Source organism: Streptomyces sp. NPDC050504 (genome assembly GCF_044458065.1).
Taxonomy (GTDB): domain Bacteria; phylum Actinomycetota; class Actinomycetes; order Streptomycetales; family Streptomycetaceae; genus Streptomyces.
In genome coordinates this window covers 712603-770273 of record NZ_JBITHO010000002.1, presented here as the reverse complement: position 1 = coordinate 770273, position 57671 = coordinate 712603, and the positions used below count along the sequence as shown (strand labels likewise).

Below are 57671 nucleotides of genomic sequence, written 5' to 3'. Positions count from 1 at the left end.
CTGGCCGGACTGGGTGCCGGGCCTGATGTCGACCTCCTCCACGCCGTCCAGCGTCTCCAGCGGGCACTTGGTGCCGAGCGCCGCCGCCGTCATGGGGATGGTGACCGTGCAGTGCAGGTCGTCGCCGCGCCGCTGGAACACCGAGTGCGGCAGTTCGTGGATCTCGACGTACAGGTCGCCCGCGGGGCCGCCGCCGGGGCCGACCTCGCCCTCGCCCGCGAGCTGGATCCGCGTGCCGTTGTCGACGCCCGCCGGGATCTTCACGGTCAGCGAGCGGCGCGAGCGCACCCGCCCGTCGCCCGCGCACTCCGGGCACGGGGTCGGCACGACGGTGCCGAAGCCCTGGCACTGCGGGCACGGCCGCGAGGTCATGACCTGGCCCAGGAAGGACCGGGTGACCTGCGAGACCTCACCGCGGCCGCGACACATGTCACAGGTCTGCGCGGAGGTCCCGGGCGCGGCGCCCTCACCGGAACAGGTCGTACAGACGACCGCGGTGTCGACCTGGATCTCCTTGGTCGTGCCGAAGGTCGCCTCGTTGAGGTCGATCTCCAGCCGGATCATGGCGTCCTGGCCGCGCCGCGTGCGCGAGCGGGGCCCGCGCTGCGACGCCGTGCCGAAGAAGGCGTCCATGATGTCGGAGAAGTTGCCGAAGCCACCGGCGCCGAAGCCACCGGCACCCGCGCCGCCGCTGGCGGACAGCGGGTCGCCGCCGAGGTCGTAGACCTGCTTCTTCTGCGGGTCCGACAACACCTCGTAGGCGGCGTTGATCTCCTTGAAGCGCTCCTGCGTCTTCGGGTCCGGATTCACGTCCGGGTGAAGCTCGCGCGCGAGGCGCCTGAAGGCCTTCTTGATCTCGTCCTGCGATGCGTCGCGGCGCACGCCGAGTACGGCGTAGTAGTCCGTGGCCACTTACGACTCCGCCAGGATCTGTCCGACGTAACGTGCCACTGCGCGTACCGCTCCCATCGTTCCGGGGTAGTCCATGCGGGTCGGTCCGACCACGCCGAGTTTGGCGACTGCCTCGTCGCCCGAACCGTAGCCGACCGCGACGACGGACGTGGAACTGAGCCCCTCGTGGGCGTTCTCGTGCCCGATGCGTACGGTCATGCCGGAGTCCGTTGCCTCGCCGAGCAGCTTCAACAGCACGACCTGCTCCTCCAACGCCTCCAGCACGGGCCGGATCGTCAGCGGGAAGTCGTGCCCGAAGCGGGTGAGATTGGCGGTGCCGCCGATCATCAGCCGCTCCTCGGTCTCCTCGACGAGGGTTTCCAGCAGGGTCGCGAGGACCGTCGAAACGGTTCCCCGGTCGTCCGCCTCGAAGGATTCGGGAAGGTCCTGCACCAGCTGCGGCACGTCCGCGAAGCGGCGGCCCACGACCCGGCTGTTGAGCCGGGCCCGCAGGTCCGCGAGCGCGCTCTCGCCGAACGGCGCGGGACAGTCGACCATGCGCTGCTCGACCCGGCCCGTGTCGGTGATCAGCACCAGCATCAGCCGGGCGGGAGCCAGCGACAGCAGCTCCACGTGGCGCACGGTCGAGCGGGTCAGCGAGGGGTACTGCACCACGGCGACCTGCCGGGTGAGCTGCGCGAGCAGCCGTACCGTGCGCCCCACGACGTCGTCCAGGTCGACGGCGCCGTCCAGGAAGTTCTGGATGGCGCGCCGCTCGGGCGACGTCATCGGCTTGACCCCGGCGAGCCGGTCCACGAAGAGCCGGTAGCCCTTGTCGGTGGGGATCCGCCCCGCGCTGGTGTGCGGCTGGGCGATGAACCCCTCGTCCTCCAGCACGGCCATGTCGTTGCGGACGGTGGCCGGGGAGACGCCGAGGTTGTGGCGCTCGGTGAGGGCCTTGGAGCCGACCGGCTCCTCCGTGCCCACGTAGTCCTGGACGATGGCGCGCAGCACTTCGAGTCTGCGTTCGCTGAGCACCGCGCACACCTCCAGCTGTTGGTCCCTTGGCACTCTGTGCGTACGAGTGCCAGCAAATCCTGACCGTCAGTGTACGGCCGACGGGTACGCCCGTAGCAAGGCCGGTCTCACGGGCGGGCCCGCGCGGCCGCCACCGTTCCCCCGTCCGTGCCCGTGTCCGTCGCCGTGTTGCCGATAGCGTCGCCGCCATGGACATCCGTTGGGAAGACTCCGGCTGGGAACGGCTCGGTGACGGTATCGGCAGGCGGCGGCTGCCGGTGTGGGACGCGACCGCCGGTCTCGTGGTCGGCGAGGACGCGGTCCTGCTGTACGACACGGGGGCGACGCTCCGCGAGGGCGCGGAGATCCGCGCGCAGGCGCAGGCGCTGTGCGGGGGCCGCAGGGTGACGCACATCGCACTCAGCCATCCGCACTTCGACCACGTCCTGGGCACCGCGGTGTTCGCGGGGGCGCGGGTGTACGGGGCCGCGGGCATCGACCGGGTACTGGTACCGGGCTCCGAGCAGCTGCGCGCCTCGGCGGTGCGGCACGGGGTCGAAGGGGCGGCGGCGGCCGAGGCGGCGGACCTGCTGGTGGTGCCGCAGCAGGCGGTGGCCGACGAGTGGACGGTGCCGCTGGGCGGGGGCCGGGAGGTGCGGCTGGTGAACGTGGGCCCCGGGCACAGCGGCCACGACCTGGTGGCGCTGGTGCCCGGCGCGGCCGGTTCGCCCGCGGTGCTGTTCTGCGGCGACCTGGTCGAGGAGTCGGGCGAGCCGCAGGCCGGGGACGACGCGGTGGGGTCCCGCTGGCCTTCGGTCCTGGACCGGCTGCTGGAGCTGGGCGGCGAGGACGCGGTGTACGTCCCCGGGCACGGCGCGGTGGTCGACGCGGCGTTCGTCCGGCACCAGCGCGCTGAGCTGGCCAGGCGCTTCGCGGTGTCATAACGTCACGCGAATGCGCAGCTACAACCCCGATCTGACGCCCCCCTGGAAGAAGTCGCAGCCGGTGCCCGAGGTGGCGGCCGACGTGGACCTGGTGGTCGAGGAGGTGTCGACCGGCTTCTGCGGGGCGGTGATCCGCTGCGAGGCGGGGACCGTCACGCTGGAGGACCGCTTCGGCAAGCACCGGGTGTTCCCCCTGTCCCCCCGCGGCTTCCTCATCGACGGCAGGACGGTCACGCTGACCCGGCCCACGGGCGCGGCGCCCGCGCGCCCCACCCGTACGGCGTCCGGCTCGGTCGCCGTGCCCGGGGCACGCGCGCGCGTGGCGCGGGCGGGGCGGATCTACGTGGAGGGGCGGCACGACGCGGAGCTGGTCGAGCGGGTGTGGGGCGACGACCTGCGCGTCGAGGGCGTGGTGGTGGAGTACCTGGAGGGCGTGGACGACCTGCCCGCGATCGTCGCGGAGTTCGGCCCCGGTCCTGACGCGCGGCTCGGCGTCCTGGTCGACCACCTGGTGCCCGGCTCCAAGGAGTCCCGCATCGCGGAGGCGGTCACCAGCGAGTACGCGCTGGTGGTGGGGCACCCGTACATCGACGTCTGGGAGGCGGTGAAGCCGTCGTCCGTGGGCATCCCGGCGTGGCCGAGCGTGCCCAGGGGGCAGGACTGGAAGACGGGGGTGTGCGAGGCGCTGGGGTGGCCCCGGAACACCGGGGCGGCGTGGCAGCACGTCCTGTCGCGCGTCCGGTCGTACAAGGACCTGGAGCCGGAGCTGCTGGGCCGCGTGGAGGAGCTGATCGACTTCGTGACGGCACCGCGGGGGTAGGGGGCGGGGTGCGGGTTCCGCTGCGCGGGGCGTTCCCCACCCCGCCCCTTGCCCCTTCAGGGGCGGGGTGGGGTGCAGCCCGCCGGAGGCGAAACGCGGCGCACCCCCGTGCAACGGGACGCGCACCCCGCCCGGACCTAGTCCACCAAATCGCGTACCACCGCGTCCGCCAGCAGCCGCCCCCGCAGGGTGAGCACCGCCCGCCCCTCCGCGTGCGCCTCCGCGTCGAGCAGCCCCTCGTCGACGGCCGCCCGCGCGGCCGCCCGCCCCGCCTCCCGCAGCAGGTCGAGCCCGCACCCCTCCCGGAGCCGGAGCTCCAGCAGGACCCGCTCCACGCGCCTGTCCTCCGCGGAGAGGACCTCCCGCCCTGCCCCGGGCGACCGCCCCTCGCCCAGCGCCTGCGCGTACGCCCCCGGGTGCTTGACGTTCCACCACCGCACCCCGCCCACGTGCGAGTGGGCGCCGGGCCCCGCGCCCCACCAGTCCGCGCCGCGCCAGTACAGCTCGTTGTGCAGGCAGCGCCCCGCCTCGGAGGTCGCCCAGTTGGACACCTCGTACCAGGAGAACCCCGCCCCCGACAGGACCTCGTCCGCGATGAGGTACCGGTCCGCGTGCTCGTCGTCGTCGGTCATCGGCACCTCCCCGCGCCTGATGCGACGGGCGAGCCCCGTGCCCTCCTCGACGATCAGCGCGTACGCGGAGACGTGGTCGGGCCCCGCCCCGATCGCCGCGTCGAGCGAGGCCCGCCAGTCGTCGTCGCTCTCGCCGGGCGTGCCGTAGATCAGGTCGAGGTTGACGTGCTCGAAGCCCGCCGCCCGCGCCTCGGCCACGCACTCCTCGGGCCGCCCCGGCGTGTGCGTGCGGTCGAGGACCTTCAGCACGTGCTGCCGGGCGCTCTGCATCCCGAAGGAGATCCGGTTGAAGCCGCCCTCCCGCAGCTCCGCGAGGTAGGCGGGGTCCACCGACTCGGGGTTCGCCTCGGTGGTGATCTCGGCGTCCTCCGCGAGCCCGAACTCCTCGCGGACGGCCGCCAGCATCCGTACGAGGTCGGACGCGGCCAGCAGCGTCGGCGTGCCGCCGCCGACGAAGACCGTCCGCACGGGCCTGGGGTCGTCGCCGAGCACCTTGCGGGCCAGCCTGACCTCCTCGGTCAGCGTCGCCGCGTAGTTGTCGCGGGAGGCCAGCGCCCCGCCGCTGCCCCGCAGCTCGGTCGCGGTGTAGGTGTTGAAGTCGCAGTAGCCGCAGCGGGTCGCGCAGTACGGCACGTGCAGATAGAAGCCGAGCGGCCGGTCCGCCGCGCCCCGCAGGGCGTGCGGGGGCAGCGCCCCGTCGTCGGGCACGGGCTCACCATCGGGCAGTACGGAAGGCATGCCCCCATTGTCGGGCACCTCGCGGCGGGCCGTTCCCGCGGCCGGGTCCCCGCCCGCGGCGCGCCCCGGGCGCGGGCCCTCACTGCGCCTGGAACACCAGCAGCGCCAGGTCGTCCTCGGGCGGCGTCACGGCGAACTCGTACACGGCCCGCTTGATGCGCTCCGCCGTCCCCTGCGCCGTCATCCCGGCGCACTGCGCGAACACCGCGGCGAGCCCGTCCGCGTCGTCGAACAGCGGCGCCCCCTGCCGCGCGGCCGAGCGCCGCTCGGTGACCCCGTCCGTCACGCACAGCAGCGTGTCGCCGGGCGCGAGGTCGAAGGTCTGGCAGCCGTACCCGACGTCCTCGACCACGCCGAGCAGCACCTGCGGCACGACGGGCACCACCACCGTCCCGTCGGGGCGCAGCAGCAGCGGCAGGGGGTGTCCGGCGCTCGCCAGGGTGCAGCGCACGCCTCCGTCGGGCAGCGGTGTCACCTCGCCGTACAGGAGGGAGAGGAACCGGGGCTGGGCGTCGTCCCGCTCGGCGGGCGCCCCGCCGTCGGCCGCGCCCGCCGCCACGACCAGTGCGGCGGCCCGGTCGGCGGCCTGGACGGCGTCGTCGAGGAGGAGTTCGTTGAGCCGGTCGAGCACCCCGCCGACGCCGTGCCCGTCGCGGGCCAGCAGCCGCGTCCAGGGCCGTACGAGACCGGTGACGACGGCGGCCTCGGGGCCGCTGCCCTGCACGTCGCCGAGCGCGAAGCACCAGCGGTCGCCCTGGCCCGGCTGGAAGATGTCGTAGAAGTCGCCGCCCGCGACGCCGTCGCCGCTCGGCTCGTACACCAGCGCGCTGGCCAGGCCGGGGATCTCGGCGACCTGGGTGGGCAGCAGGGCGCGCTGGAGGACCCGGCTGATCGTGGCCTGCCGGGTGTAGCGGCGGGCCGCGCCGACCGCGAGGGCGATCCGGCGCGCCAGGTCCTCGATGAGCGCGGTCACCTCGTCCGGGATCCGCTGCATGCCCTGCCGTCCGAGCAGCAGGGTGCCCAGCGCCCGGCCGCCGGTGGTCAAGCGGTACGCGAGGGCGGTGCCGTCCCCGGCTCCCGGCTCGCCCGCGCCGGGCCACATGAGGGGGAAGGGGCCGCCCCTGAGCGTGTCGGGAAGGCGGGGCGGTTCCTTCTCCAAGAGGGTGCGCAGGTGTTCGATGCGGGACTCGTCGGCGTGCCACACCCTCGCGAGCCGGGTCGCTCCGGCGCCGCCCTCCCCCTCCAGCCAGACGGCGCACCAGTCGGCGAGGCGGGGCACGAGCAGCTGTCCGGCGAGCGCGGCGACCATGTCCTCGTCGAGCTGGCCCGCGAGCAGGTCGGACGCCTCGGCGAGGAAGGAGAGGGCGCCCCGGTTGATCCAGTCCCGGTCGCCCCGGCCGTCGCGGTCCTCCCGCACGGCCCGCAGGGGCGCCGGGGAGAGGATCTCGGCGGCGCGCAGCCCGCGTTGGAGCGCGGGCCGCAGTCCGGGGGTCGGGCGGGGGTCCCAGCTGTCGAGGGGGAGTCTGGCCCAGACGGTCTTGAGTCCGGTGCGGTAGGTGATGCCCCAGCATTCGGAGAGCGAGGCGACCAGTTGCAGCCCGCGGCCGAATTCGTGGGGCGCGGGGCAGGCCGCGTCGCCCGAGTGCGGTTCGCCGCTCACTGTGCGGGCAGGATGGTGGTCGGAGACTTCGAGCACCAGCGCCGCGGGTTCCGGGTCCACCGCGTCTTCGAGCCGGAAGACCAGCTCCACGGTGGTGCCCGCGTGCACGACGGCGTTGGTGACCAGCTCATTGACAATGATGACGGCGTCGTCGGCGTGCCGGTCGGTGAATCCCGCGGCCGCGGGCAGTCCGAGCCCGGTCCACTCGGCGAGCGCGGCCCTGACGAACCGTCTGCCGGCGCCGGGCGCGAGGCAGTTGCCGGGCAGACTGGTCCGGGCGACGGACCGCCGCGCGCCCCGGGAGGCGGGGAAGGGCAGTGCGCGCTGGGCGGTTTCCCGCTGCGGAGGAACGGACCCCACGTACGGCTCCTGAATGGCATCTCGCAGTTCTGGCAATGCGCCGCTGGCGACACCGACAGAGTGACAGACTGAGCGTGCCCATAAGCGCCGAGTTACTGAAGTGGGCGGAGATGAACAGAAACAGCACGACGCCGCCGTCCGACGCGGGGTGGATCCACGCCTCGGAGCTCCGTCCGCTGCTGGCCGTGATGACGGCCCTGCGGGACGGCGACTTCCGGGTGCGCCTGGAGGAGACCCACGAGGGGATGCCCGCGGAGCTCTTCTCGGTGTTCAACCAGATCGCCGTCCGCAACCAGCACTTCGCGGACGAGCTGACGCGCGTGCGGCGGGAGGTCGTCCGGCACGGCAGGCTGGACGACCGGCTGCTGGCGAGCCCGGGGCAGGGCTCCTGGACGTCCAGCGTGAACAACACGAACTCGCTGCTGGACGCCCTGGTGGTGCCCGCGGCGAACGCCACGCGCGTGCTGGACGCGGTGGCCGGCGGGGACCTCACCCAGCGGGTCGACCTGCACGACGGGAACCGCCAGCTCAGGGGCGATCTGCGGCGTCTGGGGCGGGCCGTCAACAAGATGGTCGACCAGCTGTCGCTCTTCACGGGCGAGGTGACCCAGGTCGCGCGCGAGGTCGGCACCGAGGGCCGGCTCGGCGGCCGGGCCAAGGTCCAGGGGCTCTCGGGCAGTTGGCGGGACGTGACGGAGGCGGTCAACGCCATGGCGTCGCGCTTGACGGCCCAGGTCAGGGACATCGCCGCGGTGACCACCGCGGTGGCGCGCGGCGACCTGACCCGTACGGTGACGGTGGAGGCGACCGGCGAGCTGCTGGAGCTGAAGCTCACCGTCAACACCATGGTCGACCAGCTCTCCGCCTTCGCCGACGAGGTCACCCGCGTCGCCCGCGAGGTCGGCACCGAGGGCCAGCTGGGCGGGCGTGCGCAGGTGCGCGGCGTGTCCGGGGTGTGGAAGAACCTGACCGACAACGTCAACTTCATGGCGTCCAACCTGACCAGTCAGGTCCGCAACATCGCCCAGGTGACCACCGCCGTGGCCAACGGCGACCTGTCGCAGAAGATCACGGTCGACGCGCAGGGCGAGATCCTGGAGCTGAAGTCGACCATCAACACCATGGTCGACCAGCTCTCCGCCTTCGCCGACGAGGTCACCCGCGTCGCCCGCGAGGTCGGCACCGAGGGCAACCTCGGCGGGCGCGCGCAGGTGCGCGGCGTGTCCGGCGTCTGGAAGGACCTGACCGAGAACGTCAACTTCATGGCGGACAACCTGACCAGTCAGGTCCGCAACATCGCGCTCGTCTCGACGGCCGTGGCCCAGGGCGACCTCGGCAAGAAGATCACGGTCGAGGCGAAGGGCGAGATCCTGGAGCTGAAGTCGACCATCAACACCATGGTCGACCAGCTCTCCGCCTTCGCCGACGAGGTCACCCGCGTCGCCCGCGAGGTCGGCACCGAGGGCAACCTCGGCGGTCAGGCACAGGTGCGCGGCGTGTCCGGCGTCTGGAAGGACCTGACCGACAACGTCAACTTCATGGCGTCCAACCTGACCAGTCAGGTCCGCAACATCGCCCAGGTGACCACCGCCGTGGCCAACGGCGACCTGTCGAAGAAGATCACGGTCGACGCGCGCGGCGAGATCCTGGAGCTGAAGGACACCGTCAACACGATGGTGGAGCAGCTGCGCGCCTTCGCCGACGAGGTGACCCGCGTGGCCCGCGAGGTCGGCACGGACGGCAGGCTCGGCGGCCGGGCGCAGGTGCTGGGCGTTTCCGGCGTCTGGAAGGACCTGACCGACAACGTCAACTACATGGCGGACAACCTCACTTCGCAGGTCCGCAACATCGCGCAGGTGGCGACGGCGGTCGCCGAGGGCGACCTGTCCAAGAAGATCGACGTGGACGCGCGCGGCGAGATCCTGGAGCTGAAGACCACCATCAACACCATGGTCGACACGCTCTCCTCGTTCTCCTCCGAGGTGACCCGCGTGGCCCGCGAGGTCGGTTCGGAGGGCCAGCTGGGCGGTCAGGCCCGCGTCGAGGGCGTGTACGGCACCTGGAAGCGCCTGACGACGAACGTGAACGAACTGGCGCTGAACCTGACCACCCAGGTCCGCGCGATCGCCGAAGTCGCCTCCGCGGTGGCGCAGGGCGACATGTCCCGCTCGATCACGGTCGAGACCAGGGGCGAGGTCTCGGAGCTGAAGGACAACATCAACCTGATGGTGTCCAACCTCCGCGAGACCACCCGCGCCAAGGACTGGCTGGAGTCCAACCTGGCCCGTCTGGCAGGCCTGATGCAGGGCCACCGCGACCTGATGGAGGTCGCGGACCTGATCCTGCGCGAGCTGACCCCGCTGGTGAACGCGCAGTACGGCGCGTTCTTCCTGGCCAACACCGACGACGACGGCACCCCGTCCCGCACCACTTCCACCACCAAGGGCCTGGCGTTCATCGCGGGGTACGGCTCCGCGCAGTCGGCGACCATCGACACCACCGGCATGCCGGGCCACGGCCTGGTCCGCCAGGCGGCGCTGGAGAAGAAGCGGATCCTGCTGGAGGAGGCGCCGCCGGACTACATCAAGATCAACTCCGGGCTCGGCGAGGCGTCGCCCGCCAGCGTCGTCATCATCCCGATCCTCTTCGAGGACAAGCTGCTCGGCGTGATCGAGCTGGCCTCGTTCTCCCGCTTCTCCGACGTCCACCTGGCGTTCTTCGACCAGTTCGTGAACACCATCGGCGTCGCCATCAACACGATCATCGCCAACTCCCGTACGGAGTCGCTGCTCGGCGAGTCCCAGCGGCTCGCCACCCAGCTCCAGGAGCGCTCCGACGAGCTCCAGCGCCAGCAGGCCGAGCTCCAGCGCTCCAACGCGGAGCTGGAGGAGAAGGCCGCGCTGCTCGCGACCAGCTCCCAGTACAAGTCGGAGTTCCTGGCGAACATGTCGCACGAGCTGCGCACGCCGCTGAACTCGCTGCTGATCCTCGCCAGGCTGCTCTCCGACAACCCCGACGACCACCTCTCCGACCAGGAGGTGCAGTTCGCCACCACCATCCACCGCTCGGGCTCCGACCTGCTCCAGCTGATCAACGACATCCTGGACCTGTCGAAGATCGAGGCGGGCCGGATGGACGTGCGGCCCAAGAAGCTGCCGCTCATCAAGCTGCTCGACTACGTCCACGCCACCTTCCGCCCGATCACCCTGGACCGGGGGCTCGCGTTCGAGGTGTCCGTGGGCGAGGACGTGCCGCGCGACATGTTCTCGGACGAGCAGCGCATCCAGCAGATCCTGCGCAACCTGCTGTCCAACGCGATCAAGTTCACCTCGTCGGGCCGCGTCGAACTGCGCGTCTCGCGCGCGGCGGACACCGAGGCCCAGCTGCTCAAGAGCACCGACGACCTGATCGCCTTCGCGGTCACCGACACCGGCATCGGCATCGCGGCCGAGAAGCTGCCGGTGATCTTCGAGGCGTTCCAGCAGGCGGACGGCACCACCAACCGCAAGTACGGCGGCACGGGCCTGGGCCTGTCCATCAGCCGGGAGATCGCCGGACTGCTCGGCGGCCGCATCGTCGCGACGAGCGAGCCGGGCAAGGGCTCCACGTTCACCTTCTACGTCCCCGCGGTCTACCCGGGGCACCTGGTGCCCGAGCCGGACCACGAGAACGAACTGACGCCGACCGGCGGCCAGTCGACCGTCCCCGAGCGGCGTCCGCACATCGAGCACCCCCTCCTGCCCGCCGAGCCGGGCGACGCCTGGCCGACCACGACCAAGCTCGACGAGTGGAAGTCGGGCCGGGCGGGCCAGGTGCTGCCGGGGCGCCGGGTGCTGATCGTGGACGACGACATCCGCAACGTCTTCGCGCTCACGCACGTCCTGGGGCGGGTCGGGATGCCGGTCCTGTACGCCGAGAACGGCCGGGAGGGAATCGAGACCCTGGAGCACAACCCCGACGTCGAACTCATCCTGATGGACATCATGATGCCGGAGATGGACGGGTACGAAACGATCCAAGCCATCCGCCGCCGACCGATGTGGGCCTCCCTGCCCATCGTCGCGCTCACCGCCAAGGCCATGCCGGGCGACCAGGAGAAGGCGATCGCACAGGGCGCCAACAAGTACGTACCGAAACCCGTCGACGTGGACCGCCTGCTGAGCGTCGTCTGCGCCCTCCTCGACCCCGAGGCGGAGACGACCGACATCGGGGAGACCGAGGTCGACGGCGTAGCGGTAGTCCCGGGACAGCCGAGCGGCGAGGAGCTGCCGGACGACGTCCCGCCCGTCACCACGTGAGGCAGACAACACGATGAGTACAGAGGCACCCGCCGCCGACCGGGCCAGCATCCTCCTCGTGGACGACATGGAAGACAACTTGATCGCCCTCGAAGCGGTCCTGGGGTCGCTCAACGAGCCGCTGGTCAGGGCGCGTTCGGGTGAGGAGGCGATGAAGGCGCTGCTGCGGCAGCCCTTCGCGCTGGTGCTCCTGGACGTGCGCATGCCCGGCATGGACGGGTTCGAGACCGCGTCCAACATCAAACGGCTCGACCAGACCAAGGACGTCCCGATCATCTTCCTGACCGGGACGGAGGCCGACAGCGGCTATGCGTTCCGGGGGTACGCCACCGGGGCCGCGGACTACCTCACCAAACCCTTCGACCCCTGGGTGCTGCGCGCCAAGGTGAACGTCTTCCTGGAGCTCCACCGCAAGAACAGGCAGCTGGAACGCCTGCTGGAACGGGAGCAGCGGCAGCTCGGCCAGATCGCGGAGCGGCTTTCGGCGATCGAGTCGAGCCTGGAGCGCGAAGGACCCGCCGACACGGCGGCGCTGCGGCAGCAGTTGGCGCAGGTGGAGGAGGTACTGGGCGACCTGCGCCGCGCTCGTGGATGACGGAGGGCCCGCCCCCGTCCCGCACTTCGGTACGGGACGGGGGCGGGCCCGTGTCGCGTCACGCCCCGCGGCGTGCCGGGGTCCTCACGCCGCGCGGGACCCCTCGTACATCTCCTCGATCAGGGCCTTGTACTCGCGCTCCACGACCGGGCGCTTCAGCTTCAGGCTCGGGGTCAGCTCGCCGTGCTCGATGTCGAGGTCGCGCGGCAGCAGCCGGAACTTCTTGATCGTCTGCCAGCGCTGCAGCCCCTCGTTGAGCTGCTTCACATAGCCCTCGACCAGCTGCTCGACCTCCTTGGACGCCACGATCTCGGCGTACGTCCCCTTGACGCCGTGCTCCTCGGCCCAGCCGAGGATGGTCGGCTCGTCGAGGGCGATCAGCGCGGTGCAGAAGTTCCGGTCGGCGCCGTGCACCAGGATGTTGGAGACGTACGGGCAGACCGCCTTGAACTGGCCCTCGACCTCGGCCGGGGCGATGTACTTGCCGCCGGACGTCTTGATCAGGTCCTTCTTGCGGTCGGTGATCCGCAGGTAGCCGTCGACCGACAGCTCGCCGATGTCGCCGGTGTGGAACCAGCCGTCGCTCTCCAGGACCTCGGCGGTCTTCTCCGGCAGCCCGTGGTAGCCCTCCATGATGCCGGGGCCGCGCAGCAGGATCTCGCCGTCGTCCGCGATCCGCACCTCGGTGCCGGGCAGCGGCTTGCCGACCGTGCCGGTGCGGTACGCCTCCCCCGGGTTCACGAAGCTCGCGGCGGAGGACTCGGTGAGCCCGTACCCCTCCAGGACGTGGATGCCGGCGCCCGCGAAGAAGTAGCCGATGTCGGGCGCGAGGGCGGCCGAGCCGGAGACGCAGGCCCGCAGCCGCCCGCCGAACGCCTCCCGGATCTTGGCGAAGACCAGGGCGTCGGCGACCTTGTGCTTGCTGCCGAGGCCGAAGGGCACCGACGCGGTGCCGGTGCGCCGGAAGTTGTCCTGGCTGACCTTGGCGTACTCGCGGGAGATCCCGGCCGCCCACTGGAAGATCTTGTACTTGGCGCCGCCGCCCGCCTTGGCCTTGGCCGCGACCCCGTTGTAGACCTTCTCGAAGATCCGGGGCACGGCCGCCATGTAGGTCGGCTGCACGACCGGCAGGTTCTCGATGATCTTGTCGACGCGGCCGTCCACCGCCGTGACGTGTCCGACCTCGATCTGCCCGGAGGTCAGCACCTTGCCGAAGACGTGGGCGAGCGGCAGCCACAGGTACTGCACGTCGTCCTTGGTGCACAGGCCGGTCGCGGCGATGGCCTTGGCCATGTACGACCAGTTGTCGTGCGGCAGCCGGACGCCCTTGGGGCGGCCCGTGGTCCCCGAGGTGTAGATGAGCGTCGCGAGCTGATCGGAAGTGATCGCCGAAATCCGGTCCGTGACCGCGTCGGGCTGCTTCTCCAGGAGCGCCGCGCCCCGCTCCTCCAGCTCGGCCAGCGTCAGCACCCAGCCCTCGGGGTCCGCGTCGTCCGGCTGTACGCCGCCGGGGTCGACGACCACGACGTGGCTCAGGCTCGGCAGCTCGGCCCGCCGCTCGCGCGCCTTGGCCAGCTGGACGGCGTCCTCGGCGATCAGCACCCGGCTCTCGGAGTCCGACAGGATGAACGCGGACTCCTCCGCGTTGGTCGACGGATAGACCGTGGTCGTCGCGGCGCCCGCGCACATCACCCCGAGGTCGGCCAGGATCCACTCGACCCGGGTCGAGGAGGCGAGCGCGACCCGCTGTTCGGGCGCCACGCCCAGCTGGATCAGGCCGGCCGCGATGGCGTTCACGCGCCGGGCGGCGTCCGCCCAGCTCAGCGACTTCCAGTCGTCGGGACCCGCACCCGAGGCGGAGGGCACCGGATAGCGGTACGCCTCCCCGTCCGGGGTGGCCGCCACGCGTTCCATGAAGAGGTTCGCCACGGAGGGCGGTCGGTTCTCGATCGGGTTCTGTGTGTCGCTCACGACGTCCTCCGGGCCTGCGGCTGTGCTCCACGGCTGGCTGTTGTTTAACTCACGAGTAACTATCGAGCCGTGATCAGAGTAGAGCGCGTGCGCCGCCCGCGTAAGGGGCTGAGGGCTCACCGCTTCATAACGAAGGACCCCTGCGTGCGCGGGGCGGGGGGCCGTTCCGTGCATATGCCATCCACCTGTGCGGGGTCCGGAACGCGCGATGCGCCCGTCCGGAGGGACGGGCGCATCCACGGGCCGTTCGCGGGGCGTCCGCAAAGCGGTCGCCGGACGGCGGAGAGCGGTCGCCGGGCGGCGGAACAGCGGTCGCCGGGCGGCGGAGGAGCGGCTACTTCTTCTTGCCGCCGCTCTCGTCGCTGGAGAGCACCGCGATGAAGGCTTCCTGCGGCACCTCGACGGAACCGACCATCTTCATGCGCTTCTTGCCCTCCTTCTGCTTCTCCAGGAGCTTGCGCTTGCGGGAGATGTCGCCGCCGTAGCACTTGGCGAGGACGTCCTTGCGGATGGCGCGGATCGTCTCGCGGGCGATGACCCGGGAGCCGATGGCGGCCTGGATGGGCACCTCGAACGCCTGCCGCGGGATGAGCTCGCGCAGCTTGGCCACCAGCCGCACGCCGTAGGCGTAGGCCGCGTCCTTGTGCGTGATGGCGGAGAAGGCGTCGACCTTGTCGCCGTGCAGCAGGATGTCGACCTTGACGAGGGAGGAGGTCTGCTCGCCCGTGGGCTCGTAGTCCAGCGAGGCGTAGCCGCGGGTCTTGGACTTCAGCTGGTCGAAGAAGTCGAAGACGATCTCCGCGAGGGGCAGCGTGTAGCGAATCTCCACGCGGTCCTCGGAGAGGTAGTCCATGCCGAGCAGCGTGCCGCGACGGGTCTGGCACAGCTCCATGATGGCGCCGATGAACTCGCTCGGGGCGAGGATCGTGGCGCGCACGACGGGCTCGTAGACGTCGCTGATCTTGCCTTCGGGGAACTCGCTCGGGTTGGTGACCGTGTGCTCGGCGCCGTCCTCCATGACCACGCGGTAGACCACGTTGGGGGCGGTGGCGATCAGGTCGAGTCCGAACTCGCGCTCCAGGCGCTCGCGGATCACGTCCAGGTGCAGCAGGCCGAGGAAGCCGACGCGGAAGCCGAAGCCGAGGGCCGCGGAGGTCTCCGGCTCGTACACCAGGGCGGCGTCGTTGAGCTGGAGCTTGTCGAGGGCGTCGCGCAGCTCGGGGTAGTCCGAGCCGTCCAGCGGATACAGACCGGAGAAGACCATCGGCTTCGGGTCCTTGTAGCCGCCGAGCGCCTCGGTCGCGCCCTTGTGCAGGCTGGTGATGGTGTCACCGACCTTGGACTGGCGGACGTCCTTCACACCGGTGATGAGGTAGCCGACCTCGCCGACGCCCAGGCCGTCGGACGGCGTCATCTCCGGGGAGGAGACGCCGATCTCCAGCAGCTCGTGGGTGGCGCCGGTCGACATCATCCTGATGCGCTCGCGCTTGTTGAGCTGGCCGTCGACGACCCTGACGTAGGTCACGACGCCGCGGTAGGAGTCGTAGACCGAGTCGAAGATCATCGCGCGGGCCGGGGCGTCCTTGACGCCGACCGGGGCCGGGACGTCGCGGACCACGCGGTCCAGCAGCGCGTCCACGCCGACGCCGGTCTTGGCGGAGACCTTCAGCACGTCCTCCGGCTGGCAGCCGATGAGGTTCGCCAGCTCCTCGGAGAACTTCTCCGGCTGGGCGGCGGGCAGGTCGATCTTGTTGAGCACCGGGACGATGGTGAGGTCGTTCTCCATCGCCAGGTAGAGGTTGGCGAGGGTCTGCGCCTCGATGCCCTGGGCCGCGTCGACCAGCAGGACCGTGCCCTCACAGGCCGCGAGGGAGCGCGAGACCTCGTAGGTGAAGTCGACGTGTCCCGGCGTGTCGATCATGTTGAGGATGTGGGTCTTCGACACGTCCGGGCCCTCGGTGGGCGCCCAGGGCAGCCGGACGGCCTGGGACTTGATCGTGATGCCGCGCTCGCGCTCGATGTCCATCCGGTCGAGGTACTGGGCGCGCATCTGCCGCTGCTCGACCACACCGGTCAGCTGGAGCATGCGGTCGGCGAGCGTCGACTTGCCGTGGTCGATGTGCGCGATGATGCAGAAGTTGCGGATCAGCGCCGGGTCGGTACGGCTCGGCTCGGGCACGTTGGTAGGGGTCGCGGGCACGCAGGGTCCTGATTCTTGAGACGCCGGGCGTCTCGTCTCGGGTCGTCATAGGAGCGATACGTAGGTTCCATGGTCCCATGCCCGGCGCCCGATGCTCGGTTTGGGCCGGTGAGAGGGCGACTGGTAACCTGGGCAGCTGTGTCTCGTGCCCTCTCAGTACGGGACGCACTCGTTGAATCATCAGCATCATCGAACCTGTAAAGGCTCTTTTCGTGGCGAACATCAAGTCCCAGATCAAGCGGAACAAGACCAACGAGAAGGCGCGCCTGCGCAACAAGGCCGTCAAGTCGTCGCTCAAGACCGCGATCCGCAAGGCCCGTGAGGCGACCGCCGCCGGTGACTTCGAGGCGGCGACCGTTGCCGTCCGCGCGGCCACCCGCAAGCTCGACAAGGCCGTCTCCAAGGGTGTCATCCACAAGAACGCCGCCGCCAACAAGAAGTCGGCGCTGGCCACCAAGGTTGCCGCTCTCAAGGGCTGAGCTCTTCTGATGTGACGCCGGGCGGGACCCAGCGGGCCCTCTCTTCCGCTCCCGACCGGCACCCCGGACCGCACACGACTGCGTTCGCCACGCGGGTGCGGCTCCAGAAGCTCTACGACGAGGCCCCGGACCGTCCTTCCCCAGGACGGACCGGGGCCTTCGTCGTACGCGCGTCGCGTCGCGGTACGCGAGGGGGGCGGGTACGCGAGGGGGCGGGGCGGGGCGGGAGACGCCGCGGGGCGCGGGGGCGCGGAGTCGCCGCCTGCGGGACGCGCGGGCACGGAGACGCCGCCTGCGGGACGCGCGGGCGCGGGGGACGCCGACTGCGGTGCGCGGGGGCTCGGGGACGCCGCCTGCGGGACGCGCGGGGCGCTCCGTCGCCGTCTACCGGCGCAGCCGGGCCGCTCGGGCGACCGCGACGACCGCCTTCTCCAGCGCGTACTCCGGATCGTCGCCGCCGCCCTTCACGCCCGCGTCCGCCTCCGCCACGGCCCGCAGGGCGAGGGACACCCCGTCCGGCGTCCAGCCCCGCATCTGCTGCCGCACCCGGTCGATCTTCCACGGCGGCATGCCCAGCTCGCGGGCGAGGTCGTTGGGACGGCCGCCGCGCGCCGACGACAGCTTGCCGATCGCGCGCACCGCCTGCGCGAGCGCGCTGGTGATCAGGACGGGAGCGACCCCGGTCGCCAGCGACCAGCGCAGCGCCTCCAGCGCCTCGGCCGCCCTGCCCTCCACCGCGCGGTCGGCGACCGTGAAGCTGGAGGCCTCCGCGCGGCCCGTGTAGTACCGCCCGACGACCGCCTCGTCGATCGTGCCCTCGATGTCGGCGACGAGCTGCGAGGCGGCGCTCGCCAGCTCGCGCAGGTCGCTGCCGATCGCGTCGACCAGCGCCTGGCACGCCTCGGGGGTGGCCGAACGGCCCAGCGTGCGGAACTCCCCCCGGACGAACGTCAGCCGCTCGGCGGGCTTGGTCGTCTTGGGACAGGCCACCTCGCGGGCGCCCGCCTTGCGGGCGGCGTCCAGGAGGCCCTTGCCCTTGGCCCCGCCCGCGTGCAGCAGGACCAGGGTGATCTCCTCGGCCGGCGACGCGAAGTACGCCTTGACGTCCTTGACCGAGTCCGCGGAGAGGTCGTGGGCGCCGCGCACGACGACGACCTTGCGCTCGGCGAAGAGCGAGGGGCTGGTCAGCTCGGCGAGGGTGCCCGGCTGGAGCTGGTCGGATGTCAGGTCCCGGACGTCCGTGTCGGCGTCGGCGGCGCGGGCCGCCGCGACCACCTGCTGCACCGCGCGGTCCAGGAGCAGGTCCTCCTGGCCCACGGCGAGCGTGACGGGGGCGAGCGGGTCGTCGGCTGTGTTCTTTCTGGTGGCCATCGTGGTTCAGGATCCCACGGGCCACCGACACTCCGCCCCGTACCGGAGAATGGCCTGGTGAGTGATGAGATTTCCGCCGCACGCCCGGTGCGGCACGTGCTGGTGCTGCCCGACAGGGACACGGCCGAAGAGGTGGCCGGGGAACTGGCCGACCGCTTCGGCGTGAGCGACGAGCCGCAGCTCGTACGGGACGCGCTGGCCGGTGAGGACGACGCCGAGGACGCGCAGTGGCTGGTCGTCGTGGAGGACCCGGGGGCGCGGCTGGACTCCGCGGCGCTGGACGAGTTCGCCGCGGAGTACGAGGGGTGGCTGGAGGCGCCGTAGCGGGGTGCCGCCGCGATCAGCCGCCGTCCGGTGCCGCCGTGGTGGTCAGCTGTCGCCGCCCTTGCGGATGATCTGGATGTCCATGTCGACCGTGATGCTGGAGCCGATGGCGGCGATGCCGCGCGCCAGCATGGTCTGCCAGGTGAGCGTGAAGTCCTCGCGGTGCAGCTCGGTGGTGGCGTGGCAGGCGACGCGGGTCTCGCCCTCCAGGCCGTTGCCGATGCCGAGGTACTGGGTGTCGAGGGTCACCGTACGGCTCACGCCGTGCAGGGTGAGCGCGCCCGTCACGGACCAGCGGCTGCCGCCCCGGTGCACGAAGCGGTCGCTGTAGAACTCCAGCGTCGGGTAGCGGCCGACGTCCAGGAAGTCGCCCGAGCGCAGGTGGTCGTCGCGCATCTGGACGGCGGTGTCGATGGACGCCGCGTCGATGACGACGTGCATCGCGGAGTCCTCCATGCGGTCGGCGATGCGCACGGCTCCCGCGAAGGTGTTGAACCGGCCCTTGATGCGCGCCAGCCCGATGTGGCGTGCGGTGAAGCCGATCTGGGAGTGCATCGGGTCGATCTCCCAGTCGCCCGGATCGGGGAGCTGCTGGAGCGGGGCGATCTGGAGGGTCACGTCACCGAGCCCCGAGTGCCCGCCCTCGCTGACCGTCGCGCTGCCGTGGAACGGCGTGAAGCCCTCGGCCGTCACCGCGAGGCGGTACTCACCGGCCGGGACGGTCGCGATGACCGCACCGAAGGGATCGGTCTCGCCGCTGACCACCTTGCGGCCCGCGCTGTCGGTCACCACGAACTCCGCCTGCTGGACCGGTTCGCTGACCGGGTCGAGCACCCGGCAGGTCAACGCCCCCGCGTTGGGCGGGACTGTGAGCCCTGCGAGGGGACCACCGCGTGGGGCTCCCGCCGCGCGATTTCCTAGCCAACGACCAAACATTCCTCACGCACCCCGCGCACTTCATGGGCTCAAGGGCCGCGCACGGCAGGACGTCGTTGTCGGAGAGGCGGCCCGCCGACGAAGAGGCATTCGATCACTGATGTGCCGTTCGAGGCAAACAGAGGTCTAGACATGACTTGGGGTGACGTGTTACCGGAGGTCCGAATTGACGTTTCCCGTTGCGTACGTCACATCCTGCGCCGCATTCGCACTCCTTCGTGATTCTTCCTGCGCTTTCGTACGCCTTCGAGGCACCCAGGACGACGGTTGCCGACCGGTCACGAAGGCTTCTTGGGCACGGCGTACGCGGTGGCGCCCCCGGTACCCACCGCGCCCGCCCCTTTCCCGGCTCCTCCCGCCGTGCGCGCGGCCACCGCGATCGTGCCGTGCCGGTCCGTGCGCAGCACCCGCGCCCCGGCCGCCCGCAGCGCGTCGACCGTACGGGGCGCCGGGTGCCCGTAGTCGTTGTCGCGGCCGCACGAGATCAGGGCCAGCCCGGGACCGGCCGCGCGCAGCAGGGCCGGGTCCTGGTACGCCGAGCCGTGGTGCGCGACCTTGAGCACGTCCACGCGGGGCAGGTCCGGATGGGCGCGGAGCAGCCCCCGCTGGGCCGGCGGCTCCAGGTCGCCCAGGAGCAGGAGCGTGAGGCCCGCGGTCCGCACCAAGAGCGTGACGCTGGCGTCGTTGGGGCCTTCCGGAAGCGCCGCGGTGCCGGTCGCACCGGTCGCCGCGGGCCACAGGACCCGCCAGCTCAGGCCCGCCACGCGGCGCGCCTCCCCCGACCGGGCCCGCAGCAGGGGGACGTGCGCCCCGGCGGCGGTGCGGCGCACGAACCCGGCCTGCTCCGGCGGGTCGTCGAAGCCCGTCGTCTGGATCGCGCCGACCGACCTGCCGCGCAGCACCCCGGGCAGGCCCCTGACGTGGTCGCCGTGGAAGTGCGTGAGCAGCAGGAGCGGCACGCGGGTGACGCCCAGCTCGCGCAGGCAGCGGTCGACCGGGCGCGGGTCGGGGCCCGCGTCCACGACGACCGCGGTGCCTTCGCCCGCCGCGAGCACCAGCGCGTCGCCCTGCCCCACGTCGCACATCGCGAACGCCCAGCCCGGTGGCGGCCAGCCGGTGAGCGTACGGGTCAGCGGGGCCGGCCGCAGCACCGCGAGGACCAGCAGCAGTGCGGCTGCCGCGCACACCCACGGGCGGCGCGGCAGCCGACGGGCGCAGAGCACGGCCGCCGCGGTCAGGGCGGCGAGCAGCAGGCCGCCGCGCCAGCTTCCCGGCCAGTCGACCGCCGCCCCCGGGAGCCCGGCCCCGGTGCGGGCCACGTCCGCGATCCACCCGGTCGGCCAGCCCGCCGCCGTGGCGAGCGCCCGCGCCACGGGCATCGCGAGCGGGGCCGTGGCCAGCGCGGCGAAGCCCAGGACCGTGGCGGGGGCGACCGCGAACTCGGCGAGGAGGTTGCACGGCACCGCCACCAGGCTGACCCGGGCCGCCAGCACGGCGACGACCGGGGCGCACACGGCTTGCGCGGCCGCCGCGGCCGCGAGGGCCTCGGCGATCCTGGGCGGCACCCGGCGGCGCCGGAGCGCGAGGCTCCAACGGGGCGCGAGGGTGAGCAGGGAGCCGGTGGCCAGGACGGAGAGCAGGAAGCCCGGACTGCGGGCGAGCCACGGGTCGTACAGCACGAGGAGAAGTACGGCGGCGGCCAGCGCCGGGACGAGGGAGCGGCGGCGCCCGGTGCCGATGGCCAGGAGCGCGATCGCTCCGCAGGCCGCGGCGCGCAGCACGCTCGGCTCGGGTCGGCAGACGATCACGAAGGCGAGGGTGAGCCCGCCGCCGATGAGCGCGGTCGCCCGAAGCGGGATGCCCAGGCGGGGCGCGAGGCCGCCGCGCTCCGAGCGGAGCGCCCTGCCGGGCGGCCCGACGAGCAGGACGAGCACGATCGTGAGGTTCGCCCCGGACACGGCCAGCAAGTGGAGCAGGTCGGTGGTCTCGAAGGCCTCGTACAGCTCGGGTGTGACTCTGCTCGTGTCCCCGACGACGAGTCCCGGCAGCAGGGACCTCGCGTCGGGCGCGAGCCCGTCGGTGGCCTCGCGAAGCCCGGCCCTCAGGCCGCCCGCGACGCGCTGGAGGGAGGTCGGGGGCGCGATGGTCCCGGGCGGTCCCGGGTCCGCCCTGAGTACGGCCGCGAGCCGGTCGCCGTCCTTGAGCGGCGGTACGAGGCGGCCGGTGACGCGGAGCCCGGTGGACGGCAGCAGGCGCGCCCAGGCCGCGTCGGCCCGGACGATCAGCAGAACGGGGTTACGGGTCGCGGTGGTCGCCCCTTGGAGGGTGGTCACGCGCGTCACCTCGCCGTTCAGCAGGAGCAACGGCGGCGCGCCGCGTGCGTCACCGGGCTTCGGCCTGGTCGGCCTGGGGTCGGAGGTCACCGTCAGCTCGACGGTGACCCGGGCGTGCTCCCGCGCGAGGCCCGGCAGGGGGCCGCGCCGTACGTCCGCACCGTGCAGCCCCGCGGTGGCCGCCCCCGCCGCGGCGCAGAGCAGCACGGCGGCCGCCGCGACCAGGTTGTTCCCCCGCCGCTCCCCACGCCCCGCCCCCGAACCGCCCACCGGCCCCGGACCGCTCCCCGAACCCGGACCGCCCGCCCCGCCGCCCCCACCCCACGTCGCGCGGCGACCCACCGCCCGCATCGCCCGGCGATGCACCGCCCACGTCCCCCGGCGGCCCACCGCCCACCCCGCTACGAGCGCCCCCGCAGCGGCCAGGCAGAGCGCCGCGCCGAGTGCCGCCCACTGCCCCGGCCGTCCCACCACCAGCGCAGCCGCGCCCCACGTGGCCAGCGCGGGCGGCACCAGGCGGAGGTCGGCGGGGGCTTCCCGCCCCGGTTCCGCCGCGTCCTGGCGGTGCCCCGCGCCGACGCGGACCGCTGCCGCACTCATGGCCGTACCAGCGGCTGAAGGTCGGCGAACCGCCGCGCACCGATCCCGTTGACCTCCCGCAGTTCCTCCACCGACCTGAATCCGCCGTGCTCCGTGCGGTACTCCACGATGTGCCGGGCGAGCACGGGGCCGACCCCGGGAAGCGTCTCCAACTGTTCCGGACTCGCCGAGTTGAGGCTCACCGGGCCCTCCGCGCCTCCGCCCCCGCCCACCGCACCGGCCCCCGGCGCACCGGGCGGCGCGGTCACGCCCACCAGCACCTGCTCGCCCTCCACCAGCACCCGCGCCCGGTTGAGTCCCGCCGTGTCCGCACCGGACCTGACCCCGCCCGCCGCGCGCAACGCGTCCTCCACCCGCGAGCCGGTCGGCAGCCGGTGGAGTCCCGGACGGCGCACCTTGCCCGACACGTCCACCACCACGCGCCGCCCCTCGGCCGGTGGTCCGGGCGCAGGCCCTGCGGACGGGCGTGGCGGCACCGGCTCCCGCCGCCCCGCCTCGACCACGTCGGGGACCCGCACGGGCTCGGGCCGCCCGGTGAGGAAGTACTGCGCGCCGACGACGGCGGCCGCGACGAGGAGTACCGCGAGGGCGGCGAGGGTCCTGGGCTCCAGCCCGCACCGCACCTGCACCCACCCGGGCAGCCGGTCCCGCACCGCCTCCCCGAACCGGACCCCGCGGCCCCCGGCCGCCCCGCCCCCGGCGCCCAGCGGCCGCTCGACCTCATCCCCCACCACCCCGGAGTCCGGCGCCACCCCGGAGTCCCCCACCACCACCGAGCCCGGCGCCACCCCGGAATCCCGCACAGCCCCTGAATCCGGCGGCGTCCCCGCGCCGGAACGCCGTCCGACTCCCGGCATCCTCACGCCGGTAGGCCCCCGCCCGGGACGACTCCCCCGCCCGCCCGCACCCCCACCACGCACGTCCGCGCCCGGAAGCACGTCCCCCGACGCGTCCGCGCCCAGCAACGCGTCCGCCCTGCGCCGGGCCGCCGCCGCTACCGCCGCCCGGTCCCGGTGGCCGCTCCCGCTACCGCCCCTGCGGCCGCCCCTGTGACTGCCCGCGCGCGGCAGCCGTCGCCGTCCCGGTCCGTGTCCCGCGCGACCGTCCGATGCCGTCGGCCGTCCGGGTCCGCTGCCCGCGCCGTGTGATCGATTCGTCATGTCTCAGCACGTTAGGCACCTCGCCGGAACCCCGCTGAGCGGCCTCGATTTCCGTGGAAAACCGACCAGTTGTGGATAACTCGGCCCCCCACAGGAGGGAAGGAACCCCCGAGCGCCCGCGTCCCCGTGCCCCCGCCCGAGCCCCCGCCCGACCGCCCGCCCGCCCGACCGACCGACCGACCACCCGACCAACTCGCCCGTGCCCCGCCCGTGCCCCCGCCGACGCACACCTCACCGAGCCGAAATCACGACCCCCAGCAACCCGGGCCCCGTATGCGCCCCGATCACCGCCCCGACCTCGCTCACATGGAGCTCCGCGACCCCCGGCACCCGCTCGCGCAGCCTCTCCGCGAGCGCCGACGCCCGCTCGGCGGCGGCCAGGTGGTGCACCGCGATGTCCACCCGCGCCGCGCCCGCCCGCTCGGCGACGAGCTCTTCGAGGCGGGCGATCGCCTTCGAAGCCGTACGCACCTTCTCCTTCATCTCGATGCGCCCGCCCTCCAGTTGGAGCAGCGGCTTCACCGCGAGCGCCGAGCCGAGGAGCGCCTGGGCCGCGCCGATGCGGCCGCCCCTGCGGAGGTAGTCCAGCGTGTCGACGTAGAAGTACGCGGCGGTTCCCGCCGCCCGCTTCTCGGCGGCGACCACCGCCTCGTCCAGGGTGCCGCCCGCCTCGGCGGTCTCGGCCGCCGCGAGGGCGCAGAAGCCCAGGGCCATCGCGACCATTCCGGTGTCGACCACCCGCACCGGCACCGGGGCGTCCCGGGCCGCGAGCAGCGCGGCGTCGTAGGTGCCGGAAAACTCTGCGGACAGGTGCAGCGAGACGATCCCGGTCGCCCCGGCAGCGGCGGCGGCCCGGTACGTCTCGGCGAAGACCTCGGGGCTCGGGCGCGAGGTGGTCACCGAGCGCCGCTTCTGCAGGGCCAGGGCCAGCGAGCGGGCCGAGATCTCGGTGCCCTCCTCCAGCGCCTCGTCGCCCAGGACGACGGTCAGCGGCACCGCGGTGATGCCGTGGCGCTCCATCGTCTGCGGCGGCAGGTAGGCCGTTGAATCGGTGACGATCGCGACATGGCGGGACATGAGCGGGAGGTTACCCGCAGCAGCCCTCCGACGGCAGCCCGGCCCCGGCCGACCCGGTCACGGCCGGCCCGGTCACCACGGAGCCACGACGGAGCCGCGGCGGTGCGACGGGGGCCCGGTGGGGAACCGGCGGGCCCGGACGGTTCAGTTGGTGGGCTCGGGCCTGGCCGACTTCTGCCAGGGGTACGTGGTCTGCCGCCAATCGGCACCGGCGATGGCCTGCGGACCCTCCGCGCCAGGCGCTGCACCGGGCGCCGCGCCGGGCGCCGCGCCGGGCGCCGCGCCGGGCGCCGTGCCGGGTGCGGCGGTGCCGGGCGCCGCCGCGCCGGAGGGCCGCGCCCCCGGGGCCGTACCCGCCGCGGCGTCCGGCTCGTCGGCCCAGTGCCGCAGGGCGCCCGCCTCGACGTCGATCTGCGCGGTCAGGTTCTCCAGGTCGTCGTTCGCGAACTGCTGTGCGCGGTCCCGCGCCGCCCACCGCAGCGACTCCGCGGAGTGCGTGATCCGCTGCGTGCGCTCCTTCAGCTCGGGCAGGCGCGCGGCGACGGTGGACTTGTCGGGCTCGCGCTCCAGCCGCTTCAGCTCGTCGTCCAGCTCGTGCCCGTGCACGCTCAGCCGCTTGAAGAGGTCCATCGACTCCGTCAGCGACGCGTCCTCCGCGACCCCGGCGTTCAGCGCGTCCTGGGTGGCCCGCATCGACGTGCGCAGCGAGAGGCGCAGCTGGGCCAGCTCGCCCGCGACCCCGACCTGTCCGATGCTCTTGGCGCGCAGCGTGGTGTCCTCGACGGTGCGCCGCGCCTGGGTGATCGTGCGGTCGACGCCGCGCTTGGCCGCGCCCACGGCCTTCACCGTCGCGTACACCCCCAACGCGACGGCGGCGATGAAGAGCAGCGCAAAGATCGCGATGACGGCTTCCATGTGCGCTCCTCGAACTCGGTGACGGGGATCCCCTCCCACCGTAAACGGAACGGGCAGGCCGAGGGTTCCAACGGAACCCCCAACCTGCCCGTAAGGGAAACCCCTTACCCCGCCCTACGCCGCCGTACGGCCGTTACGCGGGAACGATGTTCACCAGCTTCGGCGCCCGCACGATCACCTTGCGGATGCCCGCCCCGCCCAGCGCCGCGACCACCGCGGGGTCGGCCAGCGCCAGCGCCTCCAGCTCCGCTTCGGCGATGGCGGGCGGGACCTCCAGGCGGGCCTTGACCTTGCCCTTGACCTGCACGACGCACGTCACGGTCTCGTCCACGACGTACGCCGGGTCGGCGACCGGGAAGTCCTGGTGGACGACCGAGTCGGTGTGGCCCAGCTTGCGCCACAGCTCCTCGGCGACGTGCGGGGCCAGCGGCGCGATCAGCAGCACCAGCCGCTCGGCGACGGTCCGCGGGACGGGCCCGTCGGCCTTGGTCAGGAAGTTGTTCAGCTCGGTCAGCTTGGCGATGGCGGTGTTGAACCGCAGCCCCGCCATGTCGCCGCCGACCCCGTCGATCGCCTTGTGCAGCGCGCGCAGCGTGTCCTCGTCGGGCTCGGCATCGGTCACGACGGCCTCGCCGGTCGCCTCGTCGACGACGTTGCGCCACAGCCGCTGCAGCAGCCGGTACTGGCCGACCACCGCGCGCGTGTCCCAGGGCCGGGAGACGTCCAGGGGGCCCATCGCCATCTCGTACAGGCGCAGCGTGTCCGCGCCGTACTCGGCGGCGATCGTCTCCGGGCTGACGGAGTTCTTCAGGGACTTGCCCATCTTGCCCAGGACCCGGCTGACCTTCTCGCCCTGGTACCAGAAGCCGCCGTCGCGCTCCTCGATCTCGTCGGCGGGGACGGCGATGCCGCGCGCGTCGCGGTAGACGAACGCCTGGATCATGCCCTGGTTGTACAGCTTGTGGAACGGCTCGGAGGACGAGACGTGGCCCAGGTCGAACAGCACCTTGGACCAGAAGCGGGCGTACAGCAGGTGCAGTACGGCGTGCTCCTGGCCGCCCACGTACAGGTCGACGCCGCCGTGCGGCATGCCCTCGCGCGGGCCCATCCAGTACTGCTCGACCTCGGGGTCGACCAGCTTCTCGCTGTTGTGCGGGTCCAGGTAGCGCAGCTCGTACCAGCAGGAACCGGCCCAGTTGGGCATGGTGTTGGTCTCGCGGCGGTACCTGCGCACGCCTGAGCCGTCGCCCAGGTCCAGCTCGACGTTGACCCACTCCTCGTTGCGGGACAGCGGGGTCTCCGGCTGGGCGGTCGCGTCGTCCGGGTCGAAGGTGCGCGGCGTGTAGTCGTCGACCTCCGGCAGCTCCAGCGGCAGCATCGACTCGGGCAGCGGGTGGGCGACGCCGTCCTCGTCGTAGACGATCGGGAAGGGCTCGCCCCAGTAGCGCTGGCGGCTGAACAGCCAGTCGCGCAGCCGGAAGTTGACGGTGCCCTCGCCGATGCCGCGCCCGGTCAGCCAGGCGGTGATGCGGCCCTTGGCCTCGACGACGCCCAGGCCGTCCAGCGCGATGCCCTCGCCGGACGAGTTGACGATCTTCGCGTCGTACGAGTCGAAGGCGTCGTCCCAGGCGGCCGGGTCGGTGCCGCGGTCGTCGGCGGGCTCCACGACGCAGCGCATCGGCAGCTCGAAGGCGCGCGCGAACGCGAAGTCGCGGGTGTCGTGCGCCGGGACGGCCATGATCGCGCCGGTGCCGTAGCCCATCAGCACGTAGTCGGCGATGAAGACGGGGACGCTCTCGCCGTTGACCGGGTTGGTGGCGTACGCGCCGGTGAAGACGCCGGTCTTGTCCTTGGCGTCGGCCTGGCGCTCGACGTCGGACTTGGCCTCGGCCTGCTTGCGGTACGCGTCGACGGCCTCGGCCGGGCTGGCGTGGCCGCCGGTCCACACGTCGTGGGTGCCCTCGGGCCAGGCGGCCGGGACGATCTTCCCGACCAGCTCGTGCTCGGGGGCCAGCACCATGTAGGTGGCGCCGAACAGCGTGTCGGGGCGGGTGGTGAAGACGGTGATCGCACCGGCGTCGCCGACCTGGAAGTCGACGCGCGCGCCCTCGCTGCGGCCGATCCAGTTGCGCTGCTGCAGCTTGATCGCCTCGGGCCAGTCCAGGCCGTCCAGGTCGTCGATCAGCCGGTCCGCGTAGGCGGTGATGCGCATGTTCCACTGGCGCAGCTTGGCCTTGAAGACCGGGAAGTTGCCGCGCTCGGAACGGCCGTCGGCGGTGACCTCCTCGTTGGCCAGCACGGTGCCCAGGCCCGGCGCCCAGTTGACCGGTGCGTCCGACGCGTAGGCCAGGCGGTACTCGCTCAGCAGGTCCGAGCGCTCGACGGCGCTCAGCGCGCTCCACGCACGGCCGCCGGGGACCTCCCGCTCGCCGCTCTCGAACTGTGCGACCAGCTCACCGATCGGCCGGGCCTTCTTCGCCTCGGCGTCGTACCAGGAGTTGAAGATCTGCAGGAAGATCCACTGGGTCCACTTGTAGTACTCGGGCTCGATCGTCGCGAACGACCTGCGCTTGTCGTGGCCCAGGCCCAGGCGCCGCAGCTGGGCCTTCATGTTGTCCATCGCGGCCTTGGTGGACACGCTCGGGTGCTCGCCGGTCGCGATCGAGTGCTGCTCGGCGGGCAGGCCGAAGGCGTCGAAGCCCAGCGTGTGCAGGACGTTGTGGCCGGTCATGCGCTGGTGGCGGGCGTAGACGTCGGTGGCGATGTAGCCCAGCGGGTGGCCGACGTGCAGGCCCGAGCCGGAGGGGTACGGGAACATGTCCATGATGAACTTCTTGGGCCTGGCGACCAGCTCCGGGTCCCCGGCCAGTTCACCGTCGCCCGGGTTGGGCGCCGCGTAGGTGCCGTTCGCGTCCCAGAAGTCCTGCCAGCGTGCCTCGATGTCGGCGGCCGTCGCCGCCGTGTAGCGGTGCGGCGCAGCGTCCTCGGCGGTGGCTGCGGGATTCGTCTCGCTCATGATTCTCAAAGCTCCATCGATCGTCTCTGCCTACGGGCCTGCGGGCCAAATGAAAAATCCCCTCGCACAGGAGGGGACGCCGCGCCGATTCCGACCAGGCATTCTCACCGGTCGGGACTGATCAGCGCGGCTCGCTAAGCAGAAGGCGTACGGCACGCATGGCGTCAGGGTACAGCAGGCGTTCCTACGGGTGCGGCGGGAGGCGGGCGGGCGAGGCTACCCCAACCGCCGCCTTCTGTCGGGACAACCGGGCAAACCTCCTACCGCGCGGTATGCCGTGCCCTAGCGTGCCGCGCGAATGGACCGTGCCCCACTCCCCGCATTCCGCAGGAACTCCCCATGCACTTACCCGGCGCCCTGTCCGCCGCCCTCGACTTCACGGCCGGCGTCCTCGCCCTGGTCTGCCTCACCGCCTCGGTCGTCTGGGGGCTGCTCGCCACCGACCGGCTGCTGCTCTCCAGCCGCCAGCGCCTCGTCGCGCAGGCCGTGCACCGGGCCGCCGCGACGGCCTCGCTCGGCTTCCTGCTGCTGCACGCGGCGGTGAAGATCGCCCTCGACCACGTCTCGCCGCTCGGCGCGCTCGTCCCGTTCGGCCTCGGGTTCGACGGTACGCGGGGGCTGATCGGCCTCGGCTCGCTGGCCGCCCTGCTGATGTTCGGCACGGCGGCGACGGGCGCCCTGCGCGGCGCCTTCACGGCCTCAGGGCGGGGCCAGGCACCCGGGAGGGCCCCGGGGCGCCTCGCCGCCCACTGGCGGTCGCTGCACGCCCTGGCGTACCCGGCGTGGTGCGCGGCGCTGCTGCACGGCCTGTACGCGGGCCGCCCCGCCGCCCCCTGGGTGGTCGCCCTGTACGGCCTGGCCCTGTGCACGGTCGTCGGGGCCCTGTCCCTGCGCCTGCTGCCGCCCCCGGCGAAGGAGCGCGTCAGGGCGTACGTACGGAAGCACGTCAACACCCGGTTGACGCCACTCGGGGCGCCGCCGCCGGGAACCGCGCCACCCTCCGCATCGGTGACGCCGCCCTGTACGCGCCCGCCCCTGCCGCGGAACGGAGCCGCGCCCCTCCCTCCGAACCCCACGCCCCTCCCCGGGAACCCCGCCTTCCCGGGAGACCCCTCCTCCCCCGGAGACCGCCCGTGAGCACCCCCCTTCCCGACGTTCCCGAGGTCACCGTCGTCGGCGTCCCCCGCCTCACCGCGGGCTTCGACCTCGCCGCACGGCTCGACCTGCCGACGCACCTCGCGGTGCACGGCCCCCTTCCGCCGCTGTCCTGCGATCCGCTCGCCCGCCTGGCGGACGGGATCGCGCTGCACGGGCGGGGCGGCGCCGGGTTCCCGTTCGCCCGCAAGCTGCGCGCGGTCGCCGACGCGTCGGCGCGCCGCGGGGTGCGCCCGGTCGTCGTCGTCAACGGCAGCGAGGGCGAGCCCGCCTGCCGCAAGGACTCCGTGCTGCTCAACCGCGCCCCGCACCTCGTCCTGGACGGCGCCCTGCTCGCCGCGACCGCCCTGGGCGCCCGGACGCTGGTGGTCGCCGTCACCCGGGACTCCACCGAGCGCTCGGTGCGCACCGCCCTCGCCGAGCGCGGCCTGGAGGACCGGCGCGGTTCCGTGCCGCGCGCGCGGCTGGTCCGCACCCCCGAGCGCATGGTCTCGGGAGAGGCGTCCGCGGTGATCAGGGCGGCCGAGGGTGGCCCCGCCCTGCCGCCGGGCCGCCGCACGAGGGCGGCGGAGTCGGGGATGGGCGGCGCGCCCACCCTGCTGTCCAACACCGAGACGTTCGCACAGCTCGCCGTCGCCGCACGGCTGGGCGTGGACCGTTACGGACAGTGCGGCGCTCCCGAGGAGCCGGGCACCGTCCTGCTGACGCTCTCCGGTGCGGTCGCCCGCCCCCTGGTCGTCGAGGTGCCAAGCGGGGTACCGCTGCGGCACGTCCTGCGCGGCGCGGGGGCGCCGCCCATGGCGCCGTCCGTGCTGACGGGCGGGTACCACGGCAGTTGGATCGACGGGGCCGCCGTCGACGGGGCCTGTGTCTCGCGCGCCTCCCTGGCCGCGGCGGGCGGTGCGCTGGGGGCGGGTGCCGTGCTGCCGCTGGGGCCCGGCACCTGTCCGCTCGGCGAGGCGCTGCGGGTGGCGCGCTGGCTGGCGGGCGAGACCACGGGGCAGTGCGGCCCGTGCAGGCTCGGTCTCCCGGCGGCGGCTGCCGGACTCGCCGCCGTGCTGGAGGGCGGCGGTCCCACGGCCCTGGAGGCGCTCCGCGAGGTGACGGGGGCGGTCGGCGGGCGGGGGGCGTGCAAGCACCCGGACGGTTCGGTGCGGTTCCTGGCATCGGCGCTCGCCGTCTTCGCCGACGACCTCGCCGCGCACGTCACGGGCGGCGGCTGCGGCCGCCCCACGGCGGGCGTGCTGCCCCTGCCCGGCGCGGAACTCCCGGACGGGCGGGATCGGGCGCCGAGCGGTGAGGCGCTGGCCGTCGACTGGACGCTCTGCCAGGGGCACGGCCTGTGCGCGGACCTCGCCCCCGAGCTGATCACGATGGGCGCGGACGGCTATCCGAAGCTCTCCGGTCCGTCCGTGCCCGTGCACCTGCGAAGCCGTGCGCAGCGGGCGGTGCGCCGCTGTCCGGCGCTGGCGCTCCGCATCGAACAGGCACCGGCGGCGCACACGGAAAAGCGGGCCATCCGATCCGGATGACCCGCTTCTCGATCACTGTGGAGCTAAGGAGAATTGAACTCCTGACCTCCTGCATGCCATGCAGGCGCTCTACCAACTGAGCTATAGCCCCGCGTCGTTTCCGGCGTTTCCCCCGGCGACGTCGACAACATTAACGGGTCACCGGGCCGCTGACCAAATCGATTGCCGACCCGGCCCTCCCACGGGTCTCCCGCGCCCCTCCCACGGGTCTCCCGCAGCCCTCCCACAGCCCTCGGAAACGCCGAACGGGCCGGTCGGCGCGCTGCCGACCGGCCCGGATCGGACCGGACCGGACCGGATCGGACCAAGTTCCCCGTACCGGCCCTCAGGCCGTGGCGAAGGAGTAGAACCGCTTGAGCGTGCAGTGCTCGTCGAGCAGGCGGCCGTAGATGGGCTCGCCCTCCAGCTCGCGGTACGTCTCGATGGGGTCGCCTTTTATGATCAGCGCCCGCGCGCACTCCTCGCACCAGTACTGGTACGAGGGGTTGACCGGATCCATGTCCCGGACGATGGGCGTACCGCTGCCGCACCAGTCGCACTTCCGCCTGTGTGCACCCATCACTCAGCTCCAGCTGTGGCCGCAGGCCGTGCAGACGTAGGAGACCCCGCCGTTGTCTCCGAGCACTTGGGCGACGTGGGACGATCCGCAGGAGGGACAGGTCAGCGGCACGGGCTTGCCCTGCTGGTCGGGTGTACGCATCAGCCGCGGGCCCTCTTTCCGGCTCGCCGCCATCGCACGCTCCCTCCCGCTCGCTCCGTCGTCCCCCTCCGGCCGTCCGATTCTGCCATGGCGCCGCGAGGAGGTCAGCGCCCTTTTCGTACCGAACCGGCCAACGCCCCCAAGATCGCGGCGGCACCCAGCGCGAGAGCACATACCCACAGCGCGTCGGCCGACACATGCGCCCCCGGCGCGTGCGCGCCCGGCGCGTCGAGCCGCGCCAGGAAGAGCGCGCCGAACGCGGCCACCCCGATCAGCTGGCCCAGCTGCGTGACGGTCACCAGCAGCCCGCTGGCGTCCGCCGCGTCCTCCTGGCGCACCGTCGCGAGCGCGCCCGTCAGCGTGGGGCTGAAGCCCAGCGAGCCGCCCACCCCGAACCCGGCGAACGCCAGGTACATCGCGGGGCCGCCCGGCTCCCCGTACCGCATCACCCAGGCCACGCCCACCGCCGAGATTCCGGCCAGCACGAAACCGCCCGGGATCAGCGCCCGCTGGAGCGCCCGGGGCCAGCTCCGCCAGGTCAGGCCGACGATCCCGAAGACGACGGCGGTCGGCGCGAACGTCAGCCCGGCGCGCAGCGCGGAGTAGCCGAGGCCGCCCTGGATGTGCAGCGAGAAGACGAACATGAAGCCGGAGTTGACCGCCATCACCAGCGCGATCCGCACCACGGCCCCGGCGATCCCCGGGTTGCGCAGCACGCGCGGCGCGATGAGCGGCGCCCCGCCGCGCGCCGCCAGCCGTGCCTCGTACCGGACGAACACCGCGAAGAACACCGCGCTCGCCGCGAGGGACAGCCAGGCCCACACCGGCCAGCCCTGTTCCTGGCCGAGCACCAGCGGGACGGTCAGCAGCGAGACGGCGGCGGCCAGCAGCAGGAGTCCGGGGAGGTCCAGCCCGCGCGCGCGTGCCCGCTCCTCGTCAAAGTCGCGCGGCAGCACGCGCAGTCCGACGACGAGCAGGACGGCCCCGATCGGCACGTTCACCAGGAAGACCGGCCGCCAGCTCGTACCGAACAGGTCGGCGCTGACCAGCACTCCGCCCGCCACCTGTCCCGCGGCGGCGCCGGTGGCGAGCACGGCCGAGTAGGCGCTGAGCGCCCTGGCCCGCGCCTCGCCCGCGAAGTTCCGCTGCACCAGGCTGAGCACCTGCGGGATCATCAGCGCCGCGCCGACGCCCTGGAGGAGCCGGAAGGCGATCAGCTGGACGGTGTCACCCGCCAGGCCGCAGGCGAGCGAGGCGGCGGTGAAGAGCGCCAGGCCGCCGAGGAAGACCCGGCGGTGGCCGAGCAGGTCGCCCAGCCGGGCACCGGTGATCAGCAGCACCGCGTACGAGACGGTGTACCCGGCGACGATCAGCTGCAGGTCGGCGCCCGACGCGTGCAGTTCGGTACGGATCGTGGGGGCGGCGACGTTGACGATGAAGGCGTCGAGCAGCGCCATGAACTGGGCGGCGAGGAGGGCGGCGAGCAGCCGCCCCGGACCGGCCGCACGACGGTTGTCGGTGCCACCGGCTTTACTGGGGGCGGGACTTGGCACGGAGCCCGGCGCGGGCCCCTGTGCCACTGCGGGGGTCGAAGTCATGCACCGAGCCTGCGGGCGCGGCGGTACGGGTAACGAGAGCCCGCTGATCCTGGTACCGGCAGCACCTGGCAAGGGCGCGGCCACCGACCGACCATGGGGGACGTGACGACTGTGACAGCGACCGCACCGGCCCAGCGCCGCCGCCCCGAGCTCGCGGCGTTCCTGCGCAGCCGCCGCGCCCGGGTGACGCCCGCCGATGTCGGCATGCCGCCGGGGCTGCGCCGCCGGACCCCCGGGCTGCGCCGCGAGGAGGTGGCCCAGCTCTCCGGGGTCGGCGTCACCTGGTACACCTGGCTGGAGCAGGGCCGCCCGATCAACGCCTCCGCGCAGGTCCTGGACGCCGTGGCGCGCACGCTCAGGCTCGACGCGGCGGAGCGCGAGCACCTGTACCAGCTCGCCGAGGTGCCCTTCCTGCCCGCGCAGCAGGAGCCGGCCGACGCGCTGGGCCCCGAGGTCCAGGGGATCCTGGACGCCCTCGCGCCGCGCCCCGCCGTGGTCTACAACGCGCGCTACGACGTCCTGGCGACCAACGCGGGGTACCGCAGCCTGTTCCCGACGATGGCGATGCTGCCGCCGTCCGAGCGCAATTCGCTGCACCAGCTGTTCACGGTGCCCGGCTGCTGCTGTCCCGTGCTCAACCTCGACGAGGAGCTGCCGATCATGGTCGGTCAGCTGCGCGCCGCCTACGGCAGGCACGTCGGCGACCCGGAGTGGGAGGGCTTCATCGCCCGGCTCTCGGCGGCCAGCGCGGCCTTCGCCGCGATGTGGGCGCGCGGCGACGTGATCCCGCCGGGCCGCCGGGTGAAGGTGTTCCAGCACTTCGACACCGGCCCGATCCGGATGACCTCGCTCTCGCTGGAGATCAACGGCATGCCCGAGTGCCGGATCGTGGTCTACACGCCGAACGACGGGGTGAGCGCGGAACGCCTCGACCGGCTGATGGCCCTGGACGACCCGCACTTCGGCTGTACGCACCACTCGCGCAGGCTCTCGGAGTGGCGGCCGGGGGCGCGGGCCGCGAAGGAGCGGTGAAACGAAAGGATCCCGCCCCCCTGACGGGGACGGGATCCTTTTGATTGTGGAGCTAAGGAGAATTGAACTCCTGACCTCCTGCATGCCATGCAGGCGCTCTACCAACTGAGCTATAGCCCCGCTCTTCGCTTCGCTCCCCGCCTTTCGGCGGTTCTTCGCTGCGAACAAGAAGAACTTTAGCCTGTGACCTGCCAGAAAGTGAAATCCGAGGTCCGGAGCCCCGCGGGGGCGCCCGGCGGACCCGCTCCGCGGCCCCCGGGGACGGACTAGGTGTCGTCCCCCAGCACGGGCTCGGGGAGCGTCCCCGCGTTGTGCTCCAGCAGACGCCAGCCGCGCGCGCCCTCGCCCAGCACGGACCAGCAGCAGTTGCTGAGGCCGCCCAGGCCCTCCCAGTGGTGGGACTCCAGGCCGAGGAGCCTGCCGATGGTCGTCCTGATCGTGCCGCCGTGGCTGGCGACCACGAGCGTGCCGCCCTCGGGCAGCTTCTCGGTGTGCCGCAGCACCACGGGGGCCGCCCGGTCGGCGACCTCGGTCTCCAGCTCGCCGCCGCCCCTGCGCACGGGCTCGCCGCGCTTCCAGGCGGCGTACTGCTCGCCGTACCGCTCGACGATCTCCTCGTGCGTGAGGCCCTGCCACTCGCCCGCGTACGTCTCGCGCAGCGCGGAGTCGTGGGTCACGGGCAGGCCGGTGAGCCCGGCCAGCTCGGCGGCGGTCGCCGCGGCCCGCTTGAGGTCGGACGCGATGATCGCGTCGGGCTTCAGGGAGGCCAGCAGGCGGGCGGCCCGGCGGGCCTGGGCCACGCCGGTCCGGGTCAGCTCGATGTCCGTGGTGCCCTGGAAGCGGCGCTCCAGGTTCCACGCCGTCTGGCCGTGCCGCCACAGGACTATCCGGCGGCCCGTGCCGCCCGTGGTGCCGTTCAGCTCAGCTCACCTTCCGGCTCGGCCGGGGCGCCGTTGAGCTTCGCGTGCTCCTCGGCCTTGCCGCGCGTCTTGACGGCGTCCTCGGGCAGGGCGATCTCGGGGCAGTCCTTCCAGAGGCGCTCCAGAGCGTAGAAGACGCGCTCCTCGCTGTGCTGGACGTGGACGACGATGTCGACGTAGTCGAGGAGGATCCAGCGGGCGTCGCGGTCGCCCTCGCGGCGCACCGGCTTGGCGCCGAGCTCCTTGTTGAGCTTCTCCTCGATCTCGTCGACGATCGACTTGACCTGGCGGTCGTTGGGGGCCGAGGCCACAAGGAAGGCGTCGGTGATCGACAGGACGTCGCTGACGTCGTAGGCGATGATGTCGTGCGCGAGCCGGTCGGCGGCCGCCTGAGCGGCGGCGTTGATGAGCTCGATGGAGCGGTCCGTGGCGGTCACAAGCTGGCTTTCGTCGGCGGTCAGATCGACCTCTAGGGTCTCACGGACCGCCGACAGCGCTCGCGGCAATCGACCGGGGCCGCTCGCCGCGGCCCTTTCGGCCGGTCGTCCGGCCGGTCGCGCACCCGGTCACTTCGCCTTGTAGTCCCGGCCCAGGACGACCGACACGTCGGCGTTGGCCGCGGCCTTGCCCTGCTTCACCGCGGACTCCTTCAGCCCGAGGGTCTTGGCGACCTCCACGGCCTTCGGCTTCTGCGCCGCGTCGCCGTAGGTGACCCGCGACTCCTCGGCACCGTCGGCGCCGCCGCCGTCGATGACCGTGTAGCCGCCGTTGACCAGGGTGGTCCTGGCCGCGTCGGCGACGCTCTTGTCACCGGTCGCGTTGCGCACCCCGACCCGGACGGTCTCGCCCTGCTCCGGCGCCTTCACCGAGCCGCCGAGGATGTCCTTGACCACGCTGTCGGCCGCCTGCTCGCCGAGCGTGCCGTCCGGCTGCGCGGGCAGCAGGGTCGTCTTGTACGCGCCGCCCTTGGCCCGCGCCGCGAGCTTGGCGAGGAACGCTCCGAGGTCCTTCTCCGGCAGCGAGGGGTCGAGCACCTGCGCCAGGGTCTGCACGACGACCGTCGCGCCCTGCGCGTCGTCCGGGAGCTTGCGGAGCACGGCCTGCACGACCTGTCCGAACCGCTGGAGCTGCGCGGCCTCGGGCTCGCCCGGTCCCCGGTACGTGGAGTAGGCGACGGCCGCCTGTCCGTTGAGGGTCTGCGCCTCGCCCTTCGTCACCAGCGGCGCGGCGCCCTTCTTCGCGCCGGGCACCGTGGCGTCCGTGTCGACGTCGATGCCGCCGACCTGTTCGACCAGGTTCTCCAGGTACGGGGTGTCCAGTCGCCAGGTGCCGGTGATCTTGGCGCTGAGGAGGGTGGAGAGGGACTCTCGGGTGCCCGTCGAACCGTCCTCCTCCACGGACTTGGCGAGGGTGGTGGCGGTGCCGTCCTCGTCGGCGACGGAGAGGGAGTTGGGGAGCAGGACGGTGGTGCCCTGCTTGGTGGTGGTGTTGTCGACCAGCAGCACGGTGGAGGTGCCGCCCTTGCCTGTGGCGTGCAGGTGCAGCGCGATCACGTCGCGGTGCTGCGGCCCGGTCGCCGTCGCGCCCTTGTCGCCCTTGCCGTCGGAGAGCCCGGGGAGCTTGCCGGCGAACCAGAGGTAGCCGACGCCGCCGACGACCGCCAGCACGGCGACGACGACCAGCGCGACGATCCGGTTGTGGGTGCGCCGCTTGGCCTCCTCGCGGCGCTCGCTGCGGCTCTCGGTGAACTTGAGCCAGTCGATGACGTCCTCGGAGTCCTCGTCGGGCTCCTCGATGAACGAGAACTGCTCGGTGCGGTACTCGGCGTCGTCGCTCCCGGCCCGCCCGTCCCGCTGCTCGGCACGGCGCTGCCCGGGGACGACGGGGTCCTGCGGGGGCTCGGGGGCCGTCCGCGGCGCTCCTGGGGGCTGCGGGGCCGCCTGTACGGACTGCTGGGGCGGCTGCGGGGCGGCCCACTGCGCGGTGCTGTCGACGGCGGCGGGCTGTCGGCCCGTACCGGTGGTGTCGTATCCGTAGCCGTACGTCTGCTGCTGCGGCTGGGCCTGCGGCTGTGCTTGCTGCTGCGCCTGCTGTCCGTACTGCTGCTGGGCGTAGGGGTCGTACGGCGCGGCGTTCTGCTGCGGCTGCTGCTGGGCGTACGGGTCGTAGCCGTACGCCTGCTGCTGTTGCTGCGGTTGCTGCTGCTGGGCGTACTGGTACACCGGCTGTCCGTACTCGTCGTATCCCACGAGCTCGTACGGGTCGTACGGGTTCTGCTGGTCGTTCACCGGTGCCCCTCCCCGAGGCTCATGCGCCGCGGTACAGCTGGCTCTTGTCGATGTAGCGCACGACGCCGTCCGGAACGAGGTACCAGACGGGGTCGCCCTTGACGACCCTCGCCCGGCAGTCCGTGGACGAGATGGCCAGCGCGGGAACCTCCACCAGGGAGACCACGCCCTCGGGCAGCCCGTCGTCCGTCAGGTCGTGGCCCGGCCGGGTGACACCGATGAAGTGGGCGAGCGAGAAGAGCTCCTCGGCGTTGCGCCATCCCAGGATCTGGGAGAGCGCGTCGGCCCCCGTGATGAAGAAGAGGTCCGCGTCGCCGTGGAGGGAGCGCAGGTCACGCAGCGTGTCGATGGTGTACGTCGGACCGCCGCGGTCGATGTCGATGCGGCTGACCGAGAACTGCGGGTTCGAAGCCGTGGCGATGACCGTCATCAGATAGCGGTCCTCGGGGGGAGAGACCGCCTTGTGGCTCTTCTGCCACGGCTCCCCGGTCGGCACGAACACCACCTCGTCGAGGTGGAAAAGGGCGGCGACCTCGCTGGCCGCCACCAGGTGACCGTGGTGGATCGGGTCGAAGGTCCCGCCCATGACGCCGATCCGGCGCTTGCCGGTAGGCACTTCCTGCTCTCCCATGCGTGCAGAGCCTACTGGTACGTCCGCCGGGCTCAGCGGTCGCGGTTGAAACGGGTGGTGATCCAGAGCAGGAGCAGCAGCACGAGGAACGCGCCGCCGCCGGTGACGTACGGGCTCAGGGAGGCGTGGTTGCCGCCGTGCTCGGCGCCTTCGGCAAGGGTGACGAGGTTCATCTTCAGCGTGACCTATTCCATCGGGGGTCGGGCGGAGACTTCGCCCACATCGTATGCGGGCCACCCGGGCACGCTCACGCCGACTCAGTCGTTGGGGTCGTTGTCACCGCTGTGGTCGTCGCCGTTCCGGTAGCCGCGCAGCAGGAACCAGGCGAGCAGGGCTGCTCCGACGAGCGAGGCGAGCAGCACGATCCTGAGCGTGTCGCCCGGTCCTTGCTGGTCGGCCGCCGGGCCGGCGGCCGCGGAGAGCAGCGTGGTGGTGTCGGGCATTTCGGGTGACTCCTCGGTTGTCCACAGGCTCGCCACCACCGTAGCCCCAGCGCCTAGGCTGGGGTCCGTCAGGGGGACGAGCAGCGACTCGTTCGAATTAGGGGGCATCCATGACAGAAAGCAGTCACGACAGCGCTCCGAGCAGGCAGCGCAAGCGCTTCCCGGGGATCTCGTCGCGGGCGTACGAGCACCCCGCGGACCGCTCGGCGCTGGTGGCCCTGCGCAAGCTGAGCGGCTTCGACACCGTCTTCAAGGCGCTGAGCGGCCTGCTGCCGGAGCGGAGCCTGCGGCTGCTGTTCCTCTCGGACTCGGTGCGGGTGAGCGACGCCCAGTTCGCGCACCTCAACGCGATGCTGCGGGACGCCTGCTACATCCTGGACCTGGAGAAGGTCCCGGCGATGTACGTGACGCAGGACCCGCGGCCCAACGCCATGTGCATCGGGCTCGACGAGCCGATCATCGTGGTGACCACGGGGCTCGTCGAGCTGCTCGACGAGGAGGAGATGCGCGCGGTCGTCGGCCACGAGGTGGGCCACGCGCTGTCGGGGCACGCGGTGTACCGCACGATCCTGCTGTTCCTCACGAACCTCGCGCTGAAGGTCGCGTGGATCCCGCTGGGCCACGTCGCGATCATGGCGATCGTGACGGCGCTGCGGGAGTGGTTCCGCAAGTCGGAGCTCTCGGCCGACCGGGCCGGGCTGCTGGTGGGCCAGGACCTGAAGGCGTCGATGCGCGGCCTGATGAAGATCGCGGGCGGCAACCACCTGCACGAGATGAACGTGGACGCGTTCCTGGCGCAGGCGGAGGAGTACGAGGCGGGGGGCGATCTGCGCGACTCCGTGCTGAAGATCCTCAACGTGCTGCCGAGGTCGCACCCGTTCACCACCGTGCGGGCCGCCGAGCTGAAGAAGTGGGCCGAGGGCCGGGACTTCCAGCGGATCATGGACGGTCACTACCCGCGGCGCTCGGAGGACAAGGACACCTCCGTGACGGACTCCTTCCGGGAGTCGGCGGCGCACTACGCGGGCGCGGTGAAGACCAGCAAGGACCCGCTGATGAAGCTGGTCGGCGACATCGCGGGCGGCGCGGGCGACCTGGGCGGTCGGCTGCGGGACAAGTTCACGGGGAACGGCTCTTCCGGTTCCTCCGGTTCCGGTTCCTCCGGATCCTCCGACGGTTCCTCCGGTTCCGGTGCTGGGGACCGGGACGGGGACGGCACGAAGTAGGGCGCACGCGCGGCGGGCGGGGCTGCTTCCGTACGCACCCGCCCCGCCGCGCGAGGGTCAGGAGCCCGGCGCGCCCCCGAGCGTCGGCTGGGCGCCTCGCGCGAGGGTCCCGCACACCGCCTCGGTGGTGCCCCCCGTCGCGTACGGATCCGTCCCCGCGGGACCCCCCGCTCCCGCCCGCTGCCCCGCGAGCAGCGGCCGCAGCCGGCCCGCCGCGTCGGAGGAGCACGCCTGCGGCCCGGCCCGCACGTAGGCCGACGCCAGCTCCACCCGGTGCATCCGCAGGTCGTCCCGGTCGAAGGTGAAGCGCAACTCCCGCCGGACGGCGAACAGCGACGCCCCGGCCGAGGACGTCGCACCCGTCGGCCGCAGCGCGTACACGTACGTGTGGTCGGCGGTCACCTCCAGCACGTCCCGGCCCGCCTCGGCGAACCGCAGCGTCCCCTGGACCCGTATCCGGGAGTCCGCGAGGACGACCTTCGACGGGTCGAACCGCACCAGCCAGCCGGTCGCCGAGTGCCGCCCGTCGCCCCGGGGCGTGCCGATGCTCCGGTCGAACTGCTCGGTCTGGTCCGGGTCGAGCAGCACCCGCACCTGCCTGACGGTGTCACCGGTGAGGACGTCGGGGTCGAGCGAGGACTCCACCAGGTAGTCCTTGACCGTGGTCATCGCGGTCACGATCTGGCTCTCGGAGAAGTGCTCGGTGCGCCGCGTCGGCGGGAGGTTGATGCCCGCGGCCCCGGTCCTGAACTGCGCGGCGGGGCTGTGTGCGAAGAGGTCGTCGGGGGTGCCGCCGGGCACGGCCCCGGCCGGGGCGAGGGGCACCACCGTCAGCACGGCGGGTTCCGCGCGGTGCCGGGGCGGGGCCTCGTACGGATGGCGCACCCCGAGGTAGACCGCGGTGCCGAAGGCGAGGCAGACCAGCAGGATCAGGATCAGGGCCTGGCGCGAGAAGGACCGGGCGATGTTCCCCGCGGGGCGGGAGCGGACGGCCCTGGCGTGGTCGCCCATCCGCTCCTGGGCGGAGAACTCCTGGAGGCGGGCAGCACGGACGAACGACTCGTCGAAGACGACGGATCGGTATTCGTCGTCTCCACCGCCCGGGAGCCCTTCGGGAGTGCCGTCAGGTGTCCCCTCCGGTGGGTCCGCACGCCCTGCCATACTTTCAGAGTAGGTCTGTACCGGCTCCCGTAAACGCCCTGGTACACGACAAGTTCGGACGACTTCGGACGGACTCGCCGCACGGGCGTCCGGGTGCTCCGAAGGGCGTCAGGGCCTGCGCGGCGACGCCGACACGTCGGGCCTGGAGTAGTCGGCCGACGCCGACGGGCTCTCCGGCGACGGCTTGTCGACGCCGGTCGTCGCGGGCGGCGGCACCTGGTCGCCCCGGCCGCCCGCGGCCCCGCGGTAGACCGCGGTGAAGGCCAGCGCGACCATCCCGACGCCCATCAGCAGGGCCAGCAGCCAGGCCACGGGGCGGTGCCAGTGGGCCGTGCCCCGGTAGGGCCGCAGCGCCCCGCCGTGCGGGCCGTAGGGCCCGGCGGGGTCGCGGCCGTCCTCGTCGCCGGTGCCGTAGGGGCCGTAGGGGCCTTCGGCGTCGTACTCGTAGAGTTCGTCGTCCGGCGGGCCGCCGCCCGCCCGCGCCCTGGCCGCCTCGGCCTCGGCGCGCGCCTGGGCCGCCGCCAACAGCCGCTCCACTGCGGTCGGTTCATGGATCTCCGCGGCCCGTACGAAGTCCTCGTCGAACACCACGGAGGCGAAGTCGTCGTCCGCGCCCCCGCGGTCGTCGTCGGGCTCCCAGCCGTCAGGAAACGGCCTGCCTCCCACGTCGTCCGGCACCCGTTCAGAGTAGACCGGGCGGATGGCTTTGGGCAGGGAGTAGACGAAGTCGCCCCCGTCCGCGGGCGGTTCAGCGGATGTGTCCGTCTCCCGTCACGATGTACTTCGTCGAGGTCAGCTCGGGCAGGCCCATCGGTCCCCGGGCGTGCAGCTTCTGCGTGGAGATGCCGATCTCGGCGCCGAATCCGAACTGGCCGCCGTCCGTGAAGCGGGTGGAGGCGTTGACGGCGACCGTCGTGGAGTCCACGAGCCGGGTGAAGCGGCGGGCCGCGCCCTGCGAGGTGGTGACGATCGCCTCGGTGTGCCCGGAGGTCCAGCGCCTGATGTGGGCGACGGCGTCGTCCAGCGAGTCGACGACGGCCGCCGCGATGTCGTACGACAGGTACTCGGTCGCCCAGTCCTCGTCGGTGGCCGCGACGGCGGTCGCCTTGGAGTCCTCGGCGTACGGCAGGACCCGCTCGTCGCCGTGGACCGTGACGCCCGCCTCGGCGAGCGCGTCGAGGGCGCGCGGCAGGAAGGCGTCCGCGATGCCCGCGTGGACCAGCAGGGTCTCGGCGGCGTTGCAGACGCTGACGCGCTGCGCCTTGGAGTTGATCAGGATCTCGACGGCCGTGTCGAGGTCGGCGGCCTCGTCGACGTAGACGTGGCAGTTGCCGGTGCCGGTCTCGATGACGGGGACCGTCGAGTTCTCCACGACGGTGCGGATGAGGGAGGCGCCGCCGCGCGGGATCAGCACGTCGACCAGGCCGCGGGCGCGCATCAGCTCCGTGACGGACTCGCGGGACTCGCCGGGCACCAACTGCACGGCGTCGGCGGGCAGGCCGGCCGAGGCGACGGCGTCGCGCAGGACCTCGACGAGCGTGGTGTTGGAGGAGTACGCGGAGGAGGAGCCGCGCAGCAGGACGGCGTTGCCGGACTTGAGGCAGAGCGCGGCGGCGTCGACCGTGACGTTGGGCCTGGCCTCGTAGATGATGCCGACGACGCCGAGCGGGACGCGGACCTGTCGCAGGTCGATGCCGCCCGGAAGGGTCGAGCCGCGCACGACCTCGCCGACCGGGTCGGGCAGCGCGACCACGTCGCGCACGTCGGAGGCGATGGCGGCGACGCGCTCGGGGGTGAGCGTGAGGCGGTCCACGACCGACTCCGCGGTGCCCGCCCCGCGGGCGCGGGCGACGTCGGCGGCGTTGGCCGCGACGATCTCGTCCGTACGGGCGAGCAGGGCGTCCGCGATCGCCAGCAGCGCGGCGTCCTTGGCCGCGCGCGGCCGTGGCGCGATCTCGGCGGCGGCGGCGCGGGCGCGGCGGGCGCCCTGGATGACCGGGGAATCCTCGTCGTACGTCATGCCCGCAGGGTAATGCCGCGCCTGCGGGCGGTCCGCCGCGTCCCGGACTGCGAGATGCGGTCGTCCGCGCCCGTCGGGCCGGGCGCGGGCCCGCTCAGTAGGGGTGGACGCCCACCGGGGCCGCCGGGGGCGGGCCGTAGCCCTCGGCCACGCGCTGGTGGTACGTCGCGCGGTCGATGACCTCCAGGCCGACGATCTCCCACGGGGGCAGCCGCGCGGTCGAGCGATGCTCGCCCCACAGGCGCAGTGCGACGGCCGCCGCGTCGTGCAGGTCCCTGGCCTCTTCCCAGTACCTGATCTCGGCGTGGTCGTTGGCGTACCTGCTGGTCAGCAGGAAGGGGTGGTCGTGGGCCAGCTGTTCGAGGCCGCGGCGGACCTCCTTCAGCGGTGTCTCGGCACCGGAGACGCTCAGCGTGATGTGCCAGAGCTTGGACTCCGGATCCCCCGCCTCCTGGAAGTCGGCTCCGGCTTCGACGCTGGTCAGGGCCCGTCCCCCGGACCCTCGGGGCGGCGCCCCCGGACGCGGTCGTCTCACCGGCGGCCTCCTGTTCGTGCGGTCTGTGCTGTGTCCCCGCAACAAAGTTGACCAGTCCTGGGGACGGCGCGGGGCGTTTTTCCGGAAGGTCTCCGCTGGATGGCCGGACTTTCAGCCGTTCTAGGTGACCTTCAGGGACGCAGGACGACGAGATCGTCCCTGTGTACGACCTCGCGTTCGTAGGCGGGGCCCAGTTCCTGGGCGAGGTCGCGCGTGGAGCGCCCCTGGAGGAGGGGGATCTCCTTGGCGTCGAAGTTGACGAGGCCCCGGGCGACGGGGCGGCCCGCCGGGTCGCGCAGCTCGACCGGGTCGCCCGCGGTGAAGTCCCCTTCGACGCCCGCGATCCCGGCGGGGAGCAGCGACTTGCGGCCCTCCACGACGGCCCGTACGGCGCCTTCGTCGAGGGTGAGGGAGCCGCGCGGGGTGGAGGCGTGGGCGAGCCACAGGAGGCGGTCGGCGGAGCGGCGTCCCGTGCGGTGGAAGTACGTGCCGGTGTCGCGGCCCGCGAGCGCGTCGGCGGCGCGGGAGGCGGAGGTGAGGACGACGGGGATGCCGGCGGCCGCGGCGATGCGGGCGGCCTCGACCTTGGTGACCATGCCGCCGGTGCCCACGCCCGCCTTGCCCGCGCTGCCGATCTGGACGTGCGCGATGTCCTCGGGGGCGGCGACCTCGGCGATGCGGGAGGTGCCGGGCTTCGCCGGGTCGCCGTCGTAGAGGCCGTCGACGTCGGAGAGGAGGACCAGCAGGTCGGCGCGGACGAGGTGGGCGACGAGGGCGGCGAGGCGGTCGTTGTCGCCGAAGCGGATCTCGTCCGTGGCGACGGTGTCGTTCTCGTTGACGACGGGCAGGGCGCCCATGGCGAGGAGCTGGTCGAGGGTGCGGTAGGCGTTGCGGTAGTGGGCGCGTCGGCTGGTGTCGTCGGTGGTGAGCAGGACCTGGCCGACGCGGACGCCGTAGCGCGCGAAGGAGGCGGTGTAGCGGGCGACGAGCAGTCCCTGGCCGACGCTGGCGGCGGCCTGCTGGCGGGCCAGGTCCTTGGGGCGGCGGGCGAGGCCGAGCGGGGCGAGGCCGGCCGCGATGGCGCCGCTGGAGACGAGGACGACCTCCTTCTCGCCGCCGTCCCTGACCTTCGCGAGCACGTCCACGAGGGCGTCGACGCGGTCGGCGTCGAGGCCGCCGGACGCGGTGGTCAGGGAGGAGGAGCCCACCTTGACGACGATCCGCCGGGCCTCGGTCACACCATGCTGCCTTGCTGCCACTGTCACGGGTTCGAACCTACGCCAGGCCGGGCCCGGGGTGCGGTCCCATTTCATTCGCTGGACACGGATCGCCCGCGTGACGGGCACGGGACGAACACATGCCGGACACAACGGGACATGGCTCATTTTGAGCGCTGTTCGGGCGCGGCACGGCGAAGGTCGGGCACGGCACGGCGAAGGGGAGGGCGGGGCCGTGACGGCCCCGCCCTCCCCCGTGTCCCGCCGGGTGTCAGAGCGCCGCCGTGGCCGGGGCCGCCCCGTTGGTCTCGCCGGTCTCCGACTCCTCGTCCAGCTCGCCCAGTTCCTGCTCGCCGATGCGCTGGCGCACTCCGGTGTTGCGGGCCTCGGCGCGCGCCGCCAGGGCCCGTACCGCCGCGTTGAACTGCTCGATGGACGTGGGCTCTTCGGGGCCCAGCAGGTACTGCTTGAGCTCGCCGCGGTCCTCCGCGAGGCGGTCGGCCGCCGGGTCGGCGACGGCCGCGAGCAGCTCGTCCAGCTCGGCCGCGCCGTTGGAGAGGATCACGGCGGCGCGCACGGCGGTGTTCTGCCGCTTGAACTCCGTGACGCCCAGCTCGGCCGAGTCCGTGACGGCGTAGGGCTTGCCGCTGGCGATGAAGTCGGAGACGACGCTGGAGATGTCGGAGACCATGCCGTCGGCCTGGTTGAAGCAGTCGTAGAGCTTCGGCTCGGCGCCGGTGACGACGCGGTGCTCCCACCATCCGACGGACGTCCAGTACGCCTCGTTCCAGGCGGCGCGCAGCCGCTTGATCTCGGCCAGGCGCTCGGGGTCGGCGAGCGAGACGCGCGACTCCTCGGCCTCGTCGCCGCCCGCGCGGCCCGGCTTGGCCAGTTCGGCGAGGCGGGCCTCGACGCGGGCCAGTTCGGTGCGCGCGGCGGACTGCGCGCCCTTGGCGGCCGCGGCCTCCCGCGCCCAGCGGGGGTCGGTGGCGCGCTCGGCCGCGGCCTTCTTGACCATGGCCTGGATGCGGTCGTCGACGGCCTTGGCCTTCTTGTTGACCAGTCCGGTGAAGGGGTGCGGCTTGTAGATGACGCGGACGGGCCGCTCGGCCTCCAGGAGGCGGCGGACGATGTTCACCCCGGCGAGGAGGAGCGAGGTGTTGCCCGGGTTGCCGTCCCAGCCCTCCCAGGTGGGGGCGTACAGGACGGTGGGGATCGGGTTCTTCGGGGTGCCGCGCCAGAACTCGATGGGGGCCAGCTGCGGGCGCCCGACCTCGACGATGTCCTCGTCGCGCACGCCGACGTCGGCCAGCGCGTAGCGGTCGCGGCCGGCCCGGCCGGCGACCCACACCTCGTCGTAGACCTTGGAGAAGGGGTTCACCGAGGCGAGCTTGTCGCTGTCGCCGTGGCCGATGAAGACGTGCTTCATGGTGGGCACGCGCAGCATGTGGATGTTCTTGCCGACGTTGGCGGCGTAGAGGCAGACGCGGGCGGAGGAGAAGTCCATCGCCATCAGGTGCTGGCCGCCGGGGACGCAGAGGATCGGCACCGCGGTCTCGCCGAGCTTCGCGACGAGGCTGCGCTCGCGCATCACGATCAGCGGCCTGCCCTCGGTCTCGGCCATGGTGTCCAGCCACATGTTGACCTGGTAGGCGGCGTCGTCGGAGCCGGAGAAGTACAGGATGGTGGTCGGCTGGTACTCGCCGAGCCAGGTGCCGACGGCCTTGAGGACCTTGCCCGCCGTGGGGGCGCGGCGGTTGTGCCTGAGGTACGGGACGAGGACGGCGGTGTAGATCAGGCCGAGGCCCAGGGTGGCGGCGGCGCCGACGAATCCGTACACCTCGTCGCCGGTGCCGGCCGCGGCCGCGATGCCGACCATGGCGGGCAGGTCGAGGTGGAGCATCTTCTCGCCGGAGCGGCGCAGCAGCGCGTTCGGCGGGGCGTCGGGGATGCGTACGGCGTTGAGGTCGACGTTGCGGGTGACGACCGGCATCGTGCGGCGCAGCCTGATGAGGGTGGCCAGGGCGCCGTGGGGGGCCTGGAGGCCGAAGAAGAGCAGGAAGCAGCCGACGGCGACGTAGAAGAGCGGCGTCTCGGCCATGCCCTCCCGCGCGAGCAGCATGACCAGCAGGAGCTGGCGCAGCAGGAAGCGGATGGGCAGGCCGACGCGGACCTGGTTGAGGCGGTTCACCAGGTAGCTGTTCTTGTGGTGCAGGTACCAGTCGGCGAGGTAGGTCACCGCGCCCGCCACCGCGAAGAACAGCAGGTTGGGAATGAGTGCGGCGAGCATGACGCACGGATAGCCCAGCAGCATGAGGGCTGCCGCGGCCAACTCTGACCGGCTGCCCACACGGGCCAGGCGAATGGCGGTCGAAATCACGAAGAACCTGCTCCAGAGGGGGTGCTGGTTTGATTCAAGTCGATTCAGATTTAGTGGAAATTGTGAAGGCGCGGCTTCACGAACTCGGGCCTCCGCATTTCACACGGAATGGTGATCGCCATTGCGTGTGAGAGACGGAGGCCCGAGAAAGTCCATTTAGTCAGCGATTATTACACATCGTTCTGACGGTCAAGCACCGAGGCCAGTGCCTGCTCGAAGCCCGAGGCGTCCTCGCTGGCCTCGCGCGTCGGGTCCTGCTGCCGTACGTCGATGACGTGACCGGTCAACTCGGAGAGCAGGACGTCCAGCGAGGTGCGGGCGACGGCCTCGGAGGAGAGCAGCGAGCCGTCGGGCTCCTGGCCGAACGCCTTGGTGCGCATCGGGGTCGCGGTGCGCTCCGGGTTCACGCAATTCACCCGGATTCCGTCGGCGGCCCATTCGTCGGCGAGCGCCTGGGTCAGATTGACCATGGCGGCCTTGGTGGACGAGTAAAGGCTGTACTCGGCACGGCCCCTGGTGTAGCTGGAGGACGTGTAGAGCAGCAGCTGACCCTGGGTCTCCGCGAGGTACTTGTACGAGGCACGGGCAATCTGTACGGGCGCCAGGTAATTGACGTTCAGCGCTTCCTGAATGGTCGCGTTGTCGGTCTCGGCGAGCTTGCCGATGCGCAGGACGCCCGCGGTGTTGATGACGTAGTCGACGCGGCCGCTCTCGGCGTACGCGCGGGAGAGCGCGTCGTCCACGTGCTCCGGGTTCTCGACGTGGGTGCCGGTGGTGGAGCGGCCCAGCGCGTACACCTTGGCGCCGTACTCCCCGGCCAGCTTCGCGATGTCGGCGCCGATGCCGTACGAGCCGCCGAAGACGACCAGGGTCCGGCCCGACAGCAGCTCGCGGTACGCGGCCTCGTCGGCCTGGCGCGGGGCGGCGGTGGAGGCCAGCTGGAAGAGCTTGTCGGCGATGAAGACGTCGACCGGCTGGGTCACCTTCATGTTGTACTCGTCGCCCGCGACGACGTAGATCGGCACGTCGGGCAGGTACTTGAGGACCACCGAACAGTCGTCCGTGGCCTGGAAGTTGGGGTCGCCCGCCGCGACCTCGTACGCCCTGCGGACCGTGGAGAGCTTGAACGCCTGCGGGGTCTGGCCGCGGCGCAGCCGGGAGCGGTCGGGGACGTCGGTGATGAACTCGCCGTCCTCGCCGTGCGTCCGGGTCACGATGATGGTGTCGGCGGACGGGATGGCCACGTCCACCGCCTGGTACCGCTCCAGCGCGTCCACGCAGTCCTGGATCACTCGCTGTGACAGGAGCGGACGCACCGCGTCGTGGAAGAGGACGTTGCGGTCCTCGCCCTCCGCCAGGCCCTCGCCGAGCGCGGCGATGGCCCGCTCGGTGGTCTCGTTCCTGGTCGCCCCGCCCTCGATGACCCGGCTCACCTTCGTGAACCCGGCCTTGGCGATGATCTTCTCCACGTCGGGCACGAAACCCGGCGCCATCAGCACCATCACGTCGTCGATGGAGTCCGCCTGCTCGAAGATCGAGAGGGTGTGCTCGATGACTGCCTTGCCTGCGATCTTCAGCAGCTGCTTCGGGATCGACAGTCCCACGCGCTGGCCGGTGCCCCCGGCGAGCACGACCGCTGTGGTCCGGGGCTTGGCTTCGTGCGGCACAGACACAGAACGACCTACCTTGCGATGAGTGGGGGACGATGCCGATGGTCGCACTCTCCGTGACCGTCTCGCAAGGCGGACACCTGCTGCTCGGAACGCGCCGTACACCGGGGGTTAACCCGGTGGCCAGGCGTGTTGCCGGAACGGTCGAGCGGCGACCCGGTGACTGACACCACACGTGTCAGGGACCCGGAACGGCCTTGCTTGACATGGCCCTACTGAACGGGGACGTCCCCGACGTGCATCACCAGATCGTTGGTGACGCTGTAGAAGACCTTCACCGATACCTTCCGCTGCTTCTGCCTCCGCAGCTTACGGACCACCGCGCGCGCGAGCGCGAACGGGACGTCCTTGAAGAGGAACACCGGCGGGTACACGAACACGTGCTTCTTCTCCACGACGTCGTCGAGGACCCGGCCGACCCGCACGGGGGCCGCGTCCGGCGCGTAGCGCAGCCAGGGCTCCCACACGTCGAGCTCGGTCAGCTGGCTCTTCACCGCGCGTACGGCGGGCAGTTGGACGGTGAAGCCGTCCGCGCCGACCCTGCGCCCCTCGAACTCCAGCTCCTCGCGGACGTCGCCGCGCCGCCGCAGCACCAGCGCGGGCCGCTCGCCCACGGCGGCGCCGAAGATCCGGCCGGTGAAGAGGAAGTCCCGGTCGGTGATGACGATGTCGCCGGCCTCGGCGTGCACGGGCCGCGCCCACGCGCGCAGCATCAGTACGCCGTCGCGCACGTGCGGCACCGCGTTCCGCGCCCCGTCCGTGCCCTGCCGGTCGGCGGCCCGCAGCGCGCCCCGCTGGTCGACGGAGCGCCCGGTGAGCTTCAAGCGCCCTCCCCCGTCGGGGAGTTCGAGCTCGCAGCGCCACACTCCCTCGGCGAACGGCGTGTCGGCGGGGACCACGGCCCGGCCCTCGGCGTCGAAGTCGAAGGACCGCTCGGCGGCCTGCGCCACGACCAGGCGGGAGCCGGGGACCGCGCCGGAGACGAGCGTGAAGGCCAGTGCGCCGTCGGACTCGACGACGCAGTCGGCGGCGGCCCCGGCCGGCTCGCCGGATCCGGCCTCCTCGGCCTCGCGTTCGTGGTGCGGCGCCGTCCGCTGGGTGTTGGCCGCGCCGAGCTCCACGAAGAGCTCCTCGTACTGCTTGGTGACCGGGCCCGGGTCGAAGCGGCGCGCGTTGCGCAGCGCGGCGGCGCCCATGGCCCCGCGCAGCTCGGGGTCGTCGATCAGCTTCAGCAGCGCGGCGGCGACCGCGTCCACGTCGCCGACCGGCACCAGCAGCCCGTCCACGCCGTCCTGGACGATCTCGCGGGGGCCGTAGTCGCAGTCGGTGGTGACCACCGGGAGGCCGCAGCGCATCGCCTCGACCAGGGTCATGCCGAACGACTCGTGCCGGGAGGTGGACACCGCGATCGCGCCCTTGACCCACTCCGGGTCGATGGGGGTGCGCGGGCCCATGAGCAGGACGCTGTTGTTGAGCCGCATCTTGTCGATCTTCTTGCGCAGGTGCTCCTTGCGGGGGCCCCAGCCGCAGATCCGCAGGCGCCACTCGGGGCGCTGCTCCACGACCTTCGCGAAGGCGTCGATCAGCACGTGGTACTGCTTCTCGGTGGCCAGCCGCCCGGCCGCCACGACGGTCGTCCCCGAGGTGTCGGACGGCGCGACGACCGGCTCGGGCACGCTGTTGGGGATGGCGAGCACGCGCGTGTCGGGCAGCGGGAGGTGCTCGCGCCAGGAGGCCGCGTCGCCCTCGGAGACCGTCACGAAGGCGTCGATCCTGCGGAGGTACGGCTCCAGCTCGGCGCGCAGCGCGGGCTTGTGGTGGTTGTGCGTCATGTGCTCCTGACCGATGAGCACGGCGCTGTCCGGCGAGAACCGCGCGACGTACGCGACGAGTCCCGGGCGGGTGCCGATGACGACGTCCGCGTCGCTGTCCGCGTAGTGCGCGCGGACGCGCTCGTCGGTGAGGGCGCTGTACTCCTTGTAGCGCGCCTCGGCCGCGGGGAAGGCGGCGGCCGGCTTCAGGTGCTCCGGGTGCTTCGACTCGTTCGTCGGCGACTTGGGGCGGGTGTCGATCAGGGGTACGACGGTGATGCGCGGGTCGATCGCGAAGAGCGGTACGTCGCGGTGGCGGAACACCGAGACGATCTCCACCTCGTGGCGGCCCGCCAGCTCTTCCGCGAGGTTGAGCGTGGTGCGGATGGTGCCGCCGATGCCGTAAATGGTGTGGATGAGGAAGGAGATCTTCATCGCCGCTCCGTTCACTGTGCGATGCGCGGGGCGCGTGTCCTGTGCGCTCCGCGCTGGTAGACGGAACCCGGGGGCCCGGGGTTGTCCCGGGACACGCCCTTTTTACCGTTTCCCGGGGGCAGGGTTTCGCCTGCGGCGGACCAGGCCCCTCCCCGCGCCCCTTCCAGGGGCGCGGGGAACTGCGCGAGCAAGCGGCGCACCGACCCCCTAGAAGGGGTCGAACTCGTCGTACTCGCGCTGCGGGTCGTCGCGCTCCGCCTGCCGGTCGCGGCGCCGCTGCGCCGCCGGCCGGGGCGCGTCGAGGCGGTGGTCCTCGCCACGGCGGCCGAGCATCTCCGCGCCCGCCATGACCGTCGGCTCCCAGTCGAAGACGACCGCGTTCTCCTCGGGGCCGATCGCCACGCCGTCACCCGCACGGGCGCCCGCCTTGAGCAGCTCGTCCTCGACGCCGAGGCGCGCGAGCCGGTCCGCGAGGTAGCCGACGGCCTCGTCGTTGTTGAAGTCCGTCTGGCGGATCCAGCGCTCCGGCTTCTCGCCGCGCACCCGGTACAGCTCGGTCTCCTCCTCGTAGGTGACCGTGAAGCCCGCGTCGTCCACGGCCTTCGGACGGATGACGACCCGGGTCGCCTCCTCCTTGGGCTTGGCCGCGCGCGCCTTGGCGACGATGCCCGCCAGCGCGAAGGAGAGCTCCTTGAGGCCCGTGCGGGCGACCGCCGACACCTCCAGGACCTGGTACCCGCGGGCCTCCAGGTCCGGGCGGATCATGTCCGCGAGGTCCTGGCCGTCCGGGATGTCGATCTTGTTGAGGACGACGATCCTGGGTCGGTCGCCCAGGCCGCCGTACTGCCGCAGCTCCTCCTCGATGACGTCGAGGTCGGAGACGGGGTCGCGGTCGGACTCCAGCGTCGCCGTGTCCAGCACGTGCACGAGGACCGAGCAGCGCTCGACGTGGCGCAGGAACTCCAGGCCCAGGCCCTTGCCCTGGCTGGCGCCGGGGATCAGGCCCGGCACGTCGGCGATGGTGTAGACGGTGGAGCCCGCGGTGACGACGCCGAGGTTGGGCACGAGCGTCGTGAACGGGTAGTCCGCGATCTTCGGCTTGGCCGCGGACAGCACCGAGATCAGCGAGGACTTGCCCGCCGACGGGTAGCCCACCAGGGCCACGTCGGCGACGGTCTTGAGCTCCAGGACGACGTCGCGCGCCTCGCCGGGCTCGCCGAGCAGCGCGAAGCCGGGGGCCTTGCGGCGGGCGGAGGCCAGCGCCGCGTTGCCCAGGCCGCCGCGGCCGCCCTGGCCCGCGACGAAGATGGTGCCCTGGCCGACCAGGTCGGCGAGCACGTTGCCCTGCTTGTCCAGGACGACGGTGCCGTCGGGCACCGGCAGGACGAGGTCCTTGCCGTTCTTGCCCTCGCGGTTGTCGCCCGCGCCCGGCTGGCCGTTGGTGGCCTTGCGGTGCGGCGAGTGGTGGTAGTCGAGCAGCGTGGTGACGTCCTGGTCGACGACCAGGATCACGTCGCCGCCGCGGCCGCCGTTGCCGCCGTCGGGGCCACCGAGCGGCTTGAACTTCTCCCGGTGTACGGAGGCACAGCCGTGACCCCCGTTACCCGCGGCGACGTGCAGCTCGACGCGGTCCACGAAGGTGGTCATGTTGGGTGCCTCCAGATGCGTACGACAGAAAAGCCAGAAATGTCTTACTCGTAACACGCGGAGGGCGGACCTGCTTCCCGACTCTTCGAGCCGGGAAGCGAGATCCGCCCTCGCGAAAAGAAAACCGCTCTACGGCGACGCCTGGATCAGGCGGCGACCGGAACGATGTTCACGACCTTGCGGCCGCGGTGGGTACCGAACTCCACCGCACCGGCGTTCAGCGCGAACAGCGTGTCGTCCTTGCCACGACCGACGCCCGAGCCGGGGTGGAAGTGCGTGCCACGCTGGCGGACCAGGATCTCACCGGCGTTCACGGTCTGACCGCCGAAGCGCTTCACACCGAGCCGCTGAGCGTTGGAATCGCGACCGTTCCGGGTGGACGATGCGCCCTTCTTGTGTGCCATGTCTCCTCAGTCCCTTACTTCGCAGCCGTGGGGATGCCGGTGACCTTGATCGCCGTGTACTGCTGGCGGTGACCCTGGCGACGGCGGTAGCCGGTCTTGTTCTTGTAGCGCAGGATGTCGATCTTGGCGCCCTTGTGGTGGTCCACGACCTCGGCCGTGACCTTGATGCCGGCCAGGACCCACGGGTCGCTGGTCACGGCGTCGCCGTCGACAACGAGCAGGGTCGAGAGCTCGACCGTGTCGCCAACCTTGGCAGTGGAAATCTTGTCAACCTCAACGATGTCACCGACAGCAACCTTGTGCTGACGGCCACCGCTGCGCACGATGGCGTACACGCGGATCTCTCTCTCGCTCGGAACGGAACCCCTGATGCCAGCCGCTCGAAGCCCAGACGGGCGAGCGGCCTCTCCCGCTCCGCGAACGGTGCGTGAGGAAGATGCTCAGAAGCAGGCGCGCATGGAAACACGCCGATGGACAAGATTACGGGCCGCCTCGCGGAGGGTCAAACCAGACCTGACTGCCTACCCGGCGATACGGCATCGCAACCACAAACCACTGGTGGAACGCGCCGCCGCCCGGGTCGAATACCCACGTGTCTTTTTTCGCCACTCCCCGGATGATGCGCCACGGCTCCTCCGTGGGCGCCGACCTGCCGCCCGACGAGGCCGTCGTCCTCGACCGGCCCGACCCCGCGCTGCGCGCCGCCCTCGCGGCGGCCGCCGCGGGCGACCACGGGCCCGCCCGCGCGCTGCTGGCCGAGACCCGCGTCAACGCCGAGTGGGAGCGCCGCAACGACTACGTGGCCCAGTTCGCCGACGCCGCGCCGCACATCCCGGGCTGGCTGGACGCCTGGCTCGCCGAGTCGCCCGACGACCCGGACGCGGTCCTGGTCAAGGCGGACCTGGGAATCGTCCAGGCGTGGTCGGTGCGGACGGCGGCCCTCGCCAAGGACGTGTCCAAGGACCAGTTCCAGGCGTTCTTCGCGCTCCTGGAGGACACCGCGCCGGTGATCTCGGCCGCCGCCGAGCTCAACCCGCACGACCCGACGCCCTGGCGCGTGGCGCTCACCCACGCGCTGGGCAGCCAGGCCCCGCGCGAGGTCTTCGACCTGTACTGGGCCGAGGCCACCAGCCGGGCCCCGCACCACTACGGCTGCCACCGCGCGGCGCTGCAGTACCTGTGCGCCAAGTGGTACGGCTCCCACCGGGAGATGTTCGACTTCGTCGAGCGCGCGGCCGACGCGGCGCTGCCCGGCTCCCGGCTCGGCGCGCTGCCGCTCCTGGCGGCGGTCGAGTACGAGATGAACGAGCCGGACGGGACCGGCCCCGAAGGAACCGAGGGCGACGACCGCATCGACCCCGCCCGCATCGAGGCCGCGCTCGACCGCGCCCTGGCGCTCTCCGCCGGCTACGCCCCCGGCGACCCCGAGGCGGCGGGCTTCCGCAACCACCTGGCCCTGATGCTCACCGTCACCAAGCGCTGGGACGACGCGCTGGAGGTGTTCCGGGCGATCGGCGTGCACGCCACCACGTACCCCTGGAGGTACCTGGGGCCCGACCCGCGCACCCACTTCCTGGAGATGCGCGCGGGCGTGCGGATGAACATCGCGGCGCGCACCCCGTTCTTCTCCGCGCCCCGCCGCCCCGCCGCACCCGCCTGGCAGGGCGAGGCCCCGAGCGCCCTGGCCGTCGTCGCCGCGGCCCCCGCCACCGTCGCCCAGGCCGCCCTGCTGTCGGGCGCGACGCTGCGCATGGCGCCCGCGCGCGGCGGCGCGTACAGCTACGTGGAGCTGGTCGCGGACGCGCCGACGGGCAGACGGGCCGCCCTGTTCACCAGCGACGTGCTGACCCGGGCCGCGGAGAACTTCACCACGGCCGAGAAGTGGCCCGCCCTGGTCCTGCGCCGCTCGGGCGACCGGCACGGCTTCACGCTCGTCCACAAGGGCGACGAGCTGGTCTCGCATCAGTGGGACCCGGCCGCCCCGCTGCCCGACCACGCGGCGGCCCTGGCCACCGCGAAGGTGCTCGCCGACGCGTTCCGGGTCACCGACCCCCGCCCCGTGGCGTCGCTGCTGCGCACCGCGCGCGGCAGCCAGCCCGAACTGCTCGCGGCCCTCGGCCTGCCGCCGCTGCCCGCCGGCTTCGGCAGCCGCCCCGAGGTGCTGGACGCGGCGGACGGCGCCCGGGTGCTGGCCAGGCGCGGGCTGATCGCGGGCATGAAGGCGACGGTGACCAGCGGGGACGGCGAGTTCCCCGGCGCCCCCGCGCCCGCGCGCTCCCGGTTCTGGTGGGTGACGCGGACCCTGGCGGTGCTGTTCTTCGTCCCGCTGGCGGGTTACGCCTGGACCGACCCGGCGGACACGGGCTGGTTCCGCACGGGCATGGCGACGCTCGCCGCGCTGGTGTTCTCGGGCGAGCTGTACGGGGCGGTGCGCGGCCGGAGGCGACGGTAGCCGGGGGCACGACGGCGGGCGTCCGCCCCCGCCGTGCCCCCGGCTCCGGTCAGATCCGCTGCCAGGCGGCCAGGGCCAGGCCCGGCTCGTCCTTCTGACGGGCGACGCGCAGCGTGCCGTCCGTCCCGATGGCCGCGGCCACCAGCCGGTCGGCCCCGTCCAGCGCGAGCGCGGGCGTGCCCAGACAGGGCTCTCCCGTGCTCTGCCAGACCAGGTCCTCCACCTCGGTCTCCGTGCCCGTGGCGAACGCCGCGACGGCCGGGCGGCCGTCGGCGCCCCGGTGCGCGAGCACCGTGCAGTCCTGGCCCTCTATGACCGTGCGCACCGCCGTCACCGCGCCGCCGCCGGGAGACCCGCCGAGCGACACCGTCTCGCCGCCGGGCGTGCGGGCCATCACGCCGCCGCCGTCCCGGTCGTGCCAGTAGTAGGTGACGCCGCCGCCCGCGGCCTCCTCGCCATCGGCGTCGCCCGCGCCGCCCTCCGAGGTGAGCAGCGCGCCCAGCGAGCCGGGTTCGGCGGTGGCCGGGGCGGGCTTGGCCGTGTCGAAGGGACCGTGCGCGGCCTTCTGCTGCCAGCCGAGCACCCCGTCGGCCTCGGGCGCCAGGAACTCGATGCGCCCGTCGGACAGCACCCCGCAGGCCACCGGGCCCGCCGTGGGGACGGAGTCGGGCAGGTCCTCCCACCACAGCCACTTGCCGGCCTTGTTCTGGCGCCGCAGGTGCACGCCGTGGCCGATGTCGCCGATGAGCAGGTGCACGGCGTCGTCGGCGTCGACCGCGGCGACGGGCGGGCCCGGCACCTTGTGGTTGCGGTGCGGGTTGCCCAGCTCGAACCAGGGGCCGACCGGGCGGCCCGTCTGGTACTGCATGGCGTGCTTGAGCTGGGGGTACTTGCCCTTGCGGTACTGGACGAACAGGTGCACGTACCCACTGGGGCCCTGGGCGACCGCCAGGCCGAGCAGCGCGGGCGCGTCGATGAAGTCCGGCGCGGTCCAGCCGCCCTCCCGCGCGGGCCTCTCGGTCCAGCGCAGGAGGCCGTCCTTGGCGGGGGCGTAGGCGGTGAGCCTGCCGTCCTTGCCCCGCAGCAGCCAGCCGCCCGCGCGCGGAGCGGTGGCGGTGGCGGTGGCGGAGGATGCCGGGGCCGAGGGGCGCGAAGGCGAAGGCGACACCGCGGATTTACGCCTACCTATGGAGCGCAGGTTCATGTTGTGACGCCACTCTCTACTCACCTCGCCGGATCCCTCTCGCGAGAATAGCAACGCGCCGGTGGGGCTATGGATGCTCCCGCAGGTCCGGACGGCTCCCGCGGGCCCGCGTATGCTCGCCGGGCGACAGACGCACCGGCAGCCGGAATGCAGAGGCAGAACAGTGAACTACAGGGTCCAGCCCACCGCCCAGGTCGACGAGTCCGCCCAGATCGGCGAGGGCAGCAGCATCTGGGAGCTCGCCCAGATCCGCGAGGGGGCACGGCTGGGCGAGGCGTGCGTCGTGGGACGCGGTGCCTACGTCGGTACGGGCGTGCGGATCGGGAACAACGTCAAGATCCAGAACTACGCACTGGTGTACGAGCCCGCCGAGCTGGGCGACGGCGTGTTCGTCGGCCCGGCCGTGGTCCTCACCAACGACCACAACCCGCGCTCGGTGGACCCCGAGGGCAAGCAGAAGCGCGGCGCCGACTGGGAGGCCGTCGGCGTGACGGTCGCCGAGGGCGCCTCGCTCGGCGCGCGCTCGGTGTGCGTCGCCCCGGTCCGCGTCGGCCGCTGGGCGATGGTCGCGGCGGGCGCGGTCGTCACCAAGGACGTCCCGGACTTCGCGCTGGTCGTCGGCGTCCCGGCACGGCGGATCGGCTGGGTCGGCCGCACGGGCGTCAAGCTGACCGAGGTCGAGGGCGAGCCGGGCGTGTGGGAGTGCCCCAAGAGCGGCGCGCGCTACGAGGAGAAGGACGGCGTCCTCTCCGAGCGCTGAGGACCTCCTGCCGTACGTACGAGTGAGGCGCCGCCCCCCGCCCGGGGGGGGGCCCCCCCCCCCCGGGCGCGCCCCGCCCCCCCCGCCGCCGGCCGCCCCCGCCCGTCGACCCC

General features: G+C 72.6%; 46 protein-coding genes and 2 tRNA genes (1 of these 48 running past the window's edge). 12 read left to right on the top strand and 36 right to left on the bottom strand.

Features of this window, described 5'->3' with window-relative positions; translation table 11 throughout:
* Both dnaJ and hrcA read right to left on the bottom strand, forming a co-directional pair.
* Positions 1-912, bottom strand: the 5' portion of a protein-coding gene (dnaJ, locus tag ACIBNE_RS09230; RefSeq protein WP_399270834.1) for a molecular chaperone DnaJ. The gene continues 228 nt to the left of window position 1, outside the view; the window shows 912 of its 1140 coding nt (coding positions 1-912); the start codon lies at positions 910-912; its stop codon lies beyond the left edge, outside the window.
* The gene (gene hrcA / locus ACIBNE_RS09225) at positions 913-1929 is read right to left on the bottom strand and encodes a heat-inducible transcriptional repressor HrcA (RefSeq protein WP_399270833.1); all 1017 of its coding nucleotides are present in this window, start codon (positions 1927-1929) and stop codon (positions 913-915) included.
* A gap of 188 nt (positions 1930-2117) precedes the next feature.
* On the opposite strand from hrcA, the gene ACIBNE_RS09220 reads away from it, so the two are divergent.
* Both ACIBNE_RS09220 and ACIBNE_RS09215 read left to right on the top strand, forming a co-directional pair.
* Entirely contained in the window at positions 2118-2852 is a 735-nt protein-coding gene (locus ACIBNE_RS09220; protein ID WP_399270832.1) for an MBL fold metallo-hydrolase, read from the top strand.
* Positions 2853-2862: 10 nt separating this feature from the next.
* On the top strand, positions 2863-3672 hold the full coding sequence (locus ACIBNE_RS09215) for a DUF3097 domain-containing protein (protein ID WP_399270831.1): 810 nt from the start codon (positions 2863-2865) through the stop codon (positions 3670-3672).
* A 137-nt stretch (positions 3673-3809) separates the two neighbouring features.
* Here the strand turns inward: ACIBNE_RS09215 and hemW are convergent, their stop codons facing one another.
* A complete protein-coding gene (gene hemW / locus ACIBNE_RS09210; protein WP_399270830.1) occupies positions 3810-5042 on the bottom strand; it encodes a radical SAM family heme chaperone HemW in 1233 nt (410 codons plus the stop codon).
* A gap of 79 nt (positions 5043-5121) precedes the next feature.
* Entirely contained in the window at positions 5122-7062 is a 1941-nt protein-coding gene (locus ACIBNE_RS09205; RefSeq protein ID WP_399270829.1) for a SpoIIE family protein phosphatase, read from the bottom strand.
* A gap of 188 nt (positions 7063-7250) precedes the next feature.
* On the opposite strand from ACIBNE_RS09205, the gene ACIBNE_RS09200 reads away from it, so the two are divergent.
* The gene (locus ACIBNE_RS09200) at positions 7251-11360 is read left to right on the top strand and encodes a HAMP domain-containing protein (protein ID WP_399271274.1); all 4110 of its coding nucleotides are present in this window, start codon (positions 7251-7253) and stop codon (positions 11358-11360) included.
* Between the two features lie 13 nt (positions 11361-11373).
* Positions 11374-11955: a two-component system response regulator gene (locus ACIBNE_RS09195; protein WP_399270828.1), complete on the top strand. Its 582-nt coding sequence runs from the start codon at positions 11374-11376 to the stop codon at positions 11953-11955.
* A gap of 84 nt (positions 11956-12039) precedes the next feature.
* On the opposite strand, the gene ACIBNE_RS09190 is transcribed toward ACIBNE_RS09195, so the two are convergent.
* On the bottom strand, positions 12040-13926 hold the full coding sequence (locus tag ACIBNE_RS09190; protein WP_399270827.1) for an AMP-dependent synthetase/ligase: 1887 nt from the start codon (positions 13924-13926) through the stop codon (positions 12040-12042).
* 334 nt (positions 13927-14260) lie between these two features.
* Positions 14261-16126 (bottom strand): translation elongation factor 4, encoded by a 1866-nt coding sequence (gene lepA / locus ACIBNE_RS09185; RefSeq protein ID WP_399270826.1) that lies wholly within the window; start codon positions 16124-16126, stop codon positions 14261-14263.
* Between the two features lie 212 nt (positions 16127-16338).
* On the opposite strand from lepA, the gene rpsT reads away from it, so the two are divergent.
* On the top strand, positions 16339-16605 hold the full coding sequence (gene rpsT / locus ACIBNE_RS09180; protein ID WP_399270825.1) for a 30S ribosomal protein S20: 267 nt from the start codon (positions 16339-16341) through the stop codon (positions 16603-16605).
* 384 nt (positions 16606-16989) lie between these two features.
* Here rpsT and holA read toward each other — a convergent pair whose 3' ends face one another.
* Positions 16990-17976, bottom strand: coding sequence for a DNA polymerase III subunit delta (gene holA, locus ACIBNE_RS09175; protein ID WP_399270824.1), 987 nt, complete (start codon positions 17974-17976; stop codon positions 16990-16992).
* A gap of 96 nt (positions 17977-18072) precedes the next feature.
* On the opposite strand from holA, the gene ACIBNE_RS09170 reads away from it, so the two are divergent.
* A complete protein-coding gene (locus ACIBNE_RS09170) occupies positions 18073-18300 on the top strand; it encodes a hypothetical protein (protein WP_399271273.1) in 228 nt (75 codons plus the stop codon).
* Positions 18301-18345: 45 nt separating this feature from the next.
* Here ACIBNE_RS09170 and ACIBNE_RS09165 read toward each other — a convergent pair whose 3' ends face one another.
* The 6 genes from ACIBNE_RS09165 to leuS all read right to left on the bottom strand — a co-directional run bounded on the left by ACIBNE_RS09165 (position 18346) and on the right by leuS (position 28337).
* Complete coding sequence (locus tag ACIBNE_RS09165) at positions 18346-19236, bottom strand: YceI family protein (protein ID WP_399270823.1); 891 nt, start codon at positions 19234-19236, stop codon at positions 18346-18348.
* A 278-nt stretch (positions 19237-19514) separates the two neighbouring features.
* Positions 19515-22169: a ComEC/Rec2 family competence protein gene (locus ACIBNE_RS09160; protein ID WP_399270822.1), complete on the bottom strand. Its 2655-nt coding sequence runs from the start codon at positions 22167-22169 to the stop codon at positions 19515-19517.
* A complete protein-coding gene (locus tag ACIBNE_RS09155; protein ID WP_399270821.1) occupies positions 22166-22972 on the bottom strand; it encodes a helix-hairpin-helix domain-containing protein in 807 nt (268 codons plus the stop codon). Before ACIBNE_RS09155 ends, ACIBNE_RS09160 begins: the two co-directional genes overlap by 4 nt.
* A 588-nt stretch (positions 22973-23560) precedes the next feature.
* Positions 23561-24406, bottom strand: a complete 846-nt coding sequence (locus ACIBNE_RS09150) for a DegV family protein (RefSeq protein ID WP_399270820.1) — start codon at positions 24404-24406, stop codon at positions 23561-23563.
* Between the two features lie 144 nt (positions 24407-24550).
* Entirely contained in the window at positions 24551-25321 is a 771-nt protein-coding gene (locus ACIBNE_RS09145; RefSeq protein ID WP_399270819.1) for a hypothetical protein, read from the bottom strand.
* Between the two features lie 133 nt (positions 25322-25454).
* On the bottom strand, positions 25455-28337 hold the full coding sequence (gene leuS / locus ACIBNE_RS09140; protein WP_399270818.1) for a leucine--tRNA ligase: 2883 nt from the start codon (positions 28335-28337) through the stop codon (positions 25455-25457).
* Between the two features lie 339 nt (positions 28338-28676).
* Here leuS and ACIBNE_RS09135 point away from each other — a divergent pair, with 339 nt between their 5' ends.
* Together ACIBNE_RS09135 and ACIBNE_RS09130 are read left to right on the top strand one after the other, a co-directional pair.
* Positions 28677-29474, top strand: a complete 798-nt coding sequence (locus ACIBNE_RS09135; RefSeq protein ID WP_399270817.1) for a hypothetical protein — start codon at positions 28677-28679, stop codon at positions 29472-29474.
* Entirely contained in the window at positions 29471-31024 is a 1554-nt protein-coding gene (locus ACIBNE_RS09130) for a ferredoxin (protein ID WP_399270816.1), read from the top strand. The genes ACIBNE_RS09135 and ACIBNE_RS09130 overlap by 4 nt, the downstream gene beginning before the upstream one ends.
* An 18-nt stretch (positions 31025-31042) precedes the next feature.
* Here the strand turns inward: ACIBNE_RS09130 and ACIBNE_RS09125 are convergent.
* The 4 genes from ACIBNE_RS09125 to ACIBNE_RS09110 all read right to left on the bottom strand — a co-directional run bounded on the left by ACIBNE_RS09125 (position 31043) and on the right by ACIBNE_RS09110 (position 33322).
* Positions 31043-31115 (bottom strand) — tRNA-Ala (locus ACIBNE_RS09125).
* Positions 31116-31349: 234 nt separating this feature from the next.
* On the bottom strand, positions 31350-31583 hold the full coding sequence (locus ACIBNE_RS09120; RefSeq protein WP_399270815.1) for a hypothetical protein: 234 nt from the start codon (positions 31581-31583) through the stop codon (positions 31350-31352).
* A gap of 3 nt (positions 31584-31586) precedes the next feature.
* The gene (locus ACIBNE_RS09115) at positions 31587-31724 is read right to left on the bottom strand and encodes a hypothetical protein (protein WP_399270814.1); all 138 of its coding nucleotides are present in this window, start codon (positions 31722-31724) and stop codon (positions 31587-31589) included.
* A gap of 104 nt (positions 31725-31828) precedes the next feature.
* Complete coding sequence (locus ACIBNE_RS09110) at positions 31829-33322, bottom strand: MFS transporter (RefSeq protein WP_399270813.1); 1494 nt, start codon at positions 33320-33322, stop codon at positions 31829-31831.
* A gap of 93 nt (positions 33323-33415) precedes the next feature.
* Between ACIBNE_RS09110 and ACIBNE_RS09105 the strand changes: the two genes are divergently transcribed.
* Entirely contained in the window at positions 33416-34354 is a 939-nt protein-coding gene (locus ACIBNE_RS09105) for a helix-turn-helix transcriptional regulator (protein WP_399270812.1), read from the top strand.
* Positions 34355-34401: 47 nt separating this feature from the next.
* On the opposite strand, the gene ACIBNE_RS09100 is transcribed toward ACIBNE_RS09105, so the two are convergent.
* From ACIBNE_RS09100 to ACIBNE_RS09070, 7 genes are all read right to left on the bottom strand, one after another.
* Positions 34402-34474: transfer RNA gene (locus tag ACIBNE_RS09100), tRNA-Ala, on the bottom strand.
* A 146-nt stretch (positions 34475-34620) separates the two neighbouring features.
* The gene (locus tag ACIBNE_RS09095; protein ID WP_399271272.1) at positions 34621-35274 is read right to left on the bottom strand and encodes a histidine phosphatase family protein; all 654 of its coding nucleotides are present in this window, start codon (positions 35272-35274) and stop codon (positions 34621-34623) included.
* Positions 35271-35711 (bottom strand): ribosome silencing factor, encoded by a 441-nt coding sequence (rsfS, locus tag ACIBNE_RS09090; RefSeq protein WP_399270811.1) that lies wholly within the window; start codon positions 35709-35711, stop codon positions 35271-35273. The genes ACIBNE_RS09095 and rsfS overlap by 4 nt, the downstream gene beginning before the upstream one ends.
* A 129-nt stretch (positions 35712-35840) precedes the next feature.
* Positions 35841-37562: a LytR C-terminal domain-containing protein gene (locus ACIBNE_RS09085; protein WP_399270810.1), complete on the bottom strand. Its 1722-nt coding sequence runs from the start codon at positions 37560-37562 to the stop codon at positions 35841-35843.
* A gap of 19 nt (positions 37563-37581) precedes the next feature.
* Positions 37582-38193, bottom strand: a complete 612-nt coding sequence (gene nadD, locus ACIBNE_RS09080; protein WP_399270809.1) for a nicotinate-nucleotide adenylyltransferase — start codon at positions 38191-38193, stop codon at positions 37582-37584.
* Between the two features lie 32 nt (positions 38194-38225).
* Positions 38226-38366: a hypothetical protein gene (locus ACIBNE_RS09075; protein ID WP_399270808.1), complete on the bottom strand. Its 141-nt coding sequence runs from the start codon at positions 38364-38366 to the stop codon at positions 38226-38228.
* An 84-nt stretch (positions 38367-38450) separates the two neighbouring features.
* The gene (locus ACIBNE_RS09070; RefSeq protein ID WP_399270807.1) at positions 38451-38636 is read right to left on the bottom strand and encodes a hypothetical protein; all 186 of its coding nucleotides are present in this window, start codon (positions 38634-38636) and stop codon (positions 38451-38453) included.
* 110 nt (positions 38637-38746) lie between these two features.
* Here ACIBNE_RS09070 and ACIBNE_RS09065 point away from each other — a divergent pair, with 110 nt between their 5' ends.
* Positions 38747-39862, top strand: a complete 1116-nt coding sequence (locus tag ACIBNE_RS09065; RefSeq protein ID WP_399270806.1) for a M48 family metallopeptidase — start codon at positions 38747-38749, stop codon at positions 39860-39862.
* A gap of 57 nt (positions 39863-39919) precedes the next feature.
* On the opposite strand, the gene ACIBNE_RS09060 is transcribed toward ACIBNE_RS09065, so the two are convergent.
* From ACIBNE_RS09060 to rplU, 11 genes are all read right to left on the bottom strand, one after another.
* Positions 39920-41023: a hypothetical protein gene (locus ACIBNE_RS09060; protein ID WP_399270805.1), complete on the bottom strand. Its 1104-nt coding sequence runs from the start codon at positions 41021-41023 to the stop codon at positions 39920-39922.
* 108 nt (positions 41024-41131) lie between these two features.
* Positions 41132-41701 (bottom strand): hypothetical protein, encoded by a 570-nt coding sequence (locus ACIBNE_RS09055; RefSeq protein ID WP_399270804.1) that lies wholly within the window; start codon positions 41699-41701, stop codon positions 41132-41134.
* 70 nt (positions 41702-41771) lie between these two features.
* On the bottom strand, positions 41772-43043 hold the full coding sequence (locus ACIBNE_RS09050; RefSeq protein WP_399270803.1) for a glutamate-5-semialdehyde dehydrogenase: 1272 nt from the start codon (positions 43041-43043) through the stop codon (positions 41772-41774).
* 94 nt (positions 43044-43137) lie between these two features.
* Complete coding sequence (locus tag ACIBNE_RS09045) at positions 43138-43578, bottom strand: hypothetical protein (RefSeq protein ID WP_399270802.1); 441 nt, start codon at positions 43576-43578, stop codon at positions 43138-43140.
* A gap of 131 nt (positions 43579-43709) precedes the next feature.
* On the bottom strand, positions 43710-44816 hold the full coding sequence (proB, locus tag ACIBNE_RS09040; protein ID WP_399271271.1) for a glutamate 5-kinase: 1107 nt from the start codon (positions 44814-44816) through the stop codon (positions 43710-43712).
* A gap of 250 nt (positions 44817-45066) precedes the next feature.
* Positions 45067-47175, bottom strand: coding sequence for a hypothetical protein (locus ACIBNE_RS09035; RefSeq protein WP_399270801.1), 2109 nt, complete (start codon positions 47173-47175; stop codon positions 45067-45069).
* A gap of 170 nt (positions 47176-47345) precedes the next feature.
* Positions 47346-48848, bottom strand: a complete 1503-nt coding sequence (locus ACIBNE_RS09030; RefSeq protein ID WP_399270800.1) for an SDR family NAD(P)-dependent oxidoreductase — start codon at positions 48846-48848, stop codon at positions 47346-47348.
* Between the two features lie 209 nt (positions 48849-49057).
* A complete protein-coding gene (locus ACIBNE_RS09025; protein ID WP_399270799.1) occupies positions 49058-51091 on the bottom strand; it encodes a glycosyltransferase family 4 protein in 2034 nt (677 codons plus the stop codon).
* 207 nt (positions 51092-51298) lie between these two features.
* A complete protein-coding gene (gene obgE / locus ACIBNE_RS09020) occupies positions 51299-52738 on the bottom strand; it encodes a GTPase ObgE (protein WP_399270798.1) in 1440 nt (479 codons plus the stop codon).
* 146 nt (positions 52739-52884) lie between these two features.
* Positions 52885-53142: a 50S ribosomal protein L27 gene (gene rpmA, locus ACIBNE_RS09015; protein ID WP_399270797.1), complete on the bottom strand. Its 258-nt coding sequence runs from the start codon at positions 53140-53142 to the stop codon at positions 52885-52887.
* A gap of 14 nt (positions 53143-53156) precedes the next feature.
* Positions 53157-53477 (bottom strand): 50S ribosomal protein L21, encoded by a 321-nt coding sequence (rplU, locus tag ACIBNE_RS09010; protein ID WP_114036861.1) that lies wholly within the window; start codon positions 53475-53477, stop codon positions 53157-53159.
* 257 nt (positions 53478-53734) lie between these two features.
* On the opposite strand from rplU, the gene ACIBNE_RS09005 reads away from it, so the two are divergent.
* A complete protein-coding gene (locus ACIBNE_RS09005) occupies positions 53735-55594 on the top strand; it encodes a hypothetical protein (protein ID WP_399270796.1) in 1860 nt (619 codons plus the stop codon).
* Between the two features lie 49 nt (positions 55595-55643).
* On the opposite strand, the gene ACIBNE_RS09000 is transcribed toward ACIBNE_RS09005, so the two are convergent.
* The gene (locus tag ACIBNE_RS09000) at positions 55644-56762 is read right to left on the bottom strand and encodes a hypothetical protein (protein ID WP_399270795.1); all 1119 of its coding nucleotides are present in this window, start codon (positions 56760-56762) and stop codon (positions 55644-55646) included.
* Between the two features lie 199 nt (positions 56763-56961).
* Here ACIBNE_RS09000 and ACIBNE_RS08995 point away from each other — a divergent pair, with 199 nt between their 5' ends.
* Entirely contained in the window at positions 56962-57558 is a 597-nt protein-coding gene (locus ACIBNE_RS08995) for an acyltransferase (RefSeq protein WP_399270794.1), read from the top strand.
* Positions 57559-57671 lie beyond the last annotated feature (113 nt).

What these genes read in the sequence shown, in the direction of transcription:
- obgE (WP_399270798.1), bottom strand. Translation starts at nt 52,738, where the DNA reads ATGACCACCTTCGTGGACCGCGTCGAGCTGCACGTCGCCGCGGGTAAC.
- ACIBNE_RS09105 (WP_399270812.1), top strand. Translation starts at nt 33,416, where the DNA reads ATGGGGGACGTGACGACTGTGACAGCGACCGCACCGGCCCAGCGCCGC.
- ACIBNE_RS09165 (WP_399270823.1), bottom strand. Translation starts at nt 19,236, where the DNA reads ATGTTTGGTCGTTGGCTAGGAAATCGCGCGGCGGGAGCCCCACGCGGT.
- hemW (WP_399270830.1), bottom strand. Translation starts at nt 5,042, where the DNA reads ATGCCTTCCGTACTGCCCGATGGTGAGCCCGTGCCCGACGACGGGGCG.
- ACIBNE_RS09115 (WP_399270814.1), bottom strand. Translation starts at nt 31,724, where the DNA reads ATGCGTACACCCGACCAGCAGGGCAAGCCCGTGCCGCTGACCTGTCCC.
- ACIBNE_RS09135 (WP_399270817.1), top strand. Translation starts at nt 28,677, where the DNA reads ATGCACTTACCCGGCGCCCTGTCCGCCGCCCTCGACTTCACGGCCGGC.
- ACIBNE_RS09025 (WP_399270799.1), bottom strand. Translation starts at nt 51,091, where the DNA reads ATGAAGATCTCCTTCCTCATCCACACCATTTACGGCATCGGCGGCACC.
- rpmA (WP_399270797.1), bottom strand. Translation starts at nt 53,142, where the DNA reads ATGGCACACAAGAAGGGCGCATCGTCCACCCGGAACGGTCGCGATTCC.
- ACIBNE_RS09050 (WP_399270803.1), bottom strand. Translation starts at nt 43,043, where the DNA reads ATGACGTACGACGAGGATTCCCCGGTCATCCAGGGCGCCCGCCGCGCC.
- holA (WP_399270824.1), bottom strand. Translation starts at nt 17,976, where the DNA reads ATGGCCACCAGAAAGAACACAGCCGACGACCCGCTCGCCCCCGTCACG.
- ACIBNE_RS09215 (WP_399270831.1), top strand. Translation starts at nt 2,863, where the DNA reads ATGCGCAGCTACAACCCCGATCTGACGCCCCCCTGGAAGAAGTCGCAG.
- ACIBNE_RS09060 (WP_399270805.1), bottom strand. Translation starts at nt 41,023, where the DNA reads ATGGCAGGGCGTGCGGACCCACCGGAGGGGACACCTGACGGCACTCCC.
- ACIBNE_RS09145 (WP_399270819.1), bottom strand. Translation starts at nt 25,321, where the DNA reads ATGGAAGCCGTCATCGCGATCTTTGCGCTGCTCTTCATCGCCGCCGTC.
- ACIBNE_RS09195 (WP_399270828.1), top strand. Translation starts at nt 11,374, where the DNA reads ATGAGTACAGAGGCACCCGCCGCCGACCGGGCCAGCATCCTCCTCGTG.
- nadD (WP_399270809.1), bottom strand. Translation starts at nt 38,193, where the DNA reads ATGGGAGAGCAGGAAGTGCCTACCGGCAAGCGCCGGATCGGCGTCATG.
- ACIBNE_RS09075 (WP_399270808.1), bottom strand. Translation starts at nt 38,366, where the DNA reads ATGAACCTCGTCACCCTTGCCGAAGGCGCCGAGCACGGCGGCAACCAC.
- ACIBNE_RS09160 (WP_399270822.1), bottom strand. Translation starts at nt 22,169, where the DNA reads ATGAGTGCGGCAGCGGTCCGCGTCGGCGCGGGGCACCGCCAGGACGCG.
- ACIBNE_RS09110 (WP_399270813.1), bottom strand. Translation starts at nt 33,322, where the DNA reads ATGACTTCGACCCCCGCAGTGGCACAGGGGCCCGCGCCGGGCTCCGTG.
- ACIBNE_RS09120 (WP_399270815.1), bottom strand. Translation starts at nt 31,583, where the DNA reads ATGGGTGCACACAGGCGGAAGTGCGACTGGTGCGGCAGCGGTACGCCC.
- ACIBNE_RS09070 (WP_399270807.1), bottom strand. Translation starts at nt 38,636, where the DNA reads ATGCCCGACACCACCACGCTGCTCTCCGCGGCCGCCGGCCCGGCGGCC.
- ACIBNE_RS09150 (WP_399270820.1), bottom strand. Translation starts at nt 24,406, where the DNA reads ATGTCCCGCCATGTCGCGATCGTCACCGATTCAACGGCCTACCTGCCG.
- ACIBNE_RS09065 (WP_399270806.1), top strand. Translation starts at nt 38,747, where the DNA reads ATGACAGAAAGCAGTCACGACAGCGCTCCGAGCAGGCAGCGCAAGCGC.
- ACIBNE_RS09200 (WP_399271274.1), top strand. Translation starts at nt 7,251, where the DNA reads ATGACGGCCCTGCGGGACGGCGACTTCCGGGTGCGCCTGGAGGAGACC.
- ACIBNE_RS09220 (WP_399270832.1), top strand. Translation starts at nt 2,118, where the DNA reads ATGGACATCCGTTGGGAAGACTCCGGCTGGGAACGGCTCGGTGACGGT.
- leuS (WP_399270818.1), bottom strand. Translation starts at nt 28,337, where the DNA reads ATGAGCGAGACGAATCCCGCAGCCACCGCCGAGGACGCTGCGCCGCAC.